This window comes from Cernens ardua (genome assembly GCF_051251085.1).
GTDB classification, from domain to species: domain Bacteria; phylum Pseudomonadota; class Gammaproteobacteria; order Pseudomonadales; family Halomonadaceae; genus Cernens; species Cernens ardua.
On sequence record NZ_JBPCZH010000002.1, the window covers coordinates 461372 to 519042 of the forward strand.

General features: G+C 49.0%; 49 protein-coding genes and 3 tRNA genes (2 of these 52 running past the window's edge). 27 read left to right on the top strand and 25 right to left on the bottom strand.

Annotation, left to right across the window (positions count from 1 at the left end; all coding sequences use genetic code 11):
* The 5 genes from gnd to LMG33818_RS06515 all read right to left on the bottom strand — a co-directional run.
* Positions 1 to 637: the 5' portion of an NADP-dependent phosphogluconate dehydrogenase gene (gene gnd / locus LMG33818_RS06495; RefSeq protein ID WP_442322539.1), read on the bottom strand. It extends 782 nt beyond the left edge of the window; the window shows 637 of its 1419 coding nt (coding positions 1-637); its start codon is at positions 635 to 637; its stop codon lies beyond the left edge, outside the window.
* A 662-nt stretch (positions 638 to 1299) separates the two neighbouring features.
* Positions 1300 to 2682, bottom strand: a complete 1383-nt coding sequence (locus LMG33818_RS06500) for an MFS transporter (RefSeq protein WP_442322540.1) — start codon at positions 2680 to 2682, stop codon at positions 1300 to 1302.
* A gap of 212 nt (positions 2683 to 2894) precedes the next feature.
* Complete coding sequence (locus tag LMG33818_RS06505) at positions 2895 to 3128, bottom strand: hypothetical protein (RefSeq protein ID WP_442322541.1); 234 nt, start codon at positions 3126 to 3128, stop codon at positions 2895 to 2897.
* A 289-nt stretch (positions 3129 to 3417) separates the two neighbouring features.
* Complete coding sequence (locus tag LMG33818_RS06510; RefSeq protein ID WP_442322542.1) at positions 3418 to 4203, bottom strand: sugar phosphate isomerase/epimerase family protein; 786 nt, start codon at positions 4201 to 4203, stop codon at positions 3418 to 3420.
* A gap of 26 nt (positions 4204 to 4229) precedes the next feature.
* Positions 4230 to 5288, bottom strand: a complete 1059-nt coding sequence (locus tag LMG33818_RS06515; protein WP_442322543.1) for a substrate-binding domain-containing protein — start codon at positions 5286 to 5288, stop codon at positions 4230 to 4232.
* 541 nt (positions 5289 to 5829) lie between these two features.
* Between LMG33818_RS06515 and LMG33818_RS06520 the strand changes: the two genes are divergently transcribed.
* A complete protein-coding gene (locus LMG33818_RS06520) occupies positions 5830 to 6759 on the top strand; it encodes a DNA/RNA non-specific endonuclease (RefSeq protein ID WP_442322544.1) in 930 nt (309 codons plus the stop codon).
* Positions 6760 to 6903: 144 nt separating this feature from the next.
* A complete protein-coding gene (locus LMG33818_RS06525) occupies positions 6904 to 7842 on the top strand; it encodes an EamA family transporter (protein WP_442322545.1) in 939 nt (312 codons plus the stop codon).
* A gap of 364 nt (positions 7843 to 8206) precedes the next feature.
* Here LMG33818_RS06525 and LMG33818_RS06530 read toward each other — a convergent pair.
* The 3 genes from LMG33818_RS06530 to LMG33818_RS06540 all read right to left on the bottom strand — a co-directional run bounded on the left by LMG33818_RS06530 (position 8207) and on the right by LMG33818_RS06540 (position 8690).
* Positions 8207 to 8293: transfer RNA gene (locus tag LMG33818_RS06530), tRNA-Leu, on the bottom strand.
* Positions 8294 to 8366: 73 nt separating this feature from the next.
* Positions 8367 to 8453 (bottom strand) — tRNA-Leu (locus LMG33818_RS06535).
* 150 nt (positions 8454 to 8603) lie between these two features.
* Positions 8604 to 8690: transfer RNA gene (locus LMG33818_RS06540), tRNA-Leu, on the bottom strand.
* A 608-nt stretch (positions 8691 to 9298) separates the two neighbouring features.
* Here LMG33818_RS06540 and rnr point away from each other — a divergent pair.
* The 11 genes from rnr to hemH all read left to right on the top strand — a co-directional run bounded on the left by rnr (position 9299) and on the right by hemH (position 20062).
* Entirely contained in the window at positions 9299 to 12130 is a 2832-nt protein-coding gene (gene rnr / locus LMG33818_RS06545; protein ID WP_442322546.1) for a ribonuclease R, read from the top strand.
* Between the two features lie 133 nt (positions 12131 to 12263).
* Positions 12264 to 13097, top strand: coding sequence for a 23S rRNA (guanosine(2251)-2'-O)-methyltransferase RlmB (gene rlmB / locus LMG33818_RS06550; protein ID WP_442322547.1), 834 nt, complete (start codon positions 12264 to 12266; stop codon positions 13095 to 13097).
* 186 nt (positions 13098 to 13283) lie between these two features.
* Positions 13284 to 13715 (top strand): 30S ribosomal protein S6, encoded by a 432-nt coding sequence (gene rpsF / locus LMG33818_RS06555; protein ID WP_442322548.1) that lies wholly within the window; start codon positions 13284 to 13286, stop codon positions 13713 to 13715.
* A 22-nt stretch (positions 13716 to 13737) separates the two neighbouring features.
* Positions 13738 to 13965: a 30S ribosomal protein S18 gene (gene rpsR, locus LMG33818_RS06560; RefSeq protein WP_442322549.1), complete on the top strand. Its 228-nt coding sequence runs from the start codon at positions 13738 to 13740 to the stop codon at positions 13963 to 13965.
* A 15-nt stretch (positions 13966 to 13980) separates the two neighbouring features.
* A complete protein-coding gene (locus LMG33818_RS06565) occupies positions 13981 to 14835 on the top strand; it encodes a hypothetical protein (RefSeq protein WP_442322550.1) in 855 nt (284 codons plus the stop codon).
* 12 nt (positions 14836 to 14847) lie between these two features.
* Positions 14848 to 15294, top strand: a complete 447-nt coding sequence (rplI, locus tag LMG33818_RS06570; protein ID WP_442322551.1) for a 50S ribosomal protein L9 — start codon at positions 14848 to 14850, stop codon at positions 15292 to 15294.
* Between the two features lie 247 nt (positions 15295 to 15541).
* Entirely contained in the window at positions 15542 to 16930 is a 1389-nt protein-coding gene (dnaB, locus tag LMG33818_RS06575; RefSeq protein WP_442322552.1) for a replicative DNA helicase, read from the top strand.
* A 242-nt stretch (positions 16931 to 17172) separates the two neighbouring features.
* On the top strand, positions 17173 to 17469 hold the full coding sequence (locus LMG33818_RS06580; RefSeq protein WP_442322553.1) for a hypothetical protein: 297 nt from the start codon (positions 17173 to 17175) through the stop codon (positions 17467 to 17469).
* A gap of 664 nt (positions 17470 to 18133) precedes the next feature.
* Positions 18134 to 18400 carry a hypothetical protein gene (locus LMG33818_RS06585; RefSeq protein ID WP_442322554.1) on the top strand — a complete coding sequence of 89 codons (267 nt, stop codon included), beginning with the start codon at positions 18134 to 18136 and terminating at the stop codon, positions 18398 to 18400.
* A 192-nt stretch (positions 18401 to 18592) separates the two neighbouring features.
* Positions 18593 to 18766: a hypothetical protein gene (locus LMG33818_RS06590; RefSeq protein ID WP_442322555.1), complete on the top strand. Its 174-nt coding sequence runs from the start codon at positions 18593 to 18595 to the stop codon at positions 18764 to 18766.
* Positions 18767 to 19069: 303 nt separating this feature from the next.
* Positions 19070 to 20062 (top strand): ferrochelatase, encoded by a 993-nt coding sequence (gene hemH / locus LMG33818_RS06595; protein ID WP_442322556.1) that lies wholly within the window; start codon positions 19070 to 19072, stop codon positions 20060 to 20062.
* Positions 20063 to 20208: 146 nt separating this feature from the next.
* On the opposite strand, the gene mnhG is transcribed toward hemH, so the two are convergent.
* The 7 genes from mnhG to LMG33818_RS06630 all read right to left on the bottom strand — a co-directional run bounded on the left by mnhG (position 20209) and on the right by LMG33818_RS06630 (position 27178).
* Positions 20209 to 20565, bottom strand: a complete 357-nt coding sequence (gene mnhG, locus LMG33818_RS06600; RefSeq protein WP_442322557.1) for a monovalent cation/H(+) antiporter subunit G — start codon at positions 20563 to 20565, stop codon at positions 20209 to 20211.
* Positions 20566 to 20652: 87 nt separating this feature from the next.
* Positions 20653 to 20940, bottom strand: coding sequence for a monovalent cation/H+ antiporter complex subunit F (locus tag LMG33818_RS06605; RefSeq protein ID WP_442322558.1), 288 nt, complete (start codon positions 20938 to 20940; stop codon positions 20653 to 20655).
* Positions 20934 to 21431, bottom strand: a complete 498-nt coding sequence (locus LMG33818_RS06610; protein WP_442322559.1) for a Na+/H+ antiporter subunit E — start codon at positions 21429 to 21431, stop codon at positions 20934 to 20936. The genes LMG33818_RS06605 and LMG33818_RS06610 overlap by 7 nt, the downstream gene beginning before the upstream one ends.
* Positions 21428 to 22960, bottom strand: a complete 1533-nt coding sequence (locus LMG33818_RS06615; protein WP_442322560.1) for a monovalent cation/H+ antiporter subunit D — start codon at positions 22958 to 22960, stop codon at positions 21428 to 21430. Before LMG33818_RS06615 ends, LMG33818_RS06610 begins: the two co-directional genes overlap by 4 nt.
* A complete protein-coding gene (locus LMG33818_RS06620) occupies positions 22957 to 23349 on the bottom strand; it encodes a Na+/H+ antiporter subunit C (protein ID WP_442322561.1) in 393 nt (130 codons plus the stop codon). The genes LMG33818_RS06615 and LMG33818_RS06620 overlap by 4 nt, the downstream gene beginning before the upstream one ends.
* A gap of 1 nt (position 23350) precedes the next feature.
* On the bottom strand, positions 23351 to 26227 hold the full coding sequence (locus LMG33818_RS06625; protein WP_442322562.1) for a monovalent cation/H+ antiporter subunit A: 2877 nt from the start codon (positions 26225 to 26227) through the stop codon (positions 23351 to 23353).
* Between the two features lie 222 nt (positions 26228 to 26449).
* Complete coding sequence (locus LMG33818_RS06630; RefSeq protein WP_442322563.1) at positions 26450 to 27178, bottom strand: 16S rRNA (uracil(1498)-N(3))-methyltransferase; 729 nt, start codon at positions 27176 to 27178, stop codon at positions 26450 to 26452.
* Between the two features lie 340 nt (positions 27179 to 27518).
* Between LMG33818_RS06630 and purD the strand changes: the two genes are divergently transcribed.
* From purD to LMG33818_RS06650, 4 genes are all read left to right on the top strand, one after another.
* Positions 27519 to 28814: a phosphoribosylamine--glycine ligase gene (gene purD, locus LMG33818_RS06635; protein ID WP_442322564.1), complete on the top strand. Its 1296-nt coding sequence runs from the start codon at positions 27519 to 27521 to the stop codon at positions 28812 to 28814.
* A gap of 235 nt (positions 28815 to 29049) precedes the next feature.
* Positions 29050 to 29388, top strand: a complete 339-nt coding sequence (locus LMG33818_RS06640) for a histidine triad nucleotide-binding protein (RefSeq protein WP_442322565.1) — start codon at positions 29050 to 29052, stop codon at positions 29386 to 29388.
* A gap of 47 nt (positions 29389 to 29435) precedes the next feature.
* The gene (locus LMG33818_RS06645; RefSeq protein WP_442322566.1) at positions 29436 to 29996 is read left to right on the top strand and encodes a GNAT family N-acetyltransferase; all 561 of its coding nucleotides are present in this window, start codon (positions 29436 to 29438) and stop codon (positions 29994 to 29996) included.
* Positions 29997 to 30527: 531 nt separating this feature from the next.
* Positions 30528 to 31586: a prepilin peptidase gene (locus LMG33818_RS06650; RefSeq protein ID WP_442322567.1), complete on the top strand. Its 1059-nt coding sequence runs from the start codon at positions 30528 to 30530 to the stop codon at positions 31584 to 31586.
* Here LMG33818_RS06650 and LMG33818_RS06655 read toward each other — a convergent pair.
* The 6 genes from LMG33818_RS06655 to LMG33818_RS06680 form a co-directional block, all read right to left on the bottom strand.
* Entirely contained in the window at positions 31563 to 33113 is a 1551-nt protein-coding gene (locus LMG33818_RS06655) for an MFS transporter (protein WP_442322568.1), read from the bottom strand. The genes LMG33818_RS06650 and LMG33818_RS06655 overlap by 24 nt on opposite strands.
* A 135-nt stretch (positions 33114 to 33248) precedes the next feature.
* The gene (locus tag LMG33818_RS06660) at positions 33249 to 34400 is read right to left on the bottom strand and encodes an AI-2E family transporter (RefSeq protein WP_442322569.1); all 1152 of its coding nucleotides are present in this window, start codon (positions 34398 to 34400) and stop codon (positions 33249 to 33251) included.
* Positions 34401 to 34838: 438 nt separating this feature from the next.
* Entirely contained in the window at positions 34839 to 35627 is a 789-nt protein-coding gene (gene speD, locus LMG33818_RS06665) for an adenosylmethionine decarboxylase (RefSeq protein WP_442322570.1), read from the bottom strand.
* 557 nt (positions 35628 to 36184) lie between these two features.
* Positions 36185 to 36610: an OsmC family protein gene (locus LMG33818_RS06670; RefSeq protein ID WP_442322571.1), complete on the bottom strand. Its 426-nt coding sequence runs from the start codon at positions 36608 to 36610 to the stop codon at positions 36185 to 36187.
* A gap of 818 nt (positions 36611 to 37428) precedes the next feature.
* A complete protein-coding gene (gene murU, locus LMG33818_RS06675; protein ID WP_442322572.1) occupies positions 37429 to 38103 on the bottom strand; it encodes an N-acetylmuramate alpha-1-phosphate uridylyltransferase MurU in 675 nt (224 codons plus the stop codon).
* Positions 38100 to 39185, bottom strand: a complete 1086-nt coding sequence (locus LMG33818_RS06680) for an aminoglycoside phosphotransferase family protein (RefSeq protein WP_442322573.1) — start codon at positions 39183 to 39185, stop codon at positions 38100 to 38102. Before LMG33818_RS06680 ends, murU begins: the two co-directional genes overlap by 4 nt.
* A 639-nt stretch (positions 39186 to 39824) precedes the next feature.
* Here LMG33818_RS06680 and LMG33818_RS06685 point away from each other — a divergent pair.
* The 6 genes from LMG33818_RS06685 to LMG33818_RS06710 all read left to right on the top strand — a co-directional run bounded on the left by LMG33818_RS06685 (position 39825) and on the right by LMG33818_RS06710 (position 47821).
* On the top strand, positions 39825 to 42308 hold the full coding sequence (locus LMG33818_RS06685) for an LPS-assembly protein LptD (RefSeq protein WP_442322574.1): 2484 nt from the start codon (positions 39825 to 39827) through the stop codon (positions 42306 to 42308).
* Between the two features lie 535 nt (positions 42309 to 42843).
* Complete coding sequence (locus LMG33818_RS06690; RefSeq protein WP_442322575.1) at positions 42844 to 44295, top strand: peptidylprolyl isomerase; 1452 nt, start codon at positions 42844 to 42846, stop codon at positions 44293 to 44295.
* Positions 44296 to 44473: 178 nt separating this feature from the next.
* A complete protein-coding gene (gene rsmA, locus LMG33818_RS06695; RefSeq protein WP_442322576.1) occupies positions 44474 to 45307 on the top strand; it encodes a 16S rRNA (adenine(1518)-N(6)/adenine(1519)-N(6))-dimethyltransferase RsmA in 834 nt (277 codons plus the stop codon).
* Positions 45308 to 45479: 172 nt separating this feature from the next.
* Complete coding sequence (locus tag LMG33818_RS06700; RefSeq protein WP_442322577.1) at positions 45480 to 46301, top strand: symmetrical bis(5'-nucleosyl)-tetraphosphatase; 822 nt, start codon at positions 45480 to 45482, stop codon at positions 46299 to 46301.
* A 33-nt stretch (positions 46302 to 46334) separates the two neighbouring features.
* Positions 46335 to 46655, top strand: a complete 321-nt coding sequence (gene glpE / locus LMG33818_RS06705) for a thiosulfate sulfurtransferase GlpE (RefSeq protein WP_442322578.1) — start codon at positions 46335 to 46337, stop codon at positions 46653 to 46655.
* Complete coding sequence (locus LMG33818_RS06710; RefSeq protein WP_442322579.1) at positions 46652 to 47821, top strand: tRNA nucleotidyltransferase/poly(A) polymerase-related protein; 1170 nt, start codon at positions 46652 to 46654, stop codon at positions 47819 to 47821. Before glpE ends, LMG33818_RS06710 begins: the two co-directional genes overlap by 4 nt.
* A gap of 64 nt (positions 47822 to 47885) precedes the next feature.
* Here LMG33818_RS06710 and folK read toward each other — a convergent pair whose 3' ends face one another.
* The 3 genes from folK to tsaD all read right to left on the bottom strand — a co-directional run bounded on the left by folK (position 47886) and on the right by tsaD (position 49925).
* Positions 47886 to 48410 carry a 2-amino-4-hydroxy-6-hydroxymethyldihydropteridine diphosphokinase gene (gene folK / locus LMG33818_RS06715; RefSeq protein WP_442322580.1) on the bottom strand — a complete coding sequence of 175 codons (525 nt, stop codon included), beginning with the start codon at positions 48408 to 48410 and terminating at the stop codon, positions 47886 to 47888.
* On the bottom strand, positions 48407 to 48784 hold the full coding sequence (gene folB / locus LMG33818_RS06720; protein WP_442322581.1) for a dihydroneopterin aldolase: 378 nt from the start codon (positions 48782 to 48784) through the stop codon (positions 48407 to 48409). Before folB ends, folK begins: the two co-directional genes overlap by 4 nt.
* Before the next feature lie 106 nt (positions 48785 to 48890).
* Positions 48891 to 49925: a tRNA (adenosine(37)-N6)-threonylcarbamoyltransferase complex transferase subunit TsaD gene (gene tsaD / locus LMG33818_RS06725; RefSeq protein ID WP_442322582.1), complete on the bottom strand. Its 1035-nt coding sequence runs from the start codon at positions 49923 to 49925 to the stop codon at positions 48891 to 48893.
* A gap of 483 nt (positions 49926 to 50408) precedes the next feature.
* Between tsaD and rpsU the strand changes: the two genes are divergently transcribed.
* The 3 genes from rpsU to rpoD all read left to right on the top strand — a co-directional run bounded on the left by rpsU (position 50409) and on the right by rpoD (position 55371).
* A complete protein-coding gene (gene rpsU / locus LMG33818_RS06730; RefSeq protein ID WP_442322583.1) occupies positions 50409 to 50624 on the top strand; it encodes a 30S ribosomal protein S21 in 216 nt (71 codons plus the stop codon).
* 602 nt (positions 50625 to 51226) lie between these two features.
* Positions 51227 to 53080 carry a DNA primase gene (dnaG, locus tag LMG33818_RS06735; RefSeq protein ID WP_442322584.1) on the top strand — a complete coding sequence of 618 codons (1854 nt, stop codon included), beginning with the start codon at positions 51227 to 51229 and terminating at the stop codon, positions 53078 to 53080.
* A 428-nt stretch (positions 53081 to 53508) separates the two neighbouring features.
* On the top strand, positions 53509 to 55371 hold the full coding sequence (gene rpoD / locus LMG33818_RS06740) for an RNA polymerase sigma factor RpoD (protein WP_442322585.1): 1863 nt from the start codon (positions 53509 to 53511) through the stop codon (positions 55369 to 55371).
* Between the two features lie 111 nt (positions 55372 to 55482).
* Here the strand turns inward: rpoD and LMG33818_RS06745 are convergent, their stop codons facing one another.
* The gene (locus LMG33818_RS06745) at positions 55483 to 56409 is read right to left on the bottom strand and encodes a LysR substrate-binding domain-containing protein (RefSeq protein ID WP_442322586.1); all 927 of its coding nucleotides are present in this window, start codon (positions 56407 to 56409) and stop codon (positions 55483 to 55485) included.
* Between the two features lie 151 nt (positions 56410 to 56560).
* Between LMG33818_RS06745 and LMG33818_RS06750 the strand changes: the two genes are divergently transcribed.
* Positions 56561 to 57671, top strand: partial view of an L-serine ammonia-lyase gene (locus LMG33818_RS06750; protein WP_442322587.1) — the 5' portion only. 266 nt of this gene lie beyond the right edge of the window; only the first 1111 of its 1377 coding nucleotides appear in the window; it begins with the start codon at positions 56561 to 56563; its stop codon lies beyond the right edge, outside the window.

Here is a 57671-nt window from a genome sequence, read left to right on the forward strand (position 1 = left end):
TGGAAAGACCGAGGCTGCTTTTCAGGATAGAGTAGGCCTCTGCAATCAGCTGCATATCGCCATACTCGATACCGTTGTGCACCATTTTTACATAGTGACCTGCACCATCCGGGCCGATATAAGTGACGCAAGGTTCGTTGTCTTCCGGCGCCTTGGCAGCGATTTTCTCAAGAATCGGTGCCACCAGTGCATAGGCTTCTTTCTGACCGCCAGGCATGATGGAGGGGCCTTTCAATGCACCTTCTTCACCCCCGGATACCCCAGTACCAATGAAGTTGAGTCCTGCATTAGACAGTTCCTTGTTACGGCGGATAGTATCAGTATAAAGCGTGTTGCCACCGTCAATCAGGATGTCGCCCTTATCAAGATGTGGTTTGAGAGACTCAATGGTTTTATCAGTTGCTTCACCGGCCTTGACCATTAAAAGGATACGACGTGGTTTTTCGAGTGAATCAACAAACTCTTCGATGGAATAGCTGGGCACCAATTTCTTGTCTGGATGTTCCGCCATGACTTCATCTGTTTTGTCACTGGAGCGATTGAAAATGGAGACTGTATAGCCACGGCTCTCAATGTTGAGCGCGAGGTTCTTCCCCATGACGGCCATACCGATGACACCGATTTCCTGTTTGGACATTCCTCTAGCTCCCTGATTTAAGTCCACGTATGAGTGTGTGCAATAAATGTTGCAGGCTGTGTGAAACACAGAATGCATGAATAAAGTGTGCGTCTCATTGAGTAATGAGCTTTCCTGAGATCAAAGAAATTTCTTTGTTTCGCTATAATTGTGACTCAAATACCTGACGCAGGTTCCTGGTATGATAATCCATTGTGGCGGTATTTTGTGTTATATGTGCGCTTTCATCAAGGTATCCTCTTGTTTTGGCGATGTTATTTGGAATAATTTGTCATTGGAAGTGAGTTTAAGGCACTTTTCCTGCTTTTAAACCATCATCATGTCTGTTTCGTTGTTTATATCTTTTTTGGATAACGACTCTTCAACGTATAACCTTCTGATCTATCTTTCCGGATATTCAATCCAGATCCGCGGTTCGATCCCAGTCAGGTTTTGTCATCCGTGGGGTAAGCAACAAGATTTGTGCCTAACAAGGAAAGCACCAAGTGAGTATGTTGTGAGGGATGAGCGGTAGGTTAGGGAGGGGGAAGGGAGAGGCATAAAGCAAATGATCATCACATGATGAACCCGCATTATCGAAATGTACTTGACTGAGAGGGATGAAGAGAGACACCCCATCATCTGGTGATAGGGTGTCTTTACAGGGATGAGCAGGTGTTCACTCAGTTTTCACCGTAAGCATCTTTTGCTGTCTCAAGATCACGGTTGAGTGTCTCTGGCATTTTCCATGTCGTGAAAACGGTGACGCCTGTGAGAAGCATCAAATAAAGGGCAATCGGGACCCATGCATAAATGGCCATATCGTGTGTATGCCCCAGTACGGCCGTTGTTCCGCTAATCAATAGGGCACCTACCAGAGGTGCAATACCTCCCGCTATCAATGAAGAGATTTCTCGTGAGATAGATACCCCCATATAACGATAGCGAGAACCAAATAATTCAGGCATCAGTGCGCCTTGAACACCGAACATTCCCCAGGTGCCAATGCCAAGCGCTATAGTGATGGCAATAATAGTGGTCACCAGATTGCCCTGACTCAATACCCACCAAACGGGTAAAGCGATGATGAGCTGAAAAGCGGCAAAGAAACGATAAACGGCACGCCGACCGTAAATATCACTCGCCTTGCCTGCAATAACCACTGTAAAGGCACCGACGATGCCTGCGATCACCAGGGTGAGAGCACCCAAGGGGCCTTTTTCGCCCACCACATCAACGACGTAACTGATCGCTAATGCCTGATAGATTGAAGAACCGCCATTTTCTCCCATTCGCAACCCGATACCCGTCAGAATGGAGCGGCGTGACTTGCGAATACACTCTTTGAGAGGACTTTTTATAGGCGCTTGCTTTGCCGATAATTTCGCAAAGGTAGGTGATTCTTTCATATGTAGCCGCAAGTACAGGGCAACACAGACCAAAACAGCACTGATCAGAAATGGAATCCGCCACATCAGGCTATCCGTGGTGTTATCGGTTCCATGGAGAAAAATAAAATAGATAATGGCTGCGGCGACCGTTCCCCCCTGAACACCGAGGAATGGGAGCGATGCAAAATAACCTCGCCGATGGCTGGGCGCACTCTCCGTCATCATGACGGCAGCACCTGCCTGTTCTGCGCCTGCGCCAAGTCCTTGGGTCATCCTTAAGATAATCAGGAGAACGGGAGCTAAAGGGCCTACATCCTGGTAGGTTGGTAACAAACCTATCAGTGTACTCGACAACCCCATGAGAAGGATCGTTACTATCAGGACAACCTTACGTCCCAGTTTGTCGCCCAACGCACCAAAGATGATCCCGCCAAAGGGACGAGCTGCAAAGCCGATGAAATAAGTGGCAAAGCTGAGAATCAACTCCAGCGTATGACTTCTATCAGGAAAAAAGAGCGGGCCTAAAATAAGGGCTGAAGCCAGACTATAGAGTGCGAAGTCATAGTACTCTATAGCACTTCCGAGAGAGAGCGCGAGCGCAGAGCGTTTTAGCTCGTGTGCACGGTTGGCTTCGGATGCCTGTCGTGTTCTACCTGGATTGAAAGCTGTTGCCATAATTTATTACCACCATGAACTTGTCTGGGAGATCGAGGGGTACTCGAGATCTGCACTGGATTTATCCCTGTTTGACTATTTTTATTAAATTGTCTTTCGGCATCGTTTGAATGTTTTTATCGATGTGAGCATCCGTGTTAACGACTAAGCGGTGAATTTTCACACCTAAAGAAAACATGCAATGGATGCTCGGCAGCAACGTGTTTTGCTACTCATTTTTTCGCTTCGAGAAAGCGGGTAAAACGGGGGACACAGGCGAGGAGTCGAATCGCAGCCATGTCGCGATGAACGTTCGATGAATATAGGCAGGTGATGAAGACGAGGCCCGATAGGGTGGAATGATAAGAGACGATTGCCATCAACCAGGTATGGGGCATGGCATTATGCTGGATGGGAAGCTTGCTATTGCTGACTCCGCTTACGTTGATGCCGATGTATGTCACCATGGGATCGATTCCTTTTCTACCTGTTTGAGTGAAAACCAGCTTCCAAAAAGAAGCTGGCGTCACGTGTACTCTGCGTTTCAGGTTCCAAGGTGTAGCGGAAAAAATATTATTATCAGGGAGTGGCCCTGAGTTTTATGGTTGCATTGAATGCTTGGCTCGCGTAAATGCCTTGAATTCTAGTGGTCGCCAATATGCATTCACGCAAGGCTTCACGTCGAAAGTGAACCTGTGGGTTGACGCGTATTAGCGTAACCATGAAAGCGTCTAAAATGTGCCTCACAACTGACGCTTATAAATGACTTAAACGCTCTACCCACTGTGATGTATTACTGACTAAAGACGATTCACTATTGTCAGGTGTGTCTGTATCCGCCAAGGGAAATTCAATGGCTCGTGGAACGTTGGCTGGGAAAGCACCCCAATAAGAAGACCACTGTGCCAACTCTGCTGCCGAAGGGGCTACTGCATGGAGATTCTGCCCATCCTTTTTGACTCCCTTGCAATGCACGTAGCATACTTTCTTGCCCAGCTTTCGAGCCGCTTCCGTAGGATTGACACCCACCCATTGCCAATTGCCGGTATCCACTACAAGGCCCGTATCTATGCCTGCAGATTGAAAAGCGGCATAGGCTTTGAGTAGTTCGTCGGGCAATCCCCCGTCAGGGGTTTGATCATTTTCGATCGCAATCGTCAGGGAAGAGCCTTCCAACCAATTTGCCAGTTTTGACAGCGTTTGTGCCTGAACTTCAGGGCTCTGGGGCAATTTCCCGATGGCAACCTTAAGTAGACTGGCACCCAATTGGAGAGCTGTTTCAATGGAAGTGTGGAGATTGTCGTTAAGACGATCACCCAACCACACCAGTTCCGTAGTTGAATAATGGCATGCCAATCCCTGTGTCTTGATCGTTTCGGCAAGCGCCTCCAAAGGTGTATCCAGTGGACCAAATAGTTCCTGGCGTATTTCGATACCCTTGGCGCCGGCGCGAGCAGACAATTCTACCGCTTTGGATTGACCATGTGCCTCGACGTAACGGGCGCCATAGGATGATGTGCAAACAAAAACCGGTGAGCTCATATGTAGGTAGTCCCTTGGATTGTGTGTCAGGCAATTGCATCAATATGTGAATGATGCGGCCTGCCGGCCACCAGTGTTGAATATCTGGCATGCAATGTGGCCGGATAAAAATGTTTTACTTTCCCAGCCCCTGGCGTATTTATCTGCTTGCATAGTAGCGACATGGCAGTCGTTCCGATCGCTTTTGTAGGTTGTGCCAACGTGGATATTCCTTTACCTACCAGAGGCGACCAGCGTTCTTCATCAATAGTTAGAATACCGATGCGCTCGTGCAGTTCGAGTGCTTGCAGTTGTTCCAGTGCCAGGAGTGCCATCGGGGTGTTGGCACAAAACAGTGCTGTTTTTTCATTGTGCTGGGCCAGTGAACGTATTGCATGTTCCAGTGTAGGAGTATCCGTGAGCTCTTGCTTTATTTCCAGTAGTTCGCCTTCGATAGGATGCAGGCGTGAACTCAGGTAGTGCCGAACCGCCCGTGCACGTTGTTCACGAGAGCTGATGCCATCTATAGCGGCAGTCAAATAAATAACCCGGGTAAAACCCTGCCCAATGAGGTGTTTAAATCCCAGTCCCACTGCCTGGTGGTTATCCAACCCAACAAAGTTGGCATCCAACCCGGGCAAAAGCCTGTCAATTACTACAATCGGCATACCCTCATTGGCAACCTTTTCCAGTGCGGTTGTCTGGCTGAGTGGATGAATGACAAGCCCTTCTATGTGATAGGAGGCCAGTGTTTCCAGATGCTGTTTTTCCAAAGCCGCCTCGCCATTGGAGCTGCATACGATGAGCGTTAGCCCCTTTTGCTGGCAACTTGTCTCGACCGCCTGAATGATCTGGGCAGTAAATGGGTTCGTAATGTCATTTACGATCATTCCAATAAGCTGGGTATGGCGTCCTCGTAAACTGCTGGCCAGCCGATCAGGTCGAAAATCAAGCGCATTAATGGAATTGGCTATGCGCTTCTGTAATGTATCCGACAACAACTTCCTGTCATCGCCGAAATAGCGCGACACACTTGTTTTGGAGACTTTGGCATGCTGAGCAACATCATGAATTGTGACGCGCTTTGATGGGAGTTTCCTTTGCATTGTGCCGGTTCTCGCTTCCTGTTTATCGAGCAGTTTCAACATTGAAACCAGTAAAAGTCATATGCACTGGATGAGCAGGCGGTACAGTGTTGACCTTCATGTCTGCTGACACGATTTCGCTATCAAAACTGCTTGCTCGGTGGTGCTCATTCATATTGGTGCATTTTCTGATTGGCACTTTTTCTAGTTGGCACTCTTTGCCTGACTCTAGTCCAGTGCCCATGATCTATGGAATTCGACCATAGGGGTAGAAATATTAAATTCAGCTTAAAAATGAATGTTCTGAGTGATCACGAATCGGATGGTTCGGAACATTCATCGCATGCGGCACTATAAAGGGATGTGTAACAAATAAATTGAATCAAAACTGAAGTAGTGGAGGGCGGGGATAAGAAAGGATTTTTTAATTGGGAATACTGTATGTATAATCACTTATATTGACTTATGTTGATGATTTTAATTGGATTGTTTTCGTCCCTATCATTTTCATCTCTATCAGGTTGAATTCCCTTTTCCTGCAGTTTTTTAATGTGATTTATAAATGTGGCGTACTCTGCTTTCATTCGGTAATCAATTGCCGCCTCCGTTATCCTGGTTAAGTCGACTCGCGTCCAAAAGTCCAGTAACAGCTCTGATCATCTGCATGTTGGCTGGCGGCGCATATTACGCCGAAAGTAATCAGCGGGAAGCCATGAGCTGGCAGGGTGTGCCTGCTGCTACCACGTTTTATCACCCGGGAACCTTCTTTAGGGTCTTGCGCAATCAGGATTTTCTGATTGGCTGGTCGGATTTGCGCATGACACCTCTATGGGTCGAATACAAATTGCACATTCGATCCAATTATAACCATTTGCCCCGGCTCGAAGGTTTTTCATCGGATTGGCGTTCCGGTTTACCATTAACTTCGTCAGCCTATGATGGCAGCGGTTATGATCGTGGTCATATGGCGCCCAATTATGCAATTGCCAGCGTATATGGGATGCAAGGGCAGCGTGATACGTTCAAGATGACCAACGTGGCCCCGCAACGACCAAATCTTAATCGTAAGCTATGGCAACGGCTTGAATCATCAGTGATGGATCACATGTTGCCGCGAATGGGGACTCTTTGGGTGATTACCGGTCCGATCTATGAAGGCTCTCCAAAATGGTTGCCTTCCTGTCAGCGAGCCATGTTTCATCTGACGAAACTTCCGGTATGTGTTTCCATTCCCACTGCGTTTTACAAGATCATTGTTGCCCCGGGCGGGAACGGAGTTTTGCCCAAAGTGCTGGCATTTATCATGCCTCAGGATGTGGTGGGAAATGAACCGCTGAATCGCTATCTGGTGACGGTCAAGGAAGTGGAACGGCAAACAGGTCTTGCTTTCTTCGGCCACATGAGTCCCGTCGAACAGGCTGACCTCAAGAACCAGATACGTACGGCCGGATGGGGGATTTCATCCTGGGCAACGTTACCCTCACGTTATTAACGGCGTGGGCTACACTTTGGTTTTGCGATATATAAACCAGCGTAAAAACAAATTGACGCAAGGAGCATGAGTCACATAGTGTCCATCTCAGGTAATCCCTGACTTTGCGTTCGATAAACTCATCACAAGTTCCGAGGTAATCGAGTGACCACGAAGTCTTCTCACTCTTTGTTGTTTCCTATCCTTTTACTATTGGTATCCATGACGTCGATCCAGTCAGGGGCGGCCCTGGCAAGAACTCTCTTTCCCGAATTTGGCGTATTGGGCGTGTCCGTTTTGAGACTGGTGCTTGCGGCTATTGTATTAATGATCGTCATGCGGCCATGGCGTCAGGGGTGGCCAAAAGGGAGTAAAGGGCGGGCATTAATCGTTTATGGTGTGTCGCTGGGTGGCATGAACATGTTGTTCTATCAAGCGCTGGCCCATATTCCATTGGGAATTGCTGTGGCGCTTGAGTTTACCGGCCCATTGGCAGTCGCGATTCTAGGGTCCCGCAGGCTTCTGGATGTGCTCTGGGTTGTGTTGATCATCCTTGGCTTGTGGCTATTGTTGCCCTTGAACAATTTCGGCAAGGAGTTCAGTGTGGCCGGTGTGCTATATGGTCTGGGGGCTGGTGCCTGTTGGGCCTTGTATATTATATGGGGAAGAAAAGCGGGTGCGCGTCATGGTAGCAGCGCCGTTCCTCTTGGAACCTTCGTAGCAGGCATCATGGGGCTCACCATTGGCATGACGCAACTGGGGACCCAGTTGTTCATCCCGCACCTGCTACCCTTGGCATTTGTTGTAGCGATTCTTTCAACAGCACTTCCCTATAGTCTTGAGATGATTGCGCTGCGGCGTTTACCCTCTCGCCTTTTTGGTACCTTGATGAGCCTTGAACCCGCTGTAGCAACGCTTTCAGGATTGCTTTTTCTGCATCAGCACCTTTCATGGATACAGTATCTGGCGATTTTATTGATCATGGTGGCTGCCGGAGGCGCTGCCAAGACGGCGCGTAGTTCTTCCAAGGATAGTTCCGAATCGTCTACACAAGATAAGTCCGACGAAGAATCGATTGAAGAGGTGTATCATCACCCGACCTAGGATGTACGTTAGCCTTGTAAAAATGAAGCCGATAATTGAAGGGCGCTGGGTAAGCATGGTGCGTGAGTCTATGCGATACCCTTTATTCAGCGCCCTTGACTGCTACTCGAAAGGAATGTGAGAAAAGGGCGGGCTCTAGCGAAATAAAAACAAAAGGATACTGCGGAAGTAGATGGTAGAAGAAAAAACAGAGAAGGTTAGAAAAGGTTGAAGAGAGATGAAAAACGTGAAGTGAAGGGTCGTTCGATAACAACAATAAAAAATCGAGCGGTAAAAAAGAAATCGAACTCCAGGTGATTATGACTCAAACGGGAGTACGCAAGAAGTGTATTGCTGTAAAGAAGAGATATGCGGTACACCATTATGGTGCCCAGGAAAGGACTTGAACCTTCACGGCCTTACGGCCACTAGCACCTGAAGCTAGCGCGTCTACCAATTCCGCCACCTGGGCATATAGCGATGTGTGAGCTGTGCTCGGACTTGCAAATCTTGAGCGCGGAACTTCAGCCCCTTGTTCAAGAGAGTGGTGCCCAGGAAAGGACTTGAACCTTCACGACCTTGCGGTCACTAGCACCTGAAGCTAGCGCGTCTACCAATTCCGCCACCTGGGCCCATATTTGAAACCAATCTTGATATGCCAATTCCGATGATCTACGCCGAGACGAATATTGAAGTTTATACGTCTACAACATGCTATTGATGTGCGTACTACCGGTATACGTGCTACTGATGTACGTGAGTCAATATAAGGCATATTTGATTGGTGCCCAGGAAAGGACTTGAACCTTCACGACCTTGCGGTCACTAGCACCTGAAGCTAGCGCGTCTACCAATTCCGCCACCTGGGCTCCACTTGGCGATGAGTAAACACATCACCTGTGAATGGCGGCAAATAATACCTTGTTTTTATTACAACGCAAGGGGGAAGTGACTCATTTCGTTAAAATATTCATGTTTTTTTGTTTGGGGCTGCGTTATGGCTTATTGCCCTCTGGTCAGAGTTCAGTTTTCACAGGAACCTTCTTTCGTCGGTAGGATCTCATGACTATACTCACTTTCTGTATCTGTACATGAAACCGGGAAGAGCTGTTGTTCTCGCAATCGAGGTGTTAAATAAAAAATTCATGTGTATCGGTGCCTCTGCTGACAAGAACATCGAATACACAAGCTCCGGCGGCTGACATGGGGCACTCCGATGTACTGATGAATTGTCTCAGGTTCAGGGGGGCTTCATGGAGAGTGCATTAATTTAAGGAATTAAGTCGTCGTAACCCCCTATTTTTGCTCTCTTTGCGGTATGATGTAGTGAATTGTCGGACATCAACCATCTGTTGCAGGCATACGCCAGTCTTGCTGGCGAGATATATTGTCCATTTTCGAAATCGGCTTCAGCTATAGGCGACTCCTATTGAGCCGGTTTCCATTGAACCACCGTACTTATTTCGGGGACGCACCCATGAAACATTGGACGTTGAGTGAAGACCCCAACGCCGAGCGTGAAGCCAAAAACTACGAAAATCCTGTGCCCAGTCGTGAGTATCTGCTTGAACGGCTGCAGGCGCATGGGCAACCCATTACTTATGAAGAGATGATTGAACTGCTGGGCATCGAAGAAGATGATCCCAGGGAAGCTGTCCGACGCCGTCTTATTGCCATGGCCCGTGATGGCCAGATTCTCAAAACCCCTCAAGGGGCTTATGAGCCGATTGATCCTTCTGAATTGATCGAGGGGCGTGTTATTGGGCACCGGGATGGTATCGGCTTTCTGGCCCGTGCCGATGGTGAGAAGCCCGATTTGATTTTACCACCACGGCAGATGCGTCGTGTATTTGATGGCGATATTGTCATTGTGCGCATCAGCGGGCGTGATCGCCGTGGTCGGCCGGAAGGGACGATTGTCGATATTGTTGAATCACGCACTCAAACCCTGACCGGTATCTACCGTGATAAAGCCTCTCATGAGCAGGGCTTCGCTGCGTTGGTTCCTGAAAGTTCTCGTATCACGCAGGAAATTCTGATTGATCCTCAGGAGAGCAATGGTGCGAAGGATGGTCAGGTCGTTTCAGTGAATATCACTCAGCAGCCAACGCTCAAACAGCGTCCTCAAGGGGAGGTTGTTGAGGTTCTGGGTGAACGCATGGACCCGGGGATGGAAATCCAGATCGCCATTCGTGAACATGATATCCCCGATGAATTTCCTCCTGAAGTGGAGGAAGAATTGCGTGGCTTTTCTGCTCAGGTACGTGAGTCCGACAAGCATGGACGTGTTGATATTCGTGATTTGCCTCTCGTCACGATTGACGGTGAAGATGCCAAGGATTTCGATGATGCGGTCTATGCTTACAAGACCCGTTCTGGTGGCTGGAAACTGATTGTTGCCATTGCAGACGTATCCTATTACGTCGGTGTTGATTCGGCACTCGATAATGAAGCACGCAATCGTGGCAACTCTGTCTACTTCCCGGGGCAGGTGGTGCCGATGTTGCCTGAACTTCTGTCCAATGGGCTTTGCTCCATCAACCCTGATGTTGATCGCCTTTGTATGGTATGCGAAATGAATATTTCGCAAAAAGGGGAAATTAGCCGCTACAAGTTCTACGAAGGGCTAATGCGGTCCCATGCGCGTCTTACCTACACCAAGGTCGGTGCCATGATGGAGGCGCCTGAAAGTGACGAAGCGCAGGCGCTCAAGGAACAGTACAAGCACGTTTATCCGGCGATTGAACAGCTCCATGGCCTGTACGGCGTTTTACGCGAAGCAAGAACGGCGCGTGGTGCCATTGATTTTGAAACAACGGAAACACAGATTGTTTTCAATGACGAACGCAAGATCGAGAAAATCGTTCCCCGAACGCGTAATGTCGCGCACAAAATGATTGAAGAGTGCATGTTGGCCGCTAACGTGGCGACTGCGCGTTTCCTCGATAAGCATAAACTCCCTGCGCTTTATCGCGTACACCAACGGCCCTCGGCAGACCGTCTGCAAAATCTCAAGGCATTTTTGGCCGAGTTGGGGCTGAGTCTGGGCGGAGAAGATGAACCGACTCCCAAGGATTATCAGGTACTGCGTGAAGCAATCGCGAATCGCCCCGATATTGATATCATCCAAACGGTAATGCTGCGTAGCATGATGCAGGCGGTTTATTCTCCCTTTAATGAAGGGCACTTCGGTTTGGCGTATACCGCCTATGCGCACTTTACCTCGCCGATTCGCCGCTATCCTGATCTGCTGGTACACCGTGCTATCCGCTCCGTGATTCGCAGTGGGGTAGAAACAACCCATGTTGAGCGTGTTGAAGAGACGCCTGTTGATCCGACTGACACCTGGCTTCCCTATAATGATGCCCAGATGATCGAACTGGGTGAGCATTGCTCAATGACGGAACGTCGTGCTGATGAAGCGACCCGTGATGTTGAGGATTGGTTGAAGTGCGAATTCATGGTCGACAAGGTGGGTGAGGTGCTGGATGGCAAAATTGCCTCCGTGACCCAATTCGGTCTGTTTATCCGACTGGATGATTACTTTGTCGAAGGGCTGGTTCACATAAGTGCACTTCCCTCGGACTACTATCAGTTCCAGCCCGAGCGTCATCAACTACGCGGTGAGCGGAGTGGAACGACCTACCAGTTGGGTGGTCAAGTGACTGTTCAGGTGGCACGTGTCGATCTGGATACTCGCAAGATTGATTTCATCCTCGCGGGTGATTCTGTAGACAGTTCGGCCAAGTCCTCGACCAAAGCGTCAAAAAATGCACGCAAAACGCGGACTGACAAAGCGGCGCAGGAAGCTGAAGCTGATTCAGGAAAGTCCCGTAAACGTCGTGGGCGTATGGGGCGTCGTGAACGTGAGCGATTGAAACGCAAGAAGGGCGCCTCCGGGGATAGTCAAAATACCGCCGGTAATGAGGGAAGCTCGCAAGTAGAATCGTCGCCCAACGAAGCTCCCTTCGATTTGGATGCACCTGCTGTGAAGCGTAAGCCGCGCAAGCGTCAGTTGGATTCAGAGGTGGCTGCACCTGCTGATGGGGCTGATAAACGTAGCAAAGGCAAATCTTCCAGGTCGAGTGCATCCAAAGAGAAAACGAAAAAAACTGCAAAAAGTAAAACGTCTGATGTTACTTCTGCCAAAGCTTCGGATGCGGTGAGCAAAAAGCCTGTTGAAAAGTCTGGCAAAGGAAAAGAGAAGTCAGCCAAGGCCAAAAAGAGGAAAGACGCTTCTGACAAAAAGAGCCCCTCTAAAAGCAATGGCAAATCACGCAAAGTGAAAAAAACGAGCAGTAAAGATTAAACATGGCGTAGTCGCGTATCCCTCAACACATGCTCTGACCTCTATTGGTTGGAGCTTTTCGTTTGCAGGACTGGCAGGGCCATGAAGAGTAATAAAATGAACGATGTCCACATGACGGGAGTTTTGTAAGTTAATGGCGCAGCGCAAGGAACATCGACACAAAGTGAACAAACGGCCGAAGAAGCCGACGTCGGTAAGCTCAAATGCATCGCAGCCGGAAGGCGATACCGTCTTTGGTATTCATAGTGTCGAAGCAGTGTTGAAGAGCTCCGCTTCCACAAAACCCTATATCCTGTGGATACAGGAAGGGGAGGCCGAACGGCGTCTTGCTTCATTGGTAGCATTGGCGAAAGACAGCGACGTGCCTGTTACATTGCAACCGCGCGCTGTTCTGGAACAAGCCGCCCAGAATGGTAACCATCAGGGTGTGGTGGCTTTTTGTCCACCCTTGGTCGCGCAGTCAGAACAGACGTTGTTATGGCGTTTGGATGACTGGAAGGAAGCCAATCCAGCACTGTTTTTGGTGCTGGATGGTGTGACAGATCCGCATAACCTGGGCGCTTGTCTCAGGAATGTGGATGCGGCCGGTGGTCATGGTATCATCATGCCCAGGCATCGTTCAGCTCCTCTGAATGCAACGGTCAGGAAGATCGCATCGGGTGCGGCCGAATCCGTACCGGTGTATCAGGTCACCAACCTTGCACGGGTGCTGGATGAAATGCGCGAACGCCAGATATGGGTCTATGGAACGGCCGGAGAAGCAGATCAAAGCCTGTACGCTACGGATCTCAAAACACCTTGTGCGTTAGTGATGGGTGCAGAGGGTAGCGGTCTGCGCCGTTTAACGCGGGAACACTGTGATCTTCTGGTGAATTTGCCGATGGCAGGGCAGGTATCCAGCCTGAATGTCTCTGTTGCGGCCGGCATTGGTTTGTTCGAGGCTGTTCGTCAGCGGCTGGGTGGATAAATTCCCTTTCCCTCTTGTGCAATAGGCCGACAATCTCTAGAATACGTCGGCTTATTGCTTTATCCGTGAATGCTTATGTATTCACATTCGTGTCCGATGGTAATTCCGCCATCGAGACTTACTCCTTGCTTCTGCTGGTTGCCTGAAAAAGGCCCTATGGAAGCTGTCAAACCGAAAGGAGACATCATGCGTCACTATGAAATCGTCTTTATGGTTCATCCGGACCAGAGCGAACAAGTACCGGCGATGATCGAGCGTTACACCGGTATCGTCAAGGACAGCGGTGGCACTGTGCATCGTCTTGAAGATTGGGGCCGTCGTCATCTGGCTTATCCAATCAACAAGATCCACAAGGCCCACTATGTGCTGATGAACGTTGAATGTGGTTCTGAAGCCGTTGCTGAACTCGAAAACGTATTCCGTTTCAACGATGCAGTTATTCGTAACCTGGTTGTTCGTACTCACGAAGCCGTCACCGAACCTTCTCCCATGATGAAAGCCAACGAAGAACGTGGTGGCCGTCGTCGTGAGCGTGAAGATCGTAACGACGACAACGACAATGACAACCAAAACGAATCAAATGAACACGCTGAAGCTGAAAACGCTACCGCTGAGTAACATTCGTTCGGAGGATTAACCTATGGCACGCTTTTTCCGTCGCCGCAAGTTTTGCCGTTTCACTGCCGAAGGCGTGAAGCAGATTGACTACAAGGACATCGATACCCTGAAGTCCTACATTACTGAAACTGGTAAAATCGTACCCAGCCGTATCACTGGTACACGTGCCCGTTATCAGCGCCAACTGGCGACTGCTATCAAACGCTCACGTTATCTGGCTCTGCTGCCTTATACCGATAGCCACCAGTAAGGTATCGCTTATCCCATGTTGCCAGTGTTTGCCAGCTGGGTGATGCAAAAGCGCCATCGGGCAATGGCCGTGGCTTTTCTGGCCACTTTTTTGCCATGGTGTTTTTGGATAGGAGCAGCTGTTGTTGCTCTTTCTACCCTTCGAAAGGGTTTTGCTGTTGCCACTCCCGTTATTATTGCCGGGTTGTTGGGCTCAGGTTTCTGGGCGTTTGAGGGAAGCTTTGTTCCGCTTTGCGGATTATTGGTGACTCTGCTCATGTCTGTCGTTTTGCGTGCCCGAGTCAGTTGGGCTGAAATGCTGATGGCGGGTGCTGCCTTGATGGCGGTGCTGGTCCAGACCAATATTCTGGTTCCTCCGCATGCGGCAGAAATGATGAACATGCTACGCCATCGCTCTGTTGAGCTGGATACCATGCTGAATGCATATGCAAAGCAGGGGATCAGTGTTAATCAGCTGATTGCCACGGTATTTGGCATAACGATAGGCGCCATGGCGAGTCTGATGAGTGTAGGTGCAATTGCTGTTGCACGTTTTTGTCAGGCTGCACTTTATAATCCGGGCGGATTTCGGGATGAATTCCATTCATTTCGGCTAACACCGCTTCAGTTACTGATCATGATCGCAGTGACGCTTCTAGGATTAGTGCTCGGCATGCCATCAGCAATTCTGGTTTCCTGGGTACCCATGCTTATTGCTGGCATCGCACTTGTGCATGGTGTGGTAGGCATTAAAGGGATGAATGGGCTGTGGTTGGTGATATTTTATATATTGTTACTAACCGCATGGCCCGTAATTATCATAGTGCTTCTTTTGGCTTTGATTGATACGTTTACCAATATACGTGGTCGTCTAGCCACAAGAGAACATTGAGAGGTCTACGAGATGGAAGTCATTCTGCTCGACAAGCTCGGTAAGCTGGGCTCACTGGGTGACAAAGTCACCGTCAAGGCCGGTTACGGTCGCAACTATCTGGTTCCTTACGGTCTGGCTGTTCCAGCAACCAAGGAAAACCAGGAAGCGTTTGAAGCTCGCCGTGCCGAACTTCAGGCTGAAGCTGAACTTCGTCGTTCCGAAGCTGAAAACCGTGCAGCACAGCTGTCTGATATCGAGCTGTCTCTGGTTGCCAAAGCGGGTGATGAAGGCAAGCTGTTTGGTTCAATTGGTCCGCGCGATCTGGCTGATGCCATCGCTCAATCTGGTATCGACGTCGTGAAAAGCGAAGTTCGCATGCCTGAAGGTCCAATTCGTGCCACCGGCGAATACGATGTTGACCTTCAGCTGCATCCTGATGTTGCAGCTGTTGTTCGTGTCGTTGTTACTGCTGAATAATTTCAGTCAGTACATGAAAAGGCGCGCCATCATGGCGCGCCTTTTTTATTGGGCTATGGTAATTCGGATTTGTTAACCACGAAGGTCTCTAGCACTTCCTGCCTGATGGACGACGCGGTATCATGGGCACATTCCTACATATGTGAGCAGCCATTACCAAAGCACTGTTATACGTGTTGGCTATCCGGCTTTCTTCACCTTTATGGTCTCTCGTGGAAACGACTTACTGCCAATCTCAGGAACAGATATGAGTGAAGTACGCGCGCATGATAACGAAACGGATGCGCTGAAATTACCCCCCCATTCGATTGAAGCTGAACAGTCTGTACTTGGTGGTTTATTACTCGATAATGCCGCTTGGGAGCAGGTTTCCGAGCGTTTGGTGGGCGATGATTTCTATCGTTACGAGCACCGAATTGTTTTCAATGCTATCAAGCAGTTGCTGGATGAAAGTCATGCTGTGGATGTTGTAACGCTTTCCGAGGCACTTGAGTTAAGAGATCAGCTTGAGCAAGTCGGTGGCCTGGCCTATTTGGCCGAGCTGGCACGTAATACTCCGTCTGTTAGTAATATTAGGGCGTACTCTGATATTGTTCGCGAACGGGCAACATTGCGTAAGCTGATTCAGGCAGCCAATCAGATTGCTGAAGGTGCATTTGCTCCCCAAGGGCGCCCGTCGGATGAGCTGGTGAACGAGGCTGAACGTTTGGTATTCCAGATCTCGGAGTCTCGTCCCAAGTTCGGTGGCCCGATAGGCATGAGTAATCTGTTGACCAAAGCGGTGGACAAGATTGATCATCTCTTTCAGATGAAGGGGCAGATGACCGGTATTTCCACCGGTTTCCGTGATCTGGATGAAATGACGTCGGGTCTTCAGCCTTCTGACCTTGTTATCGTGGCAGGGCGTCCTTCCATGGGTAAAACTACCTTTGCCATGAACCTTGTTGAGCATGCCGTTGTCAGCGGTGGCGTATCAGCTGTTGTATTCTCCATGGAGATGCCTGCCGAACAGCTGATGTTAAGGATGATCTCTTCACTGGGGCGAATCGATCAAACCAAGGTGCGTACCGGTCAGCTGGAAGATGAGGACTGGCCCCGGTTGACTTCTGCCGTCAACCTTTTGAAAGATCGCCAGCTTTTTGTGGATGATACGCCTGCCTTATCGCCTAACGAGATGCGCTCTCGCGTACGCCGTCTGGTGCGTGAACATGGCCCGGTCGGAATCATCATGATCGACTATCTTCAGCTGATGCAGGTTCCGGGATTATCCGAAAACCGTACGGCCGAGATTTCCGAGATATCACGCTCTCTCAAAGGGTTGGCAAAGGAATTCAATTGCCCCGTGGTCGCACTTTCCCAGCTAAACCGTTCGTTGGAGCAACGTCCCAATAAACGTCCGGTAATGTCGGATTTGCGTGAGTCCGGCGCGATAGAGCAGGATGCTGACCTGATTGCCTTCGTCTATCGTGATGAGGTTTATAATCGAGACAACCCTGATAACAAAGGCTTGGCTGAGCTGGTCATCGGTAAACAACGTAATGGGCCGATTGGTACGGTTCACATGGCTTTCGTCGGAAAGTACACGCGTTTCGAAGACCTCGCCCCTGAAAGTTACGGCCAATACGTTGATGAATAAGGCTTTAGCTCCGGTGGTATTGATAATGTACAGGATGGGTATTTCAGTGTTTCGCTGCCTAAAGCGAGCACCTCATGGTATCGTTGTTTCAATGATGGCGCATGAAGGCTGTCTGACTTGATCATCAAGGTGTTATCGCAAAAGTATAGTCAGGCGCCAGAGCACTTGTGGTAAAAGTCTGAACAGATGGTAAAAAGTTTTAATCGTTACACCCTATAAGTTGTAGAACATAAGGTATTTACATGGCTTCAGGATTTCGTCGTTCAGGGTACAAGAAGCAGCAGAAGCTGCAGGGCAAGGGAATTCTTGAAAAAGCCGAGCGAGAAGGCCCTTTCAAAGAGTGGCTAGGCATGCCGGATCTATACCGTTATCACCTGATGATAGATGGTCAGGCGTATACTTATCAGGTGGAAGATCCTGAGTTGTCTGTACAAGAAGGGGATACCGTTGTATTCCGGTATCGTGAAGTAAAGGAAGCGCGCTGGATTGATCGTAATTCGCTGGGTATTTATATAGATCCTGCGAGTTACAACCGCTAGCGGTACACAGTATTTCTGTTACTTCAGAAGAGTCCAGGGCTCGGTCGGTTGATCCTGCCGCGCCTTGGCTGTAAGCAAAACCAGGTCAGTATTCGCTCCCTCCATATTGAATTCGGTTACATCGCCCGCTTTTCAGTGAACAATGTACGCTTATTACTTAATCTCCCGGTTTAGGCCGTTCTATTTTTTCTGAACATTCTTTTATCTTTTCCTCCCAATTTTCACGCTAATATCGACTAATGATCTATTTAATCATGAGTGCTTAATCTCTTAATGTATTGAAACTAAAGAGAGAAAGCATTGTCTTAATTCGCACGATATGCAAGGCAAGGCAAACATTATTTCCTCCCTTATGGTTGGGTAGTATCCCTTATCTGATGGCCTTTGCTATACCGTCGTTGTGGTATCGCTCCTGTTATAACGCCACTATGCTGTCACTTGTCATAGGGCAGTCATGGTTCATCTATACAGTAGGTGATGTGACATAGATGATGTGACAGGTGGCGATGTGCCTACAACGTAATTTCATTTCATGTTTTGGGGTGTAGTTCAAACCGCCTCAATTCACGTTTAAATGAACCGAATAAATATCCACGTTCAATATGTACTCTTAACAGGAAACGTATATATCGAAAAAACAAGTAGTTGTTGGAGAATAAAAAGTATGGAAATCGAAAAACTAAAATTACATCAAGAGCTCTTCAATTCCCTGGATATGAATATTATTCATTCCAAAGGGCAGCACCAATATCGCGTCGAGCTATCGGAAGGCAATCATCTATTGGGTAATATCGTTCGTCGCGGACGTCCCCTGATGTTTCGTTCACTCGAAGGGGTGAAGCAAACCTTACGCTTGATTGGTGTCAAACGCGCCTATCTGATTCAGGAAGAGCACAACCTGCGTAGTGGCCGTACACGGTTGACACTTTAAATCAATTACCTATGTATAACCCGCAGCACTGTGTTTGATTAGCAATAAAAACCTATCCGTTGTGTCACTCCCTTTCTCATACAACTCTGAGGCATTGTTTTCAGGGGAGTGCACCATGAGTACCCGGTTATAACCCGCTTTTTCTTCCTCTGATGCAGTGTTTGATATCGTATAATGACATGAAGGCTATACGTGACCAATCATGATCTGGCCGCTATTCAACCATTATTCATGTCTTTATCGCCTGGCTATCTCTCCATGCCTTTTTCCATTACAGTCGATGCTGCCCATTGGGAGAGCATTCGGGTAGCCAGTGCGTTGACTACCGCCTGTTTGGCATTTTGTCTTCATTCTACTCTTGTATAGTGACAAAAGGCCTGATTTCTCTCTCTTGCTCTCTATAGCTCTTCGTAGCACTGCATTTTTCTTCATTGCTCTGCCTATTGCTTCATTGCGCTTCTGGAAAACAGCATCTGTGTTCATCTTTTAAATAGCTATAAATTATTGTCTGTTATTAAGTGATAGTCTTGATAGATAGTGTTTATTTACCTTCATAGTCAGAATCAGGCCGCAGAATAATCCGGTTACCGCTATAATCTTTTTTCAATCAACGTGTTCCGTATTGAACATGTTAAGTCACGATTTTTATCGATTAACAGAGGAGGGGTTATGCCAAAACCACGTTTTGGAGTCCTGATGGTTAATTTGGGCACACCTGATCAGCCTACAACCTCTGCAGTTCGCCGCTATTTGCGTGAATTTCTGTCAGATCCACGTGTTGTGGATACACCGCGTCCCCTATGGTTGCCTATCCTTTATGGCATTGTGTTGACCTTTCGTCCGGTCAAGGTAGCCAAGGCGTATGAGTCTATCTGGTTCGATAATGGCTCACCCCTGTTGGTCATTTCTCGTCAGCAGCAGGCCATTCTCAAAAAGAATCTGAGTGACCAGTTCGGCGAGGACATCCCTGTCGAGTTGGGGATGACCTATGGCCAGCCACGTGTTGATGATGCCTTGGCATCTCTGCAACGCCAGGGAGTGGAGCGTGTTATTGTGATGCCCATGTATCCGCAATATTCAAGCTCAACGACCGCATCGGTATTCGATTGTGTCGCAAAAGCGTTGAATAAAATGCCGAATATTCCTGAATTACGCATGATTAAACGCTACTGTGATGATCCGGATTATATTGCGGCTCTGGCTAGCAGTGTTGAAGAGCATTGGGAGAAACAGGGGCGTCGCGGGCATTTGGTCATGTCATTCCATGGGGTACCTAAACGTTATGTTGAGGTGAAAGGCGATCCCTACTATGACGAATGTTCGACCACCAGCCGACTGGTGGCAGAGAAACTCGGTTTGAGTGAAGACCAGTGGACCATGACCTTTCAGTCTCGCTTTGGGCGTGAAGAGTGGTTGCAGCCCTACACTGACATGACATTGGAAGAGTGGGGCAAGACGGGCAAATACGAAGCCATTGATATCATGAGCCCGGCATTTGCCGCCGACTGCCTTGAGACACTGGAAGAGCTTTCCGTTGAAAACCGCGATAATTATACGGAGGCGGGAGGCGGTGATTATGCCTATATCCCGGCACTCAATGATCGCGAAGACCACATGGCGATGCTGACACGGCTAATTACCGACAAAGTTCAGGGCTGGTAAAAAGTAGAGGCTGTGAATTGCTGTCGTATTTTTATTTCCCAGCGCTATTGTTCATGACATCGACACATGAATATTAGTGATGCTAAAGGCTTCCTCCGGGAAGCCTTTTTTGTTGGTATAGATATGATTGAAATAAGCTTTCGTGGTTAGTCCTGATCGATTTTTTCGTTGATCTCGAAAGGGCCGCCTTGTGTATTGGATTGCCGTGGAAGTTTCAGGTGCATGGCTGTCATGGTCAGCAGGTGGGCACTGATGGGTGTCGTGATAATGACGAGCACCAGCAGTACCAGCTCCGGCGTCCTTAACGTGCCCAGGTGGTACCAGTAAAAAATGATTGAGGCGATGATAATACTCCCCAAGCCTACCGTTGAACTCATGGCTGGCCCATGCATGCGCATATAAAAATCATTGAATCGCATGGTTCCAATAGCACCGACAAGTGCCGCCATCCCACCGATAACAAGTAATACTGCAATAAAGCACTGTATTAAAAAAAAGAGCATAGCTGTTTTCCATTCAGTATCAGGGAGGTCAATACAACGAAAAAAGGGTGATCAAGGGCAACTGAACATTCCACATGAATGTGCTCTTCACTCAATGATCATACCTCGTAACAGGTATTTGCAGAGTGCTGCCGTTGATAGAAAACTTAACAGGGCGACCAGAATGGCGGCATCAATAGTTGAGCGTTGCCCAGTATTCATCCCCAATAACAAAATGGGACCGATGGCATTGATACTAAGAGAATCAAGTGCAGCAATCCTGTCAGCCAGACTAGGGCCTATGACGATTCTGTACAGATTACAGGCCATGGCCATCATGAAGAGCGCAGCACTCATCCAGATACCCATCAAGATAACAGGAAAAGTGGTTAGCATCCGAATATCTCCTTTAGAGGCCGTTCGTAGCGTTCATATATAAAGTTCACTAATCCTTCAACATCGTCTACGTCCAGTGCGTGTATCAGTAATGTATTGTCATGGGGACGCAAATGGGCGGACAGCGTGCCGGGCGATAGTGATAGCGTACTGGTGAGAAGCGTAATCGGAAAGGGTTCCTGCATGGCAAGCGGATAAAAAACAAAAGCCGGCTGCGGTGTATGACGTGGTGAAAGAATATTTTTTGTGACGCGTATATTGGATGCAATGATGTCCGTTATTACGTGAAAAACGAACGACACCATCAACCAGGGGCGATGGATCTTGGGTTGAGGTACCCAAAAGGCATCCGTGACTTTTGGAATAATAATGGCCAATATCAGGGCCGTTGCCGCATTCGACAGGCTAAAGCTGGTTAACATTAGCCACATCACGAAGAGCAGGCTCGAGATAAAGGGGTGAGTCACCAACCACTTGAACAGTCTTTTCATGAGGCTCCACCGTTTTGTGCAGTAGAGAATGCGTGACCCATGATCGCTTGGGTATACGTATTGGCATCGAATAATTGAAGGGCAATCGCGTGCGTATAAGCCTGTAGGGGATATGCGCAAAGCGGAATCAGGACGGCACTGCTCAACAATGCCAATACAGCTCCGCCTGTTTTCAGATTGAGCAAGGCTCCTTTAGGCGATGCATCCTCTCCTGTACGCCAAAAGATCGTGGTTCCCGCGCGTGATGCACTGATAATGCCCAACAAGGTTGAAAAGAGCACCAGCCCCCATAACCAAAGGCGCTCACTCCCATGTGCGGTAAACAGAATCATGACTTTGGCGATGGAGCCGGAGAAGGGGGGAATGCCTAAAATAGCCAACATGCCAATCAAATACAGGCTTCCCAATATATAAGGCTGGCGTAATCGGCGACTTTTTACAATACGTGTTCCTGCACGACCCCGTTGCCGTCCAACGACCTCGGCAATCAAATAAAGCCCTGCTGTAATAAAGGTGGTATGGGGGAGATAAAAAAGTACCGCACTTAAACTGTCGGGGCTGCCTATACCAAGTGCAGCGACCATAGTGCCTACTGATACCAGGGTCAGATAACTGACCTGCAAGCGAAGATCAGGGCTTGAAAATACGCCTAGCCCTCCCATGGCAATGGTCGCAAGGCCTCCCCACCATAACCAGGCATGACCAAGGGTTTCGTAAAGACTTGGATGACTGGCAAAGATGAGCGTGTTAACACGCAAGACGGCGTAAATTCCGACCTTGGTCATTATCGCAAAGATAACAGCGACGGAGCCGGGCGCGGCCGCATAGGCACGAGGCAGCCAGAAATGCAGCGGGAAGATCGCTGCCTTCAACAAAAAGACAGTAATCAGGATCAGGCCGGATGACGCCACAAGTGCCTGTTGGCGGCCTGTCAAGTGCTGAATCTTAAGCGCCATGTCAGCCATGTTGAGCGTTCCCAGAGTACCATAGAGTACACCGATAGCGATCAGGAAGAAGGAAGCGGCGGCAACGTTCAATACAACATAATGCATCCCGGCCAACGTTCGTTTACGTCCCCCGGAGTGAAGAAGAAGTACATAGGAGGAGATTAACAGCACTTCGAAGAAAACGAACAGGTTAAAAATGTCACCGGTCAGGAATGCACCACAAATGCCCATGAGCTGGAATTGGAAGACGGCGTGGAAGTTGCTGCCCTTGGTATCCTGCCCATCAGAGGCATATAGCAGTGCTGCCGTGCCTAACAGGATAGTGATCAATACCATAAAGGCACTCAGTCGGTCATTTACCAACACAATGCCATAGGGGGCATGCCAATTACCCAGCGCGTATACAGTCAGTTTGTTGCTGGAGGCCATTACAACAAGAGAGAGAGCAACCGCTAACTGCAACACCATGGATACAGCTGTAATGATTCGCGGCAGGCGCGGTTGCTCAGCGTTGATCAGCAAGAGCACGCATGCCGTCAACAAGGGGAGGAGTATGGGTAGAATGACCAACTGATACATCATCGGTACTTGATGCCTCCCTGCATTTTATTGCGCTCAAGAGGATCTGCTTCCCGATCATGGCGGGATTTACGACGACTTCCGTTAACATGGTCACTGCCATGATCCGCACGGGCACGAATAGCCAGAATCATGACAAAGGCGGTCATTGCAAAACCGATGACGATGGCTGTGAGTACCAGGGCGGAGGGAATCGGGTCGATGTTGGGGAGCTTGTCGGTAATCAGGCTACTACCATCCTTGACTAGCCGCCCCATGGAAAACAGGAACAGGTTGACAGCAAAGGTTAGCAAGCTCATCCCCATCACGACGGGGTAGGTGCGTCCACGCAGAAGCATGAAGACACCGCAGGTTACCAAAACGCCAATGGTGATTGAAAAAATGGCTTCCATGTTAGATATCCTCACGCCGAGAGCGTTGATTCACGATTTTACGTATGCGTGCGGGGCTATAGGGCGTCGCCAGACGGCCCAGGTTGGCCAGAATCATCATGGTGGAACCGATGACAACCAGATACACGCCGATATCGAAGAAGAGTGCTGTGGTCATTTCGACATCACCAAAGACCGGAATGTGAATGTGCCTGAACCACATGCTCATGAAGGGGTGGTCAACGAAAAGACCAATCGAGCCTGTCATGAATGCCAACAATAATCCGATGGCGATTACACGTTGGAAATCCACATGCATACGGCGGACGGACCATTCAACGCCACGTGCCATGTAAAGCGTAATAAGAGCAGAGGCGGCGACCAATCCCCCGACAAAACCACCACCGGGCTCGTTGTGGCCACGCAGTAGAAGGAAAAATGAAATCAGCAGGGCAATGGGGAATAAAACCTGCGCCATTGAACCGAAAATCGTAGGGTAATACTCGGGTGACCAGGGGCGGTTTTCCGCACTGGTCGTAGGCACGAATAGCTTCATACGATTCAGTAGTTTGAGCACTCCCAATGCCGTGATGCCCAACACGCTGATTTCTCCCAATGTATCGAACCCGCGGAAATCCACGATAATCACATTAACCGCATTTGCTCCTCCCGCAAGGGAAAGTGCATGGGTCACAAAGTAATGCCCAATGGGCTGATAATGCTCTGTCAGCACGGCAAAATCGAGACACGCAACTACAATTCCCACGGCACCGGCTAGCAACATGTCACGCAAAATACGGATACCACTGGAGGCGCGCGGGGTTTGTTGTGGCAGAAAAAAGAGAGTCAGCAACATAAGAATCATGGTCACAGGCGCAACAACCAGCTGCGTCAATGCCAGGTCGGGCGCTGAAAATCTCAGGAATGTCAGCACTACCATGAGTTCCGTGATGGAGAGGCAGATCAGGGCAATCAATCGCTGGCGTTGAAAATTGACCGTGGCAATTGCACCAATACACATCACAATGGCGCCAATCAATACATATGGATCAATGGGTTGCATGGGAACGTTACCCAGCAACTGAGGCATTTTCAGTAGTCCATACGCTGCCATGAATAGAATGAGGGTGATCATGACGGTCAAATAATTTTGCAGCGAGTGCGAATCGAACCGTTCCAACATGGACTCGCAAAAAGCCGTTGTTTTCTGTACATAGCGTTCGAACACGAGTGTGGCATTGGTGGCGAGCACATCTCGTCTGAAACTGCTGTGAAATGTATGGCGTAATAAATAGATGAGGAGGCCAAAAAACATGGCCAGAAGACTCATGATGAAAGGCCCGTTGAAGCCGTGCCAAAGTGAGAGATTCTGTCCGATCATGGCATCGGGGGAAACCACCTGCATAGCCATATTAAGCAGGAAGCCCACGGTAAACGAGGGGAACATCCCAACTGCCAGGCAAAGGATGATCAATACCTCGATGGGCAAGCGCATCGGACGCGGGGCCTCATGGGGAACCTTGGGCAAATAGCGTGGGTGCCCCCGGTAGAAAACATCGACTACCAGTCGCAGCGAGTAAGCCACCGAGAGCGCTGAGCCTAATGTAGCCAGCGCTGGAATCAGCCAGGAAAGCCCCCCCAGATTCTGGCTTTGCAATGCTTCATTGAGAAACATTTCCTTGGAGATGAACCCATTCAACAGGGGAACACCGGCCATGGAGGCGCCGGCCACCGTCGCAAGCGCTGCGGTATACGGCATGATTTTTCTTAATCCCCCCAACTTGCGTGTATCACGGGTACCGCACTCATGATCAACAATGCCCACAGCCATGAACAGGGAGGCTTTGAAAATGGCATGGTTGATTACGTGGAAGACCGCCGCCAATGTGGAAAGGCGTGTATCCAGCCCTAACAGCATGGTGATCAGCCCCAGATGACTGATGGTGGAATTGGCCAGCAATCCTTTCAGGTCATATTGCATTAATGCCACGTAAGCACCGTAGAACATGGAGAACAGGCCGACCAGGGTGACGGTGTAATACCAGTAATGTGTGCCACCCAATACGGGATAAAGGCGGATCAATAGAAATATGCCAGCCTTGACCATGGTCGCCGAGTGCAGGTAGGCACTGACCGGGGTGGGCGCTGACATTGCGTGGGGGAGCCAGAACTGAAAAGGGAATTGGGCTGATTTGGTAAACGCGCCCAACAACACCAGTGTCAGTATGACTGGGTAAAGCGTGCTGTCTCGCAGTATATTTTGATGAGCGAGAATTTCACCGATATTGAATGTGCCTGCCACCTGGCCTATCAGCATGAAAGCTGCCAATAAGCATAAGCCACCGGCGCCCGTAACAGCGAGCGCCATACGTGCCCCTTTACGCGCACTACTTTGATGCGTCCAGAAGCTTATCAATAGAAAGGAGGTAATGCTGGTCAGTTCCCAGAATATCCACAACAAGAGCAGATTATTCGACGCAACGATACCCAGCATGGAGCCCATGAAGAGGAGCAGGTATGAATAAAATCTCAGAATGGAATCTTCAGGATCGAGGTAGTAACGCGCATACATGATCACCAGTAGCCCGATGCCCAAAATCAATAGGCAAAACAACAGTGTCAGCCCATCAAAACGAAAGCCGAGCTCAAGACCCAATTGGGGTACCCATTGCAAGGTGAAGTACAGGCTATGCTGATGTATCAAATGAAAGGCCAACCACAGCGTAAGTGCCAATGAGCCCATCGGTAACAAGGCTGTTAGCAGCGCGGTAGTTGTCCTTCCGGTATGTCGGGCAATGACAGGTACCAGACTTCCGATAAAAGGAAATAATACAATCAGCGGCAATATCATCGTCGCGTTCTCGAGGATGGCGTTATGCCCCGGGGTGACAAATGGCACATGGTTTTACCAAAAGCCCGCCAGGGGAAGCGTTGTTATAAAAAACAGTGTTAATTCAGATGCATATCCTGAGAAACTAGCATTTACCTGAACATTACACCAGCCCTCTTTAGGGGAGGAAATAGCTGTTTCCGAGGCAATCAGAGCCTCTGATCATGTATCGAAAGACAAAATTGACGGAAAAACCATGCGTCATCGCACTGCTCTTCTTTTAATGATGCTTCAGTACAGCTTCGAAATGAGCGCTACAACGGCCGTTTCAACACGTAAAATGCGCTCACCCAAATGAATGCTCTCAAAACCTATAGCGTTCAATGCCTGTACCTCATAATCAATAAAGCCACCTTCTGGCCCTATAGCCAACACCAATGGCGTATTTTGAGGCAGGCCGCGTGGGCATTCCAGGGTACCGTTGGGATCAGCCACTAGCCCACGCCGATGCTGAAGAATCTCGGGGAGTGTATCTTCCACATAGGGTTTGAAACGTTTGATCAATTCTACCTGCGGCAAAACCGTATCACGTGCCTGTTCCAAACCAAGTTCAAGATGTGTCTGAATTTTTTCTTCGTCCAGCTCGGCAGATTGCCAATAGCTCTTTTCTACCCGTGCAGTGTTGATCAGGGATATTTGCTTGACCCCCAGCGTGGCAAGGTTTTGCAGGCTACGTGCCAGCATTCTTGGCCGTGGAAGTGCAAGCAGGACATGTAGATTCAAGGCTGTTGGGGGTAATGCATTGGGTTCGAAGGAAAAAATTGCCTGTTCGTCTGTCAGGCTGAGAAGCTTTCCCTCACCAATAGCGCCGTCCATTTCGCCCAAACGATAGATTTGCCCTTCCTGAGCGTTATGCACACGTTGCAGATGTAATAGACGCCGTGGGTCTTTAATCACCACACGGGAATTTCCTTCAGTTTCACTGAGCAGATCGCTGGGCTGAAATAGGATAAGATTCATGCATAGGCTCCTGACACAATGATATCAGGATACCAGTTTCCCATTGCATTAGGGGATTTTATGCCACTCATTCCCTGTGATCCTATCGGTCGTTGATACTTTTTTGCCGTTGTTTTCTGGCATAATTAAGGTTTAATGGTGTGCTTTAAGGTAAAGATCGTTTGCTGTAATCCAATGGCACTCTTGTTGGTTCATTGCATGATTAGCCACTCAAATTCCTGTCCTCCCAACCTATGAGGTGAATCCAGAGTGGTGTGGTGCGCCTTTGTTCAGGGAGTGCCTTTTGTCAGCTATAAACAATTCGCCAGAATCTTGTTTTCTTTTTTCAGGGATCAATGTCATGAAAGTTCTTATTATCGGCAATGGTGGGCGCGAACATGCGCTGGCATGGAAAGCCGCACAATCCCCGCACGTTGAGCACGTGTTTGTGGCGCCGGGGAATGCAGGGACAGACCTCGAAGAAAAGGTCTCCAATGTCGCTATCGCTGTGGATGATTTTGATGCCTTGATTGCTTTAGTGAAGCGTGAAGACATTGCCCTGACAATCGTTGGACCTGAAGTGCCTTTGGTGAAAGGAATTGTCGATCGCTTCGAGCAGGAACAACTGCCCATTTTTGGTCCCGGTCAGCAGGCGGCTCAACTGGAAGGCTCCAAATCCTTCACGAAGGATTTTTTGGCGCGCCATGCCATCCCCACAGCGGAATACCAAACCTTTACCCGGGTTGAAGAGGCGCTGAAGTATCTGGATCAACTGGCCGAAAAAGGAAAAGCCGCTCCCATTGTCATCAAGGCGGACGGGTTGGCCGCTGGCAAGGGCGTTATTGTGGCCATGACTGAACAGGAAGCTCGGGAGGCTATCCACGATATGCTGGAAGCCAACGCCTTTGGAGGAGCCGGGGCCCGTGTTGTTATCGAAGAGTATTTGGAGGGTGAAGAGGCCAGCTTTATCGTTATGTCTGATGGCGTCAATGTTCTCCCGATGGCGACCAGTCAGGATCATAAACGTGCCTTGAATGGGGATAAAGGCCCGAATACCGGGGGGATGGGGGCATATTCGCCCGCGCCAGTGGTAACCGCTGATGTTGAAGCACGCATCATGAAAGAGGTCATCGAACCTACGATTAACGGTATGCGTGAAGAGGGCGCACCCTTCGTTGGTTTTTTGTATGCAGGCTTGATGATTGATGCTTCAGGCGCACCCAAAGTTATTGAATACAACGTGCGGTTCGGTGACCCTGAAACCCAGCCGATCATGCTACGTTTGAAATCCGATTTAGTGACGCTTTGCCAGGCGGCCCTCGAAGGTCAACTGGATAAAGTAACATGTGAATGGCATCCCGAACCTGCGGTGGGAGTGGTGCTTGTGTCGGGTGGGTACCCTGGCGCTTACCGCAAGGGTGAACCGATTTCCGGCATAGATAATGCTGAGCGTGCCGGCGCGAAAGTCTTTCAGGCAGGTACGGCATTGAAGGATGGCCACATCGTGTCAGATGGGGGGCGTGTTCTCTGTGTTACCGCACTGGGTGATTCTGTTGCTGAGGCAGCCCACGTGGCTTATCAGGCACTGGATAATATCTCATTGCCGGATGGTGAATATCGCACCGATATTGGGCACAGGGCCATCAACCGGGCTTAATAACATTCCTGCCAAGGCTTCATGAAGTTTTAGCAGTATTCAACGGGGTCGTGGGTATGTAAGAAAAAGATTCGGCGTCGTGCAAGGCGCTGAATTCCTTGCTTGCTGTAATCTGCCTGCTGCCGCTACACAAGTACTGATATACATAACAGATGTCATATAACCAAGGCAGTACAGATGCGCACCGTTGGTAGCGCCACTATTTGAAAACAATTTGAGCTGAAAAGAGGTCCTCATGACCACGCTGTTTGAAAAAATCGTTGCACGAGAAATTCCTGCCGATATCGTTTTTGAAGATGACGAGATTATCGCCTTCAAGGATATTAACCCTAACGCCCCGATTCACTTTCTGATCGTGCCCAAAAAAGCGATACCGACCCTGAATGACCTGACTGAGGAAGATGCTCCCCTTGTGGGTCGGTTGCCAGTGGTGGCTGCCCAGTTGGCCAAGGAGTATGGCATTGCTGAAAACGGCTATCGCGTCGTGATGAACTGTAACGAATATGGCGGGCAAACTGTCTATCATATTCATATGCATTTGATGGGTGGACGTCGATTGGAGTCCATGGGGTAGGGGCTGCGTCCTCGATATTATCGGCCTATAGCTGTGAGTAATGTGTTATGGCTTATCCTCCTCTGGAAACATCTCGCCTGCTACTCAAACCGATCGAGCTTGATGATGCTGGCGCAATCCAACAATTGCTTCCCCGTTGGGAGGTGGTGCGTTTCCTCTATAAAGGTATTCCCTGGCCATATCCACCCACAGGTGCTCAAGATTTCCTGAAACATAGCGTTTTACCCAACATTGCCAAGGGGAATCTGTGGATGTGGTCATTGCGGACCCGTGAATACCCTTGCCAGCTCATCGGTATTATCGAGCTCTATCGTTCCTCTCGTCAGAATCGATCATTTTGGTTGGCGCCGGAGTGGCAGGGTCACGGTTACATGACGGAAGCGGTAGAGGCAGTGACGGCATTCTGGTTTGACGTGTTGGGATTCGAACGTATGGTGACTCAAAAGGCCGTTTTGAATAAAGGTTCGGCTCGTCTTTCAAAACGAACTGGTATGCGCTTGATTGGGCATTCTCATGCGGATTTTCTAGAGGGGGATAATCTCGAAACAGAGATCTGGGAAATGACACGCAGCGAGTGGAAAAAACATGCAAGCATGCGGTCTGGGTAACAAAGTCAGCGCCATGTACTCGCTTAAGCACTCATTTGATGCATGCAGGAATATTAATGCTCCGATTAGGCAAATTGTTTGTTTTGTACTTCGGCCCGGGATATGCGCCTTCACTGATTATATTGTTGTAATTGATTGATTATAAAAATATTTTTAAATTTATGGCACATCTTTTGTATAAACAGGAATGTCTAGTCGGCATCATTTGATTCACCGTCTATTCACATGGCCCTTATCCAAGCAATGAGAGCAATAACCGGATTCAAAACAAAAATAAAAATGAATCCTACTGATGGCGGTTCCTTCAAACAAAAACAATAGAATCATTTAGCCGTCCACAACGCCTGGGGTTCCTTTGGGAATCCCGGGTTTTTTTATGTGATAACGCGTTTATAGAGAGAAGCTGCTTCATTTGACACTTGTGACAAGTATCCCCGCTTTTGAATTTATCCTTAATTTTACTGACTCGTCCTTCATTTTCTTTCCAAATGGCCGTTAAACCAATATCCACATCCCATAAGAGTGTTCGGTATGAAATATTGTGTGCCTTTTGGTGCTTGTCTTCGTGAATACATCTGTTCTAACTATACGTTTTTTATCCTCTTTGCTTTATCACTACTTCTGTTTGTATTGATCAGCTTTCTTCCTCTGGCACTTGAACAGTGGTTGGCCCTGGGCATTTTAGAGGGAGCATTACTTTATCTATCGCTAATAGATATCAAGCGGCGTTTACTGCCTGATTATATTGTAATGCCATTGTTGTGGCTTGGGCTTATATTGAACGCGTTTGGCCTTTTCACGTCGGCTGAGCAGGCGTTATTTGGTGCAGTCACGGGGTATGTCTGCCTATATGCCATTAATGGCTTTTATCGTCTTTTCATGCAACAGGATGGAATGGGTTATGGTGATGTGAAACTCTTTTCAGCATTGGGTGCATGGGCAGGTATTCAAGCGCTTCCTGTTATTCTTGCGCTAGCGGCAGGATTGGGGCTTTTAACCTTCATGGTGCGTGGTGGTCTCAGATGGAATATGTCTTCAAGCATTACATCGACCCCAGCAAATGGGGGGAAAACAGGAATCCCAATGCTTTCTCATGATCAATGTCCCGCCACATCATTGCATACGACATCTTCTTCGGAGAAAGCTTTGGAAGGCCGTCATCATACGGTTAGGCATCTGTCCGCCATGCATGGTTGGGAAAAAAGTAACCGACACATACAGCCTTCAGAAGTACAAGATCTCGTAAGAAGAAACAGGGGCAGAAAAACGGTTGGTAGCATTGATCGGGGTAAAGAGTCTCTGCAGCAAAAAGACGTGTGTCAGAAAAGATTCAAAAATGAAAATCGGTATGAAAGGCATCTACGCAGGCACGTTCTATGTAAGAGGGAATGTGTAATCAGGCGCTCGGATAGTAACGTCTCGGCACCCTTTGAAGGAACATCCGCCCTTGGTAAGGAGGGGGAGCAGGCCTACTTGAAAGAGGGGATTCCCTTCGGCCCCAGCCTCGCAAGTGCAGGCTGGGGATATCTGGTTGTTTCGACTTCAGGGTTAAATCTTCCTTCTTTTTTATTCACTAATGCTTTCCAGTGATCGCCCACGTGTTAAAGGACCAAAGAATGCAATGGTCAGCATGACGATCAACATGCTGATAACAATAAAGGCGATCACGGAGGTGGCGCCCCACAGGCTCAGAATAGTGGCGATCAGGATACTGGAAAATACAGTAGATATTCGGCTGAATGAATAGCAGAAGCCGACAGCTCTCGCTCGAATAGCCGTTGGAAACAGTTCTGTCTGATATGCGTGGAAAGCATAGGTCATCCATGCGGTACTTAATGTCACCATAAAGCCTGTCACTATCAATGCAATAGGATGGAGGGAATAGGCAAACAAAGTGCCGAATATTACTGTACCCAGGCTAGCGAGGACGATTTGCCATTTGTTCTCGACACGATTGGCTACTTTCATCAGCATAATTGAGCCTAATGGATAGGCAAGTGTAATGAAGAAAGCATACAGCAGGCTATGAGTAATGGCTGTCCCCCGATTGCTTAACAGCGCAGGTAGCCAGTTACCAAAACCGAAAAAGCCAATGGCCTGAAATATATTGAAAACGACCAATAGTATGACGCGGTTACGGTAAGGGGCCTGCCACATACTGACATTACGTTCGTTATGTTTTGGTACCACAGTTGATGCTGCTGTTTGAGTGCTGGCTCGTAAACATACGGAACTGGTGGTTGATACTGCATGGTGTTCGGGACGTTTAGCAGTGTCTTTGCGAGCGATTCCACATTTGGCTTCTATCTCTGACATGATGTTATCAGCTGTTTGGTAATACCCATGCTCAGCCAACCAGCGAGGGGATTCGGGTAATTTTTTACGACACCACCAAACGATCAGTGCAAAGGCCGCACTCATCAGTACGACCCAGCGCCAGCCTGCTATGCCCATGGGCGCATGTGGTACCAAAAGCCAGGACATCAGTGCGACACAGGGGACTGACAGGAATTGTATGGCAAAAGCGAACGCAAACGCCTTATTGCGCATATGTGTGGGTACACATTCGGTTAGATAGGCATCAATCGTGACCAGTTCTACCCCAAGCCCTATACCCACCATAAAGCGGAAGCCAATGACACCCAACGCATGCGTTTGCACCGCCATCAGAACACTCATGATGCTGTACCAGATAAGTGCAATAGTAAAAACAGAACGTCGGCCAAAACGGTCTACCAAGGCACTTAACAGGCTGGCACCTGCGAATAGCCCAAGAAAAGTAGCCGCCGTGAAGGCTGCCTGATCTGAAAAGCCGAATACGCCATGGTTACCCTGGGCAAAGATATGCGACCCAATGAGTCCAGGGCTAATATAGGCGCTCTGGAAAAGGTCGAATAACTCAAAAAAGCCACCTAACGATAGAAGAGCGATAAATGACCAAAGCGCCTTACAGGACGGTAATTCATCAATACGTGCAGCAATAACCTCTCCATGCGATTGCGGAAGAGGCTGATACGGTGTATTGCTCGTCTGTACCTCGCTGCTCAAACGCTCTTTCCTGTTTTCTTTAGAGCCGTTTATTGCGGAGTCAGCGAGGATTTCATAGGGGGTAGTCATATGAGTTGATCCACAATGTGTGATTGGCTCATAGTCTACCGCTTTGTTGTGAGTTTTTTGTTTTAATTTATACTTTTCTTTATGGATTTTTTAAATCTTTATTGCTTATAAAGTTCAAATAGTGGATTTTGTTTTCTATTTGATTGGTTTTTTTGAAACTTTTTGTTTATAGTTTTTGGGGTTCTCATCTGTAGAAGCGTTCATCTTATCTCTCGAGGTTCTTTGCATGTTTCTTCTACGGAATTCCGACTGTTCTTCTGCAAATAGTGTCCACGCGGCAATAAACAATGCAGCGATAAGGGGGCCAACGACAAAGCCGTTGATACCGAACATGGAGAGGCCGCCGATGGTAGAAATAAGCACCATATAGTCGGGAAGTTTGGTTTCTTTTCCTACCAGCGGTGGACGTAGTACATTATCCACCATCCCGATGATGCATACGCCGACAAAGATCAGTATGCCACCGCTGATATAGTCGCCCACGACCAGTAAATATACGGCGACAGGTATCCACACAATAGCGGCGCCTATTGCGGGTAAGAGTGACATAAATCCCATCATGACACCGCACAGTAGCGCGGCGTTAATACCCAATAGCCAGAAAGTGACACCTCCGATAACTCCCTGCACGATCGCAATGATAACGTTACCTTTCACCGTGGCACGCACCACCGCGGTAAATTTGCTTACCAACTGGTTGGTGTAATCTTCACTCAGTGGGATAGCGGCGAGGATTTGATTTCCCAGCCTCTGTCCATCACGGTAAAGATAGAAAAGCAGGTACAACATGATGCCGAGCCCCACACTGAATTCCAGCGTATTCTGTCCGAAGGAAAAAATACTGGAGGCCAGCATCTGACTACCTTGTGCCGCGCCGGATGATAAATGCTCTCTCAGCTCAGATAGATTACCCAAGCGGTAATGGTTAATGAAATGGATAACGCGTGGGGGAATCGCATTTTGAATACGTATAAGATACGCATTGAAATCGATATCACCACTTCGCAGATGGGTATAGACCGAAGCGCCTTCTCTTACCAAAGCCCCAATAATCAAGGAGGTAGGAATGATGACGATAAAAATACAGACGGTGACACTCATGAGCGCAGCCAGATTACCGCGCCCTTTAAACCAACGATAAAAAGCATTGTTCATCGGCTGAAAGAGTATCGCTAGAATCACTGCCCAGAAAATAGCACCGTAATGGGGCTTGATGAGCATGAAAAACGCCACGGTCACCAGCGCGAGCAGGAGAACAAAGGCTTTGTGCTGAGTTACTGTTTGCATCCGAGAAAATCCCTTCACCTTATAGTGTTTGTTATCACTTTACCGATGGCAGTGATCCAGAGCTGACATGTCATCAAGCATAGCGGTTTACGACTTTATTCGCCTTTAATGAGTTTACGCCTTGCATTTTTTTGCTCGATTCGGGGCCAGGCGCGGTGTCCTGTCCATGCAAGAAATCACGATCATCTCCAGTGTCTCTGATGATCGATACCAATGTCTCTGATGATCGATAGTATGGATGTTGGCAACGGAAAGTGATATTCGGAGATGGGGGAGAGCGGTGAAGGCCCTGAGCGAGAGGCTATACTGGCTGATTTAGTCCGCCAAAACAAGCGGACTAAAAGAGGGCACAGGCGCCGTTGGGCTGAGTGTGAATGACATGGCCCGTTGACACTTTCCGTTATTCTCAATAAAAAGTGTGACCTCGATTCATCCACGCTAATCGAGATTACGTGAGTAGAAAATTTCCAGCATCTCTCGACGTAAGCCTGATTCTATCGATGCTGCCTTTTCAAAGGAGATATCGCGCTTGGTAATGCCAAACAGGTAGTTGTCGAGGTCAAATTCCTTCAGCAGCATTTTGGTATGAAACAGGTTTTCCTGATAGACATTCACATCGATCATTTGATATCGGCGTTTGGTGTCTTCAGCCAGATAATCCTGAATCGAGGTGATCTCGTGATCAATAAAGAGTTTTCTACCATTGATATCCCGCGTAAAGCCGCGGACACGATAATCCATGGTGACGATATCCGAATCGAAACTATGAATCAGATAATTGAGCGCTTTCAACGGTGAAATCATCCCGCAGGTAGAAACATCGATATCCAGACGGAAAGTGCAGATTCCATTTTCCGGATGTGATTCCGGATAGGTATGAACCGTAACATGGCTTTTGTCGAGATGGCCCACAATGGTTTCAGGGAGAGGTCCCGGGCCAGGCTCCGTATTCACGGGTTCTTCCAGTGCATGCTCTGCAATCAGGATGGTAACGCTGGCTCCGTGAGGTTCATAATCCTGACGGGCAATATTCAGTACGTGCGCACCAATGATATTGGTGACGTCTTTCAGTATTTGAGTCAAACGGTCAGCACTGTAAAGGTCATCGATATAATCAATGTACTCCTCACGTTGCTCGGGCGTTTGCGCGTAACAAATATCGTAGATATTGAAGCTAAGAGAACTGGTCAGATTATTGAATCCGTGGAGTCTAAGCCTATCGCTCAATTCATGCCCCCCCTTTGGCATATCGGGATTTGCAGGTATCGGTCGTAAAACCGATGAAGACCCTTGCGATGGCAAGGTGCCGTATTATGCCCCCATTTCGGCTGAATAACACCTCTCATATGTGATTTGAGGAAGGAAATATACCCGACGTTCACAAGAAAAATGTGCAATCAGAAAAGGGGGCGGCATGCATGATCTTTTCCAATGGTACTCCATGCATTGGCATTATTGCGCATCAACCCCAGGTAATCATGACCCTATAGTTTGAAAATGATTAATAGCTCGCCAGGAACGAGCGGTGAAGGACACGAAAAGGGAAAAGAGAGACGGAAAAAAGAGCGGGGGCAAAATGATGACTCAACATGTGGAGCGGCATTAGGAAAGAGACGCGCAATTGATATATTCGGCCTGTGATGGGCTAGAGCACTAAAATTGGATAGAGCACTAAAGATTGAGCTGAGCACTAAAGGTCAGCAATGGAACGGAGGCCCCATGTCCAGTGCCTGCATGCAAGGCGAGGCTCTCCTGGAAAGGAGAGCTTCAATCAAAGGCAAGTATCAGGTATCGGCTTCGTGGACTTCATACTCGTGAGTAATTTCCACTCCCCCTTTGGTCAGCATCAGGGAAGCGCTGCAATATTTGTCAGCCGAAAGTTCCACGGCACGTTTGACTTGTGTTTCCTTGAGGTTGTGTCCGGTAACAATAAATTTGATGTGAATTCGCGTAAACACGGAAGGCACTGTATCAGCACGTTCGGCATCCAGTTTTACTTTACAGTCGACCACGTTTTGACGCGCTTTGGAAAGAATCTCGATCACATCGAAGGAGGTACAGCCCCCCAACCCCATAAGCACCATTTCCATCGGGCGTGGGCCTGTGTTACGCCCGCCATGATCGGGTGATCCATCCATAACGACGCTATGGCCGCTTCCCGCTTCTGCTACAAATTGGCGCCCATTGGTCCAATTGATTTCTGCTTTCATGCTGTTCTCCTCGAGTATGTCGCGGCATGCAGGGAGTAAGCTGTGCTTCTGCGATAAATTGAAATCGTAAACGGCAGCTACATCATCCGCCCGACACACCATCAAATATCAAGATGCCACCATGCTACCAATTTTGCATCCCTCAGCGGTAGTCATTAAGGCGTTGTCCTTCGACAGTGCCTGTTTGAGCCTGCCCTATGAACGTGATTTTTTAGATTGTCTTATAAAAGTCTTTGGCAAACAGTTGTCAAGTGCGGTTGTTACGTATGGTTATGAAGATGATTGCTAATGTCGTTGCTGATGATGTCGTTGTTGTTGATGTAGTTGTTGTTGATGTAGCGGTTAATGTAGTGGTTAACATGGCTGTTGGGTCGCATTTTGAGTGAGTCTCTACCGGGATAAAGTTGTTACGGTAGATGGTGTCGGGGAAGTTGGCTATCGCGAGAAATCGTTGAAGGAGAGAATTGAAAAGTTCGATTGCCAGTTGTTTGCAAGCCAGTTATTCGCACGTGGTTATTGGAAAACACGTTTTTGTTAAACACATTGCTGCCAAACACATTGTTGTCAAGTCTCGTTATGTGAAAATTAGCTCTGTGCCTATTTAGCTCTGTGCCCATACAGTTGAGTGATCGATGCCATGTGAACATCATGCGTTGGTGTACTTGCTTGTATCTGTTTGTAATGAAGATAGAGCACAATCCAGGCGGTTATAGCGTCACTTTTGCTGAGGAGAGGGGAAATGGGCGTGATTCACCCCACGAGGCCGGGCGCCTCGTACGGTATCACCCCCTCTAAAGCGCCTGTATATATTGAAAGGCTTACCCATGACCAAGGCGTTTTTCCAGTGCTGCCAACCGCTCGGGTGTACCCACGTCTACCCAGTCACCGGTATAGAGTGAACCGCTGACCTTATCTGCCTCAATCGCTTTTTTAAGTGGGTGAACCAGCGCACAGGACGCTCCATCCTCGAGCGCGCTTACCAGTCCTGGTGACAGCACGGAAATACCCGCATAGACCTGTTTGCCTGGCCCTTCGAGTCGTAACCGGCCCTGTGGCGTCAAATGGAAGTCTCCTGAACGATGGTGCTGTGCAGAAGGAATCATGACCAGATGAGCCAGATCATCATGTAGTGGCATTGTGGAGAGCGCGTAAAAATCGAGTTCCGTCCATACATCCCCATTCACCAATAGGAAAGGGGCGTCACCCAACAGCGGTAGCGCATGTCGAATGCCACCGGCTGTCTCCAGTGCCTGCTCTTCAATACTCCATGAAATATCAACACCCAACTCATGCCCATCGCCCAAAGCGGCTACCAGCTGATCTGCCCGATAGGCAGCATTGATGACCAGTTCAGTAATGCCGCTATCACGCAAGCGCTCTATATGGTGTTGAATCAGAGGCTTTCCCGCCACATTCAGCAGCGGTTTGGGCACCGTGTCTGTTAACGGCGCCATGCGTTTGCCACGGCCAGCAGCCAGAATCATTGCTTTCATGCAGGTATTGCCTTATGTGCCTGTTGTAAATCGTGTAGTGCTGTTGTCATCCGGGGCTCGAACGTGGTGTTCAACCAGTTCAGAAAACCATTGAATAATGCGGTGTTATCTACGTCTCTGGCGGCCAGACCTGCCAGCGCTTCCTTGAGATGTGCCAGGAAATGAACCTCATGGTTCAACAGGTAGCGCGATTTTCCATCCTGCTCCAACAAACGGCAAAACAGGCCCAGAACTTTAAGGGAACGTTGTGCCGTTGTTTCATCGATCCAACAGAAATACTGATCCTCTGATGTTTCTGTTGTTAGCCCTGCAGCCAGCGCAGCCTGATGGTGTTTTCTATAATAGAACTGCTGTTGTTCCAATGGCCAGGGCGGGTTTCTGTCTCGTAACAATGAACCCGGATCATAACCAATACCGCCTGCCCATGCGCCTTGAAAATCAATGATGCGCAAATGTTCCTGCGTATCAATCATCAGATTCTCAGGATGAAAATCACGGTGTGTCGTGACGACGGGTTGTTGGCGTATACGGTTGATCAGCAACCCCCGCAGCGCTTCCCATTCGGCAGGTGGATCAAGCTTTAGCCAATGACCAAGCGCCCACTGCGGGAAAAGATCCAGTTCGTATGAAAGGCGAGTGTTGTCATACGGGGGGAGCATTTTCCAGGGCTGCTGGGCAATGCGTACATTGAGCTCCATGGCACGTGTAAGCCAGACTTCCTGTTTATCAGGCGTTAGCTGGCCCAGACGTGAACGAAGATGTTCGCCACCAAGGTCTTCCAGTTCCATAAAGCCGCTGGCAAGATCAGCTGAATATATCTCGGGTACAGGAAGCCCGCTTTGGCGCCAGCGAAGGGCGATATCGATAAAGTTTCGTGAGCCCTCTTTTTCAGGCGGTGCATCCATCAGGATCATGCTTGATGGTGTCGCTGTTTCTCCCCTTGCCGAAGGTGAGGGGAAAGCCCATCGGTAGTAACGCCTGAAGCCGGCATCGTCGGCAACCTTGTCGAGTACGATGTCGTTGATGTCGATTGCGTGACGGTTGGCAAGCCATTGGCGTAGGGCCTCAAAACGGGCTGACATTCAGACTCCTGAACTATTGATAGCGCCCGTCATAGTGACATGCGCTGGACCGTTGGTCCTTAAATGAAAATGAATAAATATTTACAGAATTATAGCCTTGGCTTGATCGACGATCATACCTTTAAGGCATTATCATGTCGTTTCCCAAACAGTTGTTTTTTTCGAGTAGTTGTTTTTTCAAATAGTTTTTAAAGGAACCGGTTTTTAGGGAAATGGTTTTTAGAACAAATGTTTTTTTAGAATAAATGTTTTTCTAGAACAGTAGCAGGTGTCAGGAAAATGGCTGTTTTCGAGAACAAGAGGCTGTGCCTGGTTGACGCATTGCGCTCCACCAAGCATGCTTGTGCGCAGAATGCTCGTGCGAGTGATATTGCCCTCTGAGGTTTCTTGCACGGATTCACTCTATTTTGCAACCGGTTCTCTTTTATTCAATACTCAAGGTTATTGGGAGCCGAAGATATTTGGTCAGTACCCATTTCAAGTGCACACCGTGTTTGTTTATCGAGGCGGCGGATGGTTCGCTGACAAAGGTCCTTCCACGATAATGAAAGCGCATGGTTGCGGTAAGCACATGGTATTGGAAAGCGCTATACTGCACTGATTACACCGTATTAATAAAAAGCAAGGACACAATGTATTATGGCCCAGCGCCCATTCTGGACGGCGACCGCTCTTACTGGCGTGTTTACCAGCCTGCTCCCTGCAGTGACCATGGCGGCACCCTTGCCCTCCACTTTACCTGCTAGCCAGCTTGACTGGCATGCATGGGGAGCCAATCGCCCGGCAGGGGAGCTCTGTAGCGGTTACTACCTGATGCCCAGTTATTCCCTGGATGCCCCCAAGGACCCCAGTCAGGTCAATAGCCAGTCCGATAATGCCAGCTATAGCGAGCAAGGGCTTTCGACCCTCGATGGTAATGTTATTCTGCGAAAACAGAATGAACAGTTACAGGCCAACAAGGCCACATTGAATTCGACGCGCACCGGGGTAACGCTGACTGGTCCGTTAACCTATCGCCAACCCAATACGCTGGTTCGAGGGAGTACGGGTAATGTGTCACTGAACAGTGATGCCGCCGATGTGGAGCAGGCCCACTATGTCTTTGACACGTCTCACGCGCGTGGTGATGCAGACAGTCTGCAGAGGTTGGATGATGGGCGTTACATGATGCGCAATGCCACCTATACGACGTGTGATCCTCAAAGTAGCCTGTGGATGATCCAGGGCGACAAGATCATCATTAATCGTGCACAGGGTTACGGCGTGGCAACGGGCACCAAATTGCGGATTCACAATGTGCCGGTGTTTTATTGGCCCTGGATGCGTTTCCCTATTGATAAGCGTCGTTTGACCGGACTGCTTTATCCGACCATCAGTTATTCCAGTCATAACGGCTTTGATTACGCTCAACCGATCTATTTGAATCTGGCACCCAATTATGATGCGACCATCACCCCGCGCTTGATGACCGACCGCGGGTTCATGCTGGGCGGGCAGTTCCGTTATCTGTATACCCATAATCAGGGATCATTGCAGGCTTATTTCATGCCGGATGATCAAAGCCACGGGGATGGAAGCCGTAATGACGACTTCAAGGGGAATAACCGCTGGTTCGTCAACTATATGCATGATGGTAGCTTCAATAGCCGTACCACGTATTCTCTACGTTATGGCGCTGCCAGTGACGGTAAGTTCTTCCATGATTTCGGCAACGATTACCTGACTCGTCAGAGCGATAATCTGGAACGCCGTGCACAAATCGATTATCAGGGTAATGTCTGGCACCTGGAAGCGTTGGCACGTGGTTATCAAGTCATGGAAAACCCGGTCAACCCGAATGACAAGCCATTCAATCAGTTGCCGTCCCTGACAGCCAATGCCATCTGGCGCCAGTCCAATGGGTTTTATGAAGAGTTCAACTCGAATGCAACGTATTTCGAGCGGGGTGCCAACTCCAATTATTTCAATCGTGTGCCGAGCCTTGATAACTGGTATTCCAATACATGGGATGACTTCCTGACCTCCAAGGTGAATGGCGCTCGTGTCAATATTGCGCCAGCGATCGGTTATAATGCGACGCCGTCATGGGGATTCTTCAAGCCTCGTGCACAAATGTATTTGACCCAGTATGAGCTGAACTGGCGTAGTCAGTACAACAAGGGATGGGACAAACATCCCACGCGTACCATTCCCGTACTCAGTGTGGATTCCGGCCTGAATTTCACTCGTAACATCCGCCTGTTTGGTCACGGATACCGCCAGACCCTGACACCTAGGTTGTTCTACGCCTATGTGCCTTACCGTAATCAGAATCATTACCCTGAGTTTGATACGGCCATTACGAACCCCTCATATGATCAACTGTGGTCACCCTATCGCTTCAATGGGATTGACCGTATTGGTGACGTCAACAAAATCAGCTATGGAGTGAGTTCCAGCTTTTTTGATGATGCGACCGGTTTCCAGCGGTTCCAGATCCAGCTGGGGCAAAGCCATTACTTCCAGAATCGTCGTGTTACGGATAATGACCCCAGCAAGGATTATGACAATCCGAACAGTTATTATCATTACTACCTGACGCGGAAATATTCCCCCGCCATCGGTCAGTTTGTCTGGAATTTCAACAATGACTGGAGTGCTCGTTACGCCATTCATTACGATACGCAACACGGTCATGTAGAGCAGAATGACAATTATCTGACCTATCACAATAGTACGACCGGTAACGTCCTGAATCTGGGGCAGCGCTGGGTGCGTCAAGGCTATGATATCTCCGGCGATCGGGACGACCGTTACGGTTACAACCGCAATGAGTTTGACGTTTCGTTCGCATGGCATGTAACGCCCGCGGTATCCTTTATCGGACGTTACCTGTATGACCAGACCAACAAGCGTGGGCTGGACAAATTGTTGGGTGTCCAGGTAGATGACTGCTGTTATGCGGTTCAAATTGCATGGCGCAAGTATATTGATGAAGAGGGAACGGCCTACACCATCCGTGATGACCATGCGAACAGTGGTATTTTCCTGCGTTTCGTATTCAAGGGGCTGGGTGGTCTGGGGCAAAACCCCAATACAGCATTCCAACAGGCTATTCCCAATTACAAGCCTGAACGCTTTTGACGGGATGTTGCCGGATTGAATGTTCGCAGTTAATTGTTTTTTCGCAGCAACGTTTGGATGAATCACGAACGTTTGGATGAATCACGAATGAAAGGGCCTACCGGTTTCATTTCATGGGAACGGTGGGCGCCCTGGCTTCTCAGGTTTAACGCGTGGAATAAAATGGTGCGTATCCGGTATCCTGTTTTTATATCCTTTACGTTTTACGAAGGGTGAGGCCAGTGTTGTATACTTGGCACTGGACAAACCGTCGTCCAATTGGGATGCTGCCGTTAGCCGTATCCAAAAACAAACGTTAAGAAACGGTTTTTTGAAATGGGTGTTAACGGTAATATTGCTGATGGCAATGAAGGCTTTTCCCGGGATAGGTAAAACATCTATCCAAAATGGCTGTCATACATGAGGCTGATGTTATGTTTACTTCATGGTCATGCCGCCGTCTGGTGACCGCATCAGGTGATCGTATAAAATTCGCTAATTGTGCTCAGTTAATGAGCATATTTGAAATGGCAATGCTTTATCTCAAGGTTCATATATGAAGAATGGTAACAAGGTCGCAGGATTTTATCGCTCGATAACCACGGGAGCGGCCTTTGCTCCATTGAGTCTGGTGTTGGCACTTGGCCTCGCTCCTTATGCTCAAGCCCAATCGGCAGCAGCAGATGACTCCAGTGCTGCGGATGCATCCTCGACGGCTCAGCCATTGGATACCATTGCGGCTGTCGTCAATAATGACGTTATCATGACCAGTGCACTGAATGCGCGAGTGCAGCAGGTGCGTCAGCAGATGGAAGGCAGTAATGTGTCCTCCATGCCCTCTGAAAATCAGCTGCGCCAGCAAGTGCTGGATCGCATGATTCTGGAAAAGATTCAGCTTCAGATGGCCCAGCGTGCTGGTTTATCTGTTGGGGATGATCAGCTTGATGCGGCCATTCAACAGGTGGCTCAGCGAGACCACATGACGGTTGCGCAATTCCGTCGGGCAGTGGAACAGCAGGGCATGTCCTATCAGGCAGTACGTGAGCAGATCCGCCGTGAAATTATCCTGTCTCAGGTTCAGCAAAGTAGTGTGGGATCGTTGGTCAGGGTCACCGATGCGGAAGTTGATCAGTTCATGGAAAATGCCAACCAACAGGCGGGCGTTCAGTTCCATGTAGCGCATATTCTGGTGCCACTCCCCAGTGATCCTTCCGATAGTCAGGTAGCGAAGGCGCGTCAGGAAATTCAGGCTATCCGTTCACAGGTTGTGAACCATAATGATTTTGAAGCTCTGGCGACCAAATCCGACAGTAACCCCAACGGTGTGCAGGGGTCGGATCTTGGCTGGCGTGCACAGAATGATCTGCCTACGCTGTTTACCAGTCAGGTGGCCAACATGAACGTGGGTGATGTCAGTCAGCCTATTCGCAGTGCCAGCGGTTTCCATCTTATCAAATTGATAGGGCGTCGTGGTGGACCTCAAGCCACTACTGTTGAGCAGTTCCGTGCACGCCATATCCTGATTGGTACTAACCCGATTCGTAATTCTCAGCAAGCCTATGAGCTCGCTCAAAATCTGCGTAATAAGCTTCAACATGGCGCAAGCTTCGCAGAACTGGCAAGCCAGTACAGCACGGATTATGGCTCTGCGCTTCAGGGTGGTGAACTGGGTTGGTTGAATGAAGGTGAAACGGTTCCTGCATTCAATCAGTATCTTGAAAAAGGCCCTGTAGGGCAGGTATCGCCGCCTATCCAGACACAATTTGGTTGGCACCTGATTGAGGTAGAAGGGCGTCGTCAGGAGAACGTAACGGTTCAGAGCGAACGTCAGCAGGCGCGTCAAATCATCTTTGAACACAAGGCCGAAGATGCTTTGCAGACATGGTTGCAGCAGATTCGCTCGCAGGCCTATGTAGATAACCGCCTCTACCCCAATGACAACGGTGTGAGTGCTATTAATGCCTCCATGGCGCCGCAGCAGAGTGGAAGTGCACAGGAAGGTCAATAAGATTTCCTTCACGGGGCAGGCGCATCGATGACATTCATCGGTCTGGCCTGCTATCAAATAACACCCGCTTTCACGGGTGTTATTTTTTTGTTGATTGATCATTGTTCATGGATCACTTTTTCAAGTGAATGTTTCAATCCATTAATGGTTTTGCATTCACTATCACGTGGAATCAAGCATGTCACAGGACACACATAACGCGGGTATTCTTCCAACGGGAGGGCATCGGGCCCGCAAACGTTTTGGCCAGAACTTTTTGAGAGACACGGGGGTGATCTCTCGTATTGTTCGCTCAATTCGCCCCAAAAGTGGGGACCATCTCGTGGAAATTGGACCCGGGCAGGGGGCTATTACGGAATTATTGCTTGAAGCCGTTGGTCGGCTGGATGCGATCGAGCTGGATCGCGATCTAGTACCCGGACTTCGCGCACAATTTTTCAATTATCCCGATTTCACTATTCATCAGGCCGATGCGCTGAAGTTCGATTTTGCCGCGCTGAAAGGTGATGGGCCTCAATTACGCGTAGTAGGGAATCTACCCTATAACATTTCAACCCCGCTGATTTTTCACCTGTTGTCGTATGAAGGTGTTATTCGTGACATGCACTTCATGCTCCAAAAGGAAGTTGTCGAGCGTTTGGCGGCACAGCCTGGTACAGGGCAATGGGGGCGGCTGTCAGTCATGGCACAGTATTATTGCTCGGTACAGGCCTTGTTTGTCGTTCCTCCTGAAGCATTCGTGCCCCGCCCCAAGGTGGATTCAATGATCGTGCGTCTCACGCCGCATGCCAGTTACGCTAACCCGGTAATGGATACCGGGGAAATGACGGCGCTGGTTCGTCAGGCCTTTTCGCAACGGCGCAAAACATTACGGAATACTCTGAAAGGATGGTTATCTGCCGATGAACTGTCTGCGCTATCCATAGAACCTTCTCGACGTCCCGAGACGGTAACCGTTGATGAGTTTGTACGCCTGACCAATTACTGGATTGAGCACAAAAAGGGGCGGTAGTCCTTTTGAATGACACATGATTGTCAGGTATGTGTCTAACAGTACCGTATCGAATTCCGATTGATCGAGTACCGTTGAATTAATATACAAGCATCGAAACCTGTTTTCAGACTTGCTACAGAATGAGTGCTTGATACATTTGTCACCTTTCCCTATCGAGCAGGAGGCCGTCATGTCGGTTTACGCAGTAGGAGACGTACACGGTTGTGCTGATGAACTGGAAGCACTGTTGAACAAGGTGGATTTTTCGCCGTCGAAAGATACGCTTTGGCTAGTGGGCGATCTTATTAACCGTGGGCCTCGATCACTGGAAGCCTTGCGTATTGCCAAACGAGTGGACGCGAAAATGGTGTTGGGCAACCATGATCTCTCCTTCTTAAGTATTGCTGCAGGTGCTCACAAGCCCGGTAAGCGAGATACGGTGGATGACATTTTGCAGGCGTCTGATCATGACGAACTGCTGGAATGGTTAAGGTATCGTCCCTTGTTCCTGCGTCATCCTGATATGCCATTTTGCATGGCACATGCAGGCCTCTTGCCGCAATGGTCATATGCGGATGCACAGCGTTATTCGGATGATTTTTCAGCCGTATTGAGAAGTGACCAGTGGACTGATTTGATGTCCAATCTTTTTGGTAATCGGCCTGACTACTTTGATGAAAAGTTGTCCGGTTGGGACAGGCTACGGGCCATCGCCAACGTATACACACGGATGCGCTTTATTGATGCAGAGGGGCATTTGGACTTTACGGCCAAGTTGGGGCCTGACAAAGCTCCGAAAGGTTACAGACCCTGGTTTCAGTATCCTCGTGAAAACGACAATCTCACGATCCTGTTCGGGCACTGGGCTGCGTTGATGGGAAGCACGCCCAAGGCTGCGATCAGGGTAGAAGGCCTGGATACAGGGTGTGCCTGGGGCGGGCGGCTTACCCTGCTTGATTTGAAGACACAGGAACGTATTAGTGTGCCGGCTATTAAATCGAATAGACATTGATGCCTCACGTATTATCGACTATTGGGAGATCACATGAATTTCACCCACTTGGATGCCTCCACGTTAAATCAATGGCTAGAGGAAAAAGCCTCTCTGGCGTTGGTCGATATTCGCGACCCGATGAGCTATGACTCGGGCCATATTACGGGAAGCACTCGGTTGGACAACGGTAATTTACCTGCATTCATTGCTGAAGGGGACAAAACTACACCTGTGGTAGTGGTGTGTTATCACGGTAATAGCAGTCAAGGGGCCGCAGCCTATTTGGCAGAGCAGGGCTTTGAAACGGTGTATAGCCTGGACGGTGGTTTTACCGAATGGCAAAACCGTTACCCTGATAGCGTCTCTTCATGAGTCCCACAAAAGATAAGGCAACACAGGGGCTGGATGTTTATCTGGTAGGCGGCGCCGTGCGTGATAAGCTGCTGGATTTCCCTTATCACGAACGTGATTGGGTGGTGGTAGGCGCGACCGAAGAGGCGCTTTTAAAGCGCGGGTTTCGTCGTGTAGGGCGTGACTTTCCGGTATTTCTTCATCCTGAAACCAATGAAGAGTATGCTTTGGCGCGTACTGAACGGAAGTTCGGCCGCGGGTATACCGGGTTTAAGGTGGATGCTTCTCCTGATGTTACGTTAAAGGAGGATCTCGAAAGGCGAGACCTCACTATTAATGCCATTGCTGAAAAGGAAGGGCAGTTAACCGACCCCTTTTATGGGCAACAGGATATCGAACAGCGACTACTACGCCATATCGGGCCGGCCTTTGTTGAAGACCCATTGCGTATTCTCCGTATTGGCCGTTTTCTTGCTCGGTACCAATCATTGGGATTTCAAGTAGCGCCTGAGACGCATCAACTTATTCGTTTAATGGCAGAGCAGGATGAACTGCGCGATCTGGCCGCTGAGCGTGTTTGGAAAGAGACTGAAAAAGCCCTGCTGGAAAAAACGCCCTCGGCTTTTTTCTCACTACTGGCAGTGGATGCCGCCCTTTTGCCCTGGTGGGCTGAATTTTCTGACAAGACATGGCTACATGAAGCCTTGGCACGTCTCGAACGTGCAGTTAAGGCCGGGATTACGTCTGTCGCACAGCGGTGGGCGCTGCTCGTCCTTGATTTGGATAATACAGCGCAGGTAGCACTGGACGAACGGTTGAAATTGCCCGTTGCCGTTCGTGATACGCGGCGGCTGATTCAGTTCACGTACGTTGCTTTGCAGGAGCTGTATGATTCTACGCCTGACCAGCAGTCTGAAGTGCTCATGACATGGTGTCAGCAGTGTGATGTCTGGCGCCGGCTTCAGCGCCTATATGAGTTGCAACCTGCGCTTGAGTTTCTGTTTCCTCATTACCCATGGAAGTTCTTGTTTTCGACTATCGAAGAGGCGGCTGCCATTTCTCCCAGAGCATGGGTAAAGGAAGGACTAAAAGGCCCTGAAATTGGTGCTCGATTGGCACATGAGCGAATTGAATGTTTTAAGCGTTATTTCCACTCTAACCCTGGGCCATACCTGCTGGAACAATAAAGTTCAAAGGCTCTCTTTTAAGGGGGGTAGATACGAGACGCCTGTACACGAATGGCATGTTTTTCTATAACGCCTTGTCATGCCAGAGGAATTCAATAGGCCACAGGCGTTGGTCCTTGTTCTGATAGGCCGCCCAAAGGCTCCGATAGCTCTGTTGTTTTATCGGATGTCGTCTTTCAGGGAAGGTTTCAGCCAGTGGTCTGAGGACAAACGCATTGGTGAGTATTTCTCCTCTGGGAAGCTCAACCCCGTCAATGATGCCGACCTGATCCCCTATTGTGAGTACATCGATATCAAGGCGACGCGGTCCATATTTCGGGTCCTCTGGTTTGCGCCCTGTTCGACGTTCTAGCGCTTTGGTCCAGCGTGAAATTTCACTTACGTCATGATCACTCTCGAATCCCACGACCAGATTGTAGAAATTGTGATGGCCTTTAAAGCCCACCGGTTCACTCTCGAATACCGAGGATATGGTGAGGGGACCAAAAGCACATTCCAGTTCATCGAGGGCCAGTGTGATGTAGGCATGTCGTTCAATATTACTGCCGAGTCCCAGTAACACGTATTGCCTTTTGCGCAGCATCATCATTGCGCAACATCCTGTTTCTGGAGGGCTGCACTGCGGTGAATGCGGACCCCAACAGCGCTCGCGGCCGGAACGGCCGTTGGTTTACGAAGCGTCAGCAGGACATCTTTCACATCAAACTCTTCGATCAAAAGTTCGGCAATACGTTCAGCATATGTTTCCACCAGCTCAAAGTGCTGGGCTTTGGCGTATTCTGCGATTCTGCCGGTGATGGCAGCATAATCAAGGGTAAGCGCAATATCATCCTTTTCAGCGGCGGCTTGAATATCACACCCGAGCTCAAGATCAAGACGTAGACGTTGGAGAATCTTTTTTTCCCAGTCATAAACGCCAATCACCGTTTCAAATTCAAAGCCTTCAATCAGAACATGATCCATGCCAAATATTTCCTGTTGCGCGCTGTGGAGTCGTCATTCATCTTTCAAATGAGTTTTTATACCCCTGCAGTTATTAGTGGAAGGGTACGCACTGGCTGAGTCTCTATTACGGTGCTGTGTTCAGCTGGGCCAGAGGCCAACGGGCAACCACTTTAGGGCCTTCAACGTCTTTTTCCCCCTGCTGGAGTCTGAGGGCTCCGGCCAGCGCTATCATTGCTCCATTATCGGTACAGAAACTGCCTCTTGGGTAGTATACCTGAGCACCCTTGATCTGCTTTTGCAGGGCTGGCTCCAAACGCTCACGCAAGCGCTGGTTCGCGCTGACTCCGCCTGCAACAACCAATCGAGTTCGGTTGGCCTGCAACAGGGCCCGACGACATTTAATCACCAGCGTATCGATGACGGCATCTTCGAAAGCACGTGCGACATCCGCTTTCGCCTGTTCATCCAATTCATCATTGGCTTTCAATGTTTGCAGGGTCGTCAATGTATGAGTTTTCAATCCTGAAAAACTGAAATCCAGCCCGGGACGGTCTGTCATTGGGCGCGGAAAGTGAAAGCGTTGCGGATTACCACGATTGGCCAGTGCGGAGACTGCGGGGCCACCGGGATAGCTTAGACCGAGCATTTTGGCGACTTTATCAAAGGCTTCACCGGCCGCATCATCTACAGATTCACCTAATAGCTGATAATGACCATGTTCGGCAACGTCTACCAACTGCGTGTGCCCCCCTGATACCAATAGTGCGACAAATGGAAATTCGGGGGGATGCTCTTCAAGCATGGGCGCCAGCAAGTGGCCTTCCATGTGGTGAACGCCCAGTACTGGAACGTTTAGAGAGTGGGCCAGCCCATGAGCTGTACATGCGCCTACCATAAGTGCACCCACCAAACCCGGCCCAGCGGTGTAGGCAATGGCATCAATATCTTCAAGCTGGAGTTCGGCCTGAGCCATGACTTTTCGAATGAGGGGAAGTAGTCGGCGTACATGATCGCGAGAAGCCAACTCAGGAACAACGCCACCAAACTCGGCATGCATGGCTATTTGGCTATAGAGAACATCGGCAAGTAAACCTTGTGAGGTATCGTACAAGGCCACACCGGTTTCATCGCAGGAAGTTTCAATGCCGAGTACGCGCATTCGTGTGAATCCCCTTGGGTATTGATGGACAAATGTAGGGTTGAGCAGGTTGAAGAGGCAACAGTAGGGTTGTTCACTCAGAGCTTATAAAGCATGCTCAGTCTGATTGGCCCCATATTTTATGCTTTTTGGTGCTCGACGTCTTGCCTCTTGTTAACTCAAATGGCTGAATCTTCTTTCTGTGAGCGTTTTTGGTTGCAATTTGAACTATCCCCTCCTAGAATAGACGCGCTTAATATTGGGCCGCACTCTGGGGCAAAGCATTTCTTCCAGATTTCTGCCGAAACACAGGTTGGCGCGTACGATTTGGACTGATTTTCAGTTTTCCTGGTACTTTTTAGCTTTGTGATTTTGGTTTGATTTGGTTTTGATTGGGTATTCCCATGCACCTGCATGTGGGGTTACTCGGCAGGCCGGAAGAGTCATGTGATCTCGGGGCGCGATTTCTTTTGAATCGACTTACCCTAAGGTGGTGATCGCTTAATGCCTTCTGTCAAAGTACGTGATAACGAGCCGTTCGACGTAGCACTGCGCCGCTTCAAGCGCTCTTGCGAAAAAGCTGGAATTCTTTCTGAAGTCCGTCGTCGTGAGCATTATGAAAAACCTACAACTGAACGCAAACGTAAGGCAGCAGCAGCTGTTAAACGTCATGCGAAGAAGTTGCAGCGCGAGCGTAAGCGCTTCGAACGTCTTTATTGATCACTTGATCAACGTACCCGAAACGGTTGCCCGCCGTTTCTAGAGGGTTTCGAACGGCCGCATTCTTGCGGCCGTTCGCGTCTCTGTAATTTGTGATGCCTGTTTTCAAAGGTGGTTATATCGCTACCATGTCAGATCGCTCTTAAGTGTGCTTTCATGGAGAGGGCTTCCACCTGTTGTAGAATCATGCCGCAATAAGCGTGTGGCTTCACTTGTTCGCTTTATATACCAATGTGCCCCAAGTGTGTCCCTCATGCAGAGTTGTTGCGCGGTATTGGCTAGGCCTAATGGCATTAATGAGCACTGACATTTATTGACACTGACATTTATTGATAAGACTGACGGTCATTGAGACATGCTGAATGTTATCGATAAATATTGAAAGTGGGATATCAATATCCAATATGCCAGTTCAATATCCAGCGCCTGATTCACTGGTGAGACCTCGTGATGTAAGTCTGCTTTGCAAGGTTCTCTTATAGAGCAGTGTCGCAGAGAATTTTACATGGCCCACACAGGCAAACTCATCATCCAGACTTTTTAGTGAGTAATGGGCAGCAGTAGTATCAACATTTGCCTCGGTTGTATAGTGGAGCGCCTTGATGGCCGGACCAATCTCCCAGCGGTTTATAGATGATCTCCTTGCAAGAGTCGATATTGCCGAGTTGATCGGAGAGAGGGTTACGCTTAAAAAATCCGGGCGTAATCTGTTGGGGCTATGCCCTTTTCATGATGAAAAGTCACCGTCATTCAATGTCAGTCGCGAGAAACAGTTTTATCACTGTTTTGGTTGCGGGGCATCAGGTAATGCTGTCCGTTTTCTGATGGAGTATGACCGTCTCAGTTTTCCTGAGGCTATTGAGCATCTGGCAGAGCGCCAAGGGCTTGAAGTTGAAAGGGACGAAGAAACGATTACCCCGGCGCAGAAAAAGCAGCGGGCCATCAAGCATCAGCAGCAAGAGCAGGGCGTTAATCTTCTGGAACTCTCGGCTCGCTGGTTTGTCGAACAACTGGCTCTGCCTCATGCTGAAGCGGCCCGTGTCTATCTTGGGCAACGTGGATTGGATGCTTCCATCATTGAGACATTCGGGATTGGTTATAGTCCTGACAGTTGGGACGCATTAAAGCACCATCTCGGGCAACACGGAGTAGCGACTTCCGTTCAGGTCGAGTACGGGTTGCAAAAAATGTCGAATGACAATCCCGATCGCACGTACGATCTTTTCCGGGATCGTGTCATGTTTCCAATTCGGGACTGGAAAGGTCGTACTATCGGTTTTGGTGGGCGTGTGTTGGGTGATGCAAAACCCAAATATTTGAACTCGCCCGAAACGCCGGTATTTCATAAGGGTCGCGAACTCTATGGGCTTTATGAAGCACGTCAGCAGAACAATCGACTCGATTCCCTGTTGATTGTTGAAGGTTATATGGATGTTGTCGCTTTGGCACAGAGCGGTATTCATCACGCAGTGGCTACGTTGGGCACGGCCATTACGCCTGAGCACCTGCAACGTATCTTCAGGCTGGTTGATGAAGTTGTCTTCTGCTTCGATGGCGATTCGGCAGGAAAGCGCGCAGCCCAAAAGGCGTTGGATACCGCGCTGCCCTCCATGATTGATGGGCGTCAGGCACGTTTTCTGTTTTTACCCGAAACGGATGATCCTGACTCATTGGTACGGCGTGAGGGAAGAGACGCCTTTGTAGCCCGTGTTGAAAATGCGAGTCCGTTGTCTGAATTCATCTTCGATCTGGCACGTGAAGGTGTTGACCTGAAGCAGGTCGAAGGACGCGAGCGTTTTGTGACGCAAGTGTTGGGGCGTATTCGGCATGTGCCGGAAGGGGTGTTGCGCTCCCTGTTGATGGCTGAGCTGGCACAACGCAGTGGCATTGATGCTCAGGAGCTGCATACATTGCTTCTGGAAGGTCAGCATACACGGCCCTATGAACGGAATATGGCCGTGGAGGCCCCTCATTCGGGGAGTTCATCGGGCAAGGAGTGGGAACAAGGTGGCGTTTCGTCATCGTCCAGGAAGCGCACGGAGTCGAGAACCTCACTTTGTACCCGCATGCTTCATATGCTGTTGCATTCGCCGGAACTGGTGTCAGTGTTTTCCGATGATGTCTCATGGGTGCCTGCCAGTGATGATGGCCCTTTGCTCGTTAGCGTTATTCGCTTGTTAAGAGCAGGTCGCACCAAGAGCACGCAGTTAGTGCTGGCACGCTTTCATGATACACCTGAAGGTATGCGTTTGCTGGCGTTGGCGCGTAAGCCGCCCATGATACCAGTCGATGCTCGTGAGGCTGAAATGAATGACTATATTCATTTCTTGAAACGTCAGCATGAACGCTTGTCGCCGGAGGAAGAATATCATCGGCTGCTGGCGCAAAGTAAACGTGGAGAACTCGAGCCTGCGCAAAAGCAGCGATTGCTTCAGTTGATTATGGCGCTTCAATAAGGTGGTATTCACGATATCAAATTATTGCGTTGCAAAGAGGCACACCCGCACCCAAGGGTGTGATAGTGAGTTAAAACAAGTGATTTTCAGGTATGTCAGTGGCAGTCTGCGCAGACACGTCTATACCAGAAAGTCTTATAGGGATGGGGTTGGCTTGTAGAATTAATTGTGTATCAGTCTTGAAATTCACATGTCGGCTCCCCATATAGAAAACACTACAGGAACCATGATTACGATGTAGCCAGATAGTTTTAGCTATGCCTCGTTGTGTATCTTTTTTCCAGAAGAGTTTATCGCAGCTTTTTCTGGAGTGTCTGGTTTTTAGGCTATAATTGTAATTATTACTTTTTTCATCGGCCCTTGGCTTTACACGGAATACTCTGTGGGTCATTGCGTCGTTCAATATCTAATCGTCGAGACAGGTTTTTATGGCTGGACATTCACCGCAGTCGCGTCTTAAGGAATTGATCGCGCGGGGAAAGGAGCAGGGCTTCCTTACCTACGCCGAGGTCAATGACCATTTGCCGGAAGACATCGCAGATCCGGATCAGGTTGAAGACATTATCAGCATGTTTAATGACATGGGTATTAATGTCGTTGAAGAAGCGCCTGATGCGGATGAACTGATGATGTCCGACAGTTCTACTGATGAAAGTGCTGCGGAAGAGGCTGTGGCAGCACTCGCAGCAGTGGAAACTGATGTTGGGCGTACTACCGATCCGGTTCGCATGTACATGCGCGAGATGGGTACTGTTGAACTGCTTACACGCGAAGGCGAGATCGAAATTGCCAAGCGTATAGAAGAAGGTACCCGTGAAGTCATGTCAGCGCTGGCGTACCTGCCGGGAGCTGTAGACTCTATCCTGACCGCCTATGATGACACTCAGGGAGAGGAAGGTGGTCGCCTTTCGGATCTGTTTAGTGGCTTTATAGATCCCGATGAAGGCGTGCCGGGTGTTGCTGAAGTTGATGAAGAGATCGATTTGTCGCCTGAAGAGTCTGACGTTGTTGATGATGTTGAAGATGAAGACGACGATGATGACGAGGACGGCGACGACGATACCAACACCAATGAGGGCGGTCCGGATCCTGAACTGGCGCGTGTTCGTTTCGAACAGATTCGCGAGCAAAATGACAAGGTAAAAGAGCTGATTGCCCAGCATGGTCATGGTAATGCCAAGGTGGTCATTCAACAGGAACGTCTGGCTGAATTGTTTGCCCCCATCAAGCTGGTACCCAAGCATTTTGACCGCCTGATTTTGCATATTCGTTTGTCCATCGAACAGATCAGGGCACATGAACGCCAAATCATGCAAACCTGCGTAAAACAGGCCAAAGTACCGCGTAAAACCTTTATCGCTTCCTTCCCGAATCACGAAAGTGATCCCGAATGGTTCGATGGTTTTGTCGCCAAGTATCCCAAGTATGCAGAAGCATTGGCACCGTTCCGTGATGAAATTCTGCGTTCACAGCGCCGTATCGCGGAAGAACAGGCTGAGGTTCAGCTATCTGTATCCGAGATCAAGGAAGTCAATCGTCGCCTTTCCATCGGTGAAGCCAAGGCGCGCCGTGCCAAGAAGGAGATGGTCGAAGCTAACCTGCGTTTGGTTATTTCCATTGCCAAGAAGTACACCAATCGCGGTTTGCAATTCCTTGACCTTATTCAGGAAGGTAACATCGGCTTGATGAAGGCGGTCGACAAGTTCGAATATCGCCGTGGTTATAAATTCTCTACCTATGCAACCTGGTGGATTCGTCAGGCCATTACGCGTTCTATTGCAGACCAGGCGCGTACTATTCGTATTCCGGTTCACATGATCGAGACGATCAACAAGCTCAATCGTGTTTCTCGGCAGATGCTTCAGGAGATGGGACGTGAGCCCACTCCCGAAGAATTGGGCGAACGCCTGGAAATGCCTGAAGACAAGGTTCGTAAGGTATTGAAAATTGCCAAAGAGCCGATTTCGATGGAAACGCCGGTAGGCGATGACGACGATTCGCATATGGGAGATTTCATCAAGGACGATGCGATGATTTCGCCTATCGATTCTGCAACTGGGGAAGGGTTGATTGAAACGACACGCAACGTGCTGGGTGGTTTGACAGCGCGTGAGGCAAAAGTGCTCAGAATGCGTTTTGGTATCGATATGAACACCGACCATACCCTTGAGGAAGTGGGTAAACAATTTGATGTTACCCGCGAGCGTATTCGCCAGATCGAAGCCAAGGCTCTGCGCAAGTTACGTCATCCTTCACGTTCTGAAGCATTGCGTTCTTTCATGGATGAGTAATATCAACGACCCCATGAATGGATGTAAATGACTTATATATGACCCGGTCTTTTGGCCGGGTTTTTTTATGCCTGATTTTTTATTGAACTCGTTTTCCTGCATGCATATATGTCAGTCGTCCAGCGAACTATCGCGTTGCGCTTCCTCCAATAGCCAATCATGAACAGCACGTATACGAGGGTCATCCAAAGCGCCCGCTGAATGGACAATCACATACCGTTTCCCTGTTGAGATGGTATTGCGCAAGGGCGCTATGAGCTGCCCAGAGGCCAGTTCATCAGAAATAAGCGTTCTACGGGCAATTGCAATCCCCATACCTGCCATGGCAGCCGCCATGGTCAGGCTATTTCGATTGAAGGTATAACCCCTGGCAACATCCAGGCCAGTTTCCCCCGTGGCTTTCAGGTAAAACTCCCACTCTGCATACTCACCGCTGCCGCGCCAGGCGGTCACATCATGTAAAAGAGGATAGTGATTCAAATGCTTGATCTGGTGAAGAGACGGACGTCCCTTTAAAAGCGAGGGAGCACATACCGGGAAAATTTTCTCTTCAAAAAGTTCTGTTGTGCGCATCCCGGGATAGTTTCCATCATTGAGGTCCAACGCCAAATCAAAATCGTGTTCTTTCAGGGGGTGGTCACTATCTTCGGCTCTCAAATGCAGTGAAATATCCGGGAACCGGGCTTTTAGCCTTGGAAGGCGCGGCATCAACCACTTGGATAAGAAGGAGGGGACAGAACGGAGCCTGAGCTCCCCGCTCATTAACCCCTGGGAGAGCCTTTGAACTTCGGTGCTGACATCACGATAAGCACTCTGTACCGTAGCCGCCAGGCGAGCACCTTCGGGTGTCAGCTCCAAACGCCGTGTATGACGCCGGAAAAGTTTGAAACCCAGTCGTTCTTCCAGTTGCTTGATTTGCTGGCTGATCGCTCCGGTTGTCACATTCAACCGAATGGCTGTTTTTGTAAATGATAGCTCCTCCGCAGCGACCTCGAAAACATGCAGTCCTGCAAATGTTATCGTGTTCAGTCCTGACATTAATTTCTCTCATGATTTAGTTTTTCTAAACTATAGCTTAGAAAGTATCCATTGTGGAGAGCTTTCAACCCAAGCATTCTCCTATCTATAGAAGCTGATATTTTTATGTATTAGCCACTCTAATGATAAATATCATGTTGGGGAGCAAATCATGTCGATTAGTGTATTTGAACTATTCAATATAGGCGTAGGGCCGTCCAGCTCTCACACTGTGGGTCCAATGCGTGCTGCTCACCGGTTTGTTGATGAGTTGTGCCAGTTTGCTCCTCTGGATGATGTTGTTCGCGTTGAAATATACTTGCATGGTTCACTTGCGGCTACCGGGGCTGGGCATGCCACAGACCGTGCAACACTGATGGGATTAATGGGTAAATCGCCTGAATCCATTAATCCACAATTGATTGAGCCTTTTATTGAAGAAATCATTGAATCTCAAACGCTACGACTTGGCGACAAGCACATTATTTCGTTTGTTTGGGAGCGCGATCTTCACTGGGATATGGAACCGCTACCATTCCATCCCAACGCTATGACACTCTCTGCCTGCTATCGCCACAGGCGCCAATACAGTGCAACCTATTATTCTATTGGTGGCGGTTTTATTTTGACGACCGATGAAGTAAACCAGCAGGAAGACAATCTCGCGCTGAAGTCACTACCCATTCCTTTTACTACTGCACGTCAGTTATTGGATCAATGCCGACAGAATCACATGAGCATTGCTGAAGTGATGATGCGTAACGAGTGTTCCTGGCGTACGGAAAGAGAGGTGCGCTCATCCTTGTTGTCGATCTGGAAAGTGATGCAATCATGCATTGAGAGTGGGCTGCAACAAGAAGGAATATTGCCGGGAGGCTTGAATGTCAAGCGTCGCGCCCCCGAGCTTTTCCGACGCCTGAATGATCCTGCACGCCACAATTTGATTACTACTACGTTCACGGGTATGGAATGGGTGAATTTGTTTGCGCTGGCCGTGAATGAGGAGAATGCCGCCGGTGGTCGTATGGTGACGGCACCCACCAATGGTGCTGCGGGTATTATTCCAGCGGTGTTGAATTATTATATTAAATTCCAGGGGAATACCGATGATAACGCTATAGTCGACTTCCTTCTCACTGCTGGCGCTGTAGGTATTCTGTGTAAGTTGAATGCATCCATCTCTGGCGCGGAGGTCGGGTGTCAGGGGGAGGTCGGTGTGGCCTGTGCCATGGCAGCCGCGGGGCTGGCTCAGATACTGGGCGGTAGTCCTGAACAAGTTGAAA

What these genes read in the sequence shown, in the direction of transcription:
- LMG33818_RS06605 (WP_442322558.1), bottom strand. Translation starts at nt 20,940, where the DNA reads ATGCTAACCACTTTTCCTGTTATCTTGATGGGTATCTGGATGAGTGCT.
- LMG33818_RS06700 (WP_442322577.1), top strand. Translation starts at nt 45,480, where the DNA reads ATGTCGGTTTACGCAGTAGGAGACGTACACGGTTGTGCTGATGAACTG.
- LMG33818_RS06510 (WP_442322542.1), bottom strand. Translation starts at nt 4,203, where the DNA reads ATGAGCTCACCGGTTTTTGTTTGCACATCATCCTATGGCGCCCGTTAC.
- rsmA (WP_442322576.1), top strand. Translation starts at nt 44,474, where the DNA reads ATGTCACAGGACACACATAACGCGGGTATTCTTCCAACGGGAGGGCAT.
- rpsR (WP_442322549.1), top strand. Translation starts at nt 13,738, where the DNA reads ATGGCACGCTTTTTCCGTCGCCGCAAGTTTTGCCGTTTCACTGCCGAA.
- LMG33818_RS06585 (WP_442322554.1), top strand. Translation starts at nt 18,134, where the DNA reads ATGGAAATCGAAAAACTAAAATTACATCAAGAGCTCTTCAATTCCCTG.
- LMG33818_RS06670 (WP_442322571.1), bottom strand. Translation starts at nt 36,610, where the DNA reads ATGAAAGCAGAAATCAATTGGACCAATGGGCGCCAATTTGTAGCAGAA.
- LMG33818_RS06745 (WP_442322586.1), bottom strand. Translation starts at nt 56,409, where the DNA reads ATGTCAGGACTGAACACGATAACATTTGCAGGACTGCATGTTTTCGAG.
- LMG33818_RS06685 (WP_442322574.1), top strand. Translation starts at nt 39,825, where the DNA reads ATGGCCCAGCGCCCATTCTGGACGGCGACCGCTCTTACTGGCGTGTTT.
- murU (WP_442322572.1), bottom strand. Translation starts at nt 38,103, where the DNA reads ATGAAAGCAATGATTCTGGCTGCTGGCCGTGGCAAACGCATGGCGCCG.
- dnaB (WP_442322552.1), top strand. Translation starts at nt 15,542, where the DNA reads ATGAGTGAAGTACGCGCGCATGATAACGAAACGGATGCGCTGAAATTA.
- dnaG (WP_442322584.1), top strand. Translation starts at nt 51,227, where the DNA reads ATGGCCGGACCAATCTCCCAGCGGTTTATAGATGATCTCCTTGCAAGA.
- rpsU (WP_442322583.1), top strand. Translation starts at nt 50,409, where the DNA reads ATGCCTTCTGTCAAAGTACGTGATAACGAGCCGTTCGACGTAGCACTG.
- rpsF (WP_442322548.1), top strand. Translation starts at nt 13,284, where the DNA reads ATGCGTCACTATGAAATCGTCTTTATGGTTCATCCGGACCAGAGCGAA.
- rlmB (WP_442322547.1), top strand. Translation starts at nt 12,264, where the DNA reads ATGGCGCAGCGCAAGGAACATCGACACAAAGTGAACAAACGGCCGAAG.
- rnr (WP_442322546.1), top strand. Translation starts at nt 9,299, where the DNA reads ATGAAACATTGGACGTTGAGTGAAGACCCCAACGCCGAGCGTGAAGCC.
- tsaD (WP_442322582.1), bottom strand. Translation starts at nt 49,925, where the DNA reads ATGCGCGTACTCGGCATTGAAACTTCCTGCGATGAAACCGGTGTGGCC.
- purD (WP_442322564.1), top strand. Translation starts at nt 27,519, where the DNA reads ATGAAAGTTCTTATTATCGGCAATGGTGGGCGCGAACATGCGCTGGCA.
- LMG33818_RS06505 (WP_442322541.1), bottom strand. Translation starts at nt 3,128, where the DNA reads ATGGTGACATACATCGGCATCAACGTAAGCGGAGTCAGCAATAGCAAG.
- LMG33818_RS06610 (WP_442322559.1), bottom strand. Translation starts at nt 21,431, where the DNA reads ATGAAAAGACTGTTCAAGTGGTTGGTGACTCACCCCTTTATCTCGAGC.
- LMG33818_RS06620 (WP_442322561.1), bottom strand. Translation starts at nt 23,349, where the DNA reads ATGGAAGCCATTTTTTCAATCACCATTGGCGTTTTGGTAACCTGCGGT.
- LMG33818_RS06660 (WP_442322569.1), bottom strand. Translation starts at nt 34,400, where the DNA reads ATGCAAACAGTAACTCAGCACAAAGCCTTTGTTCTCCTGCTCGCGCTG.
- rpoD (WP_442322585.1), top strand. Translation starts at nt 53,509, where the DNA reads ATGGCTGGACATTCACCGCAGTCGCGTCTTAAGGAATTGATCGCGCGG.
- LMG33818_RS06690 (WP_442322575.1), top strand. Translation starts at nt 42,844, where the DNA reads ATGAAGAATGGTAACAAGGTCGCAGGATTTTATCGCTCGATAACCACG.
- mnhG (WP_442322557.1), bottom strand. Translation starts at nt 20,565, where the DNA reads ATGCTCTTTTTTTTAATACAGTGCTTTATTGCAGTATTACTTGTTATC.
- LMG33818_RS06680 (WP_442322573.1), bottom strand. Translation starts at nt 39,185, where the DNA reads ATGTCAGCCCGTTTTGAGGCCCTACGCCAATGGCTTGCCAACCGTCAC.
- LMG33818_RS06645 (WP_442322566.1), top strand. Translation starts at nt 29,436, where the DNA reads ATGGCTTATCCTCCTCTGGAAACATCTCGCCTGCTACTCAAACCGATC.
- LMG33818_RS06630 (WP_442322563.1), bottom strand. Translation starts at nt 27,178, where the DNA reads ATGAATCTTATCCTATTTCAGCCCAGCGATCTGCTCAGTGAAACTGAA.
- rplI (WP_442322551.1), top strand. Translation starts at nt 14,848, where the DNA reads ATGGAAGTCATTCTGCTCGACAAGCTCGGTAAGCTGGGCTCACTGGGT.
- LMG33818_RS06640 (WP_442322565.1), top strand. Translation starts at nt 29,050, where the DNA reads ATGACCACGCTGTTTGAAAAAATCGTTGCACGAGAAATTCCTGCCGAT.
- LMG33818_RS06655 (WP_442322568.1), bottom strand. Translation starts at nt 33,113, where the DNA reads ATGACTACCCCCTATGAAATCCTCGCTGACTCCGCAATAAACGGCTCT.
- LMG33818_RS06500 (WP_442322540.1), bottom strand. Translation starts at nt 2,682, where the DNA reads ATGGCAACAGCTTTCAATCCAGGTAGAACACGACAGGCATCCGAAGCC.
- LMG33818_RS06520 (WP_442322544.1), top strand. Translation starts at nt 5,830, where the DNA reads ATGTGGCGTACTCTGCTTTCATTCGGTAATCAATTGCCGCCTCCGTTA.
- LMG33818_RS06650 (WP_442322567.1), top strand. Translation starts at nt 30,528, where the DNA reads ATGAAATATTGTGTGCCTTTTGGTGCTTGTCTTCGTGAATACATCTGT.
- folB (WP_442322581.1), bottom strand. Translation starts at nt 48,784, where the DNA reads ATGGATCATGTTCTGATTGAAGGCTTTGAATTTGAAACGGTGATTGGC.
- LMG33818_RS06565 (WP_442322550.1), top strand. Translation starts at nt 13,981, where the DNA reads ATGTTGCCAGTGTTTGCCAGCTGGGTGATGCAAAAGCGCCATCGGGCA.
- hemH (WP_442322556.1), top strand. Translation starts at nt 19,070, where the DNA reads ATGCCAAAACCACGTTTTGGAGTCCTGATGGTTAATTTGGGCACACCT.
- folK (WP_442322580.1), bottom strand. Translation starts at nt 48,410, where the DNA reads ATGATGATGCTGCGCAAAAGGCAATACGTGTTACTGGGACTCGGCAGT.
- LMG33818_RS06710 (WP_442322579.1), top strand. Translation starts at nt 46,652, where the DNA reads ATGAGTCCCACAAAAGATAAGGCAACACAGGGGCTGGATGTTTATCTG.
- LMG33818_RS06580 (WP_442322553.1), top strand. Translation starts at nt 17,173, where the DNA reads ATGGCTTCAGGATTTCGTCGTTCAGGGTACAAGAAGCAGCAGAAGCTG.
- glpE (WP_442322578.1), top strand. Translation starts at nt 46,335, where the DNA reads ATGAATTTCACCCACTTGGATGCCTCCACGTTAAATCAATGGCTAGAG.
- LMG33818_RS06615 (WP_442322560.1), bottom strand. Translation starts at nt 22,960, where the DNA reads ATGATGTATCAGTTGGTCATTCTACCCATACTCCTCCCCTTGTTGACG.
- LMG33818_RS06515 (WP_442322543.1), bottom strand. Translation starts at nt 5,288, where the DNA reads ATGCAAAGGAAACTCCCATCAAAGCGCGTCACAATTCATGATGTTGCT.